The organism is Chromobacterium sp. Panama, from assembly GCF_003052555.1.
Lineage (GTDB): Bacteria > Pseudomonadota > Gammaproteobacteria > Burkholderiales > Chromobacteriaceae > Chromobacterium.
This window is the reverse complement of record NZ_QARX01000001.1, coordinates 2,433,641-2,474,637: the sequence shown is the minus strand read 5'-3', so window position 1 is coordinate 2,474,637 and position 40,997 is coordinate 2,433,641. Positions and strand designations below refer to the sequence as shown.

The window sequence follows — 40,997 nt, the reverse complement described above, 5'->3', positions numbered from 1 at the left end:
CCATTCGCACAAAACCGCCGGGAAACCGGCGGTTTTTTTATTGTCCGGCCAGCGCGCGGAAACCGTAATGCAGCAGCGCGTAAGCGCCAAACAGGATACAGGCCAGCGCACCGTAAGCCAGGGCGGAGCGGCCGGCGTGGCTCAAGTCCGTGCTGCTGGGCAGGCAGCCGTCCCAGCACTGCGCCGCCAGAAAGCCCAGTCCGGCCGCGGCCGGGCTCAGCCACGGCCAGCGCGCCGCCAGCGCCAGCAGGCCCCAACCCAGCGGCAGCAACAGCAAGGGCGCAATGCCGATGGGCAGCGCGTTCCACCACGTCAGCCGGTTGAAGCCCACCTGACCCAGCGTCAGCTGCCGGCCGTTGCGGCGCGGCCACACGCTGAAGCGGCTGGGCCGCGCCCGCAGCAGCCAGCCCACCAGGAAGTGGCAGAGCTCGTGCAGCACCGTGCCCGGCAACGACAGCGCCACATAGGGCCAGAACCAGGCGCGGCGGCGCAACTGACGGCTGAGCAACAGGAACAGCGCCGGCCACAGCAGCACGGCGGGAGAGGGGGCGAACGGCGCGTACAGCGGCTCGAGGACGGACATGGGAAGAAGAGGGCGGGCGAAAACCTGGATTGTGGCATGAGAACCTGTTTACGATCTGCTGCGCTTCGGCGATACAGCGTTGAAAACGCCCTCAAAATGCTCATGTACCACTTGTACATTCCGCTTTTTCGCTCGTTTTCGCCTTGTCTCGCTCTTGCTCGCGAGATTGTAAACACGTTCTGCGGGCGCGCCCGGACCAAGCCGGACGCGCCCTCAAGCTTGAGAGGCTGGATGTTTAGAAGGCGTTCAAGGGCTGGAGCTTCTTGTTTTTAATCCGCGCGGAAGCGGTTGATCGCCGCATCCAAGCCATGCGCCAGGCCGGACAACTGCTGCGCCATGGCGGAGGATTCCTCCACCGACAAGCCGTTTTCCGTGCCCATATTGGCGATGCGCTCCACGTTCTTGGCGGCGTCGTTGCTGGCCGTGCTCTGCTCGCGCATCGCCTCGGCGATCTCGCTGGTTTTCTCCAGCAGACGGGTGGACAGCACGCGGATCTGCGCCAGGCGCTCGGACAGCGTGCCGCTCAGCGCCACGCCGGTTTCCACTCGTTCGGTGGCTTCGCGCATGCTGGCCACCGCCGTGGTGGTGTCGCCTTGCACCGCCTTGATTTTTTCGGAGATTTCGCCGGTGGCTTGCGCGGTGCGTTCCGCCAGCTTGCGCACCTCGTCCGCCACCACGGCGAAGCCGCGGCCGGTTTCGCCGGCGCGCGCCGCCTCGATGGCCGCGTTCAAGGCCAGCAGATTGGTCTGCTCGGCGATGTCGTGGATCACGTCCACGATGTTGCCGATCTCATCGGAACGCTGGTTCAGGCCGATGATGATGGTCTCGGAGCGGCTGATTACGCTGGCGATCTCGGACATCTGCTGCGCGGCCTGGCCGGCCACCTCGCTGCCGCTCACCGCCTCGTTCATGCTGCTCTTGGCCTCGCCGGCCATTTCCACCGCGTGCTCGGCCACCAGATTGATGCTGACCGTCATCTCCTCCACCGCGGCGGCGGTGGACGAGGAGGCGTCGGTCTGCACCTGGGACGCCTCGGCAATGCGCTTGGACACGCCGGACAGCGCGTGGGCGGTGTCGTTCACCTGCTTGGCGTCCTCGCGGGTCTGCTGCAGGAAGGCGCGCAGATTGCCCAGCAGTTGCGCCAGCGCGCGGCCGGTTTCGCTGACCTCGTCGCGGCCGGTTTGATCCACCGTCACCGTCAGGTCGTTCTTCTCCGCCGCGTGGCGCATGGTCTGCTGCATGGCCTGCAAGGGACGGGTGATGGAACGGACGATGGCGAAGGCCAGCGCGACGCCCACCACCAGGGCCAGGCCCAGAATGGTCAGCATCATATTGCGGGTGTTCTTCATGCTGACCGCCAGCGCGTCCTCCGCGGACTGCGCGGACTCGTCCGCCAGCTTGCTCAGGCTGTTGAGCGCGTCGCGCGCCTCGTAGAGCTTGGGCTTGAACGGGGTGATGCCGGCGTCGCCGACATTGGCCCGGCTGATCTCGCCGCTGGCGATCTTCTGATACAGCCCGTTCATGCCCTGCTCGTAGCCGGAGATGCCGGTCAGCATGCTGTCGAAGGTTTTCTGGTGATCCGCGGCCATGGCCATGGACTTGGCGGTGGCCGCCTGGTTCTTGAACTCGGCGATGTGCTTGTCCAGCAACTGCTTATTGGTCTGGATGCTCTGATCCGAGTTGTCCGGATTGCCGATGCTGATGAAGATGTTCTTCTCATCCTGGCGGATGTGCAGCATATTGCTTTGCATGGCGTTCATCTGGTAGCGGAACGCGATTTTCTGGTCAAACAGCGAGGTCAGCTCGCCATCCATCTGGTTCAGCGACCACCAGCCGGAACCGCCCACCAGAGCCACTGCAAACAGCAGGCTGCCCGCCAGCGCGGCGATGCGCTGCCCGATCGTGAATTGACTTAACATAATGCCCCCCATAGGCGCTGATATTCATCTTTTTTCATAGCAAACGCCTAGGAATTGGCGATTGCATCAATGTGTGAAGACGCAGCGCTTCGTGCCGGCACGGACTCCAGCTTGGGCCGGGACTCTGGAACATCGGGAACGGGCCCACAGGCCGGAATGACGGAGTGTTTCAATGCCAGCGCCCCTCCTCGTGCGGAGGCGGAAGCGGTGCGACGTTCATTGAATAGGCGCAATCATAATTCACGCCGCGCCGATAGTCCTAATGGTTATTTTTGCATCGCAAAGCGGGAACATAGGGTGTATGTCCGGGCAAGCGGGGCAAGGCGGGGTGCCAAGGCCGGGCATGGGGCCGATATGAGGTTTTTTCATGCTCCGCGCAATGTAAAAGACATAAAATCCGCATTGCCGCTTTCAAACGTCAAGATCGGGTCGGCCTAATCCAAGCGTCCGGCGTGCAGCTTCTGTTGCGTTTAGACCCGCTAACAAAACCCCTGATCCTGCGTTGCGCCTCCTTGCCGTACTACTTGTACTGCCTGCGTCGGCGCGCCTTGGCTCAGGTTCTCTGCGAGGTTTTGTTAGCGGCTCTTAGAGTCAGAAGAGGGAAGCCGGCCAAGCCGCGCCCTTGTTTTGTTTTGGCAAAATGCCGATAATAAATGAGCAAATTGCCAAATCAAGGAGGGGCCATGAAAGCGCTGCAAGTATTCGTGCCGGAGACGCCGGTCCCGCCCATGGTGGAACACAGCCTGTTGCAGGAACTGAGCGTGTTGGTGGGGCAGGAAATGCTCAACGATTTCGACGTGGCCAAAGTGGTGGAGCTGGGCGTGGACACCGGCATGCTGGAACGCCTGGTGGACGCCGGCCTCAGCCGCGGCGAACTGGAGTTCGTCATCCCGCCGCGCACCCTGTCCCATCGCATCAAGAAGGGCCAGACGCTGAACACCGAGGAATCCGAACGCGGCGTGCGCGTGGCCAAGCTGCTGCTGCTGGCGGAAGACCTGTTCGGCGACAAGGACGCCGCCGCCCAATGGCTGCGCAAGCCGCTGCACCGCTTTGAGGGCAAATCGCCGCTGGACATGGCCCATACCGAGCCCGGCGCGCGGCTGGTGGAACAACTGATCGCCCAAGCCAACGAAGGCTACGCGGCGTGATTGCCTGGCGCATCAGCCGCTACGCAGACCTCAAGGGCCTGGGCGGGCTGCGCTGGCCCGGCCGCTGGCATCCCGCCGGCCAGCCCATCGTTTACCTGGCGGACCACCCGGCCAGCGCCATGCTGGAAGCGCTGGTGCACCTGGAAGTGGCCGTCCTGCCCGCCACCTTCACCCTGCTGCAAGTGGAACTGCCGGACCGGCTGGTGCAGACGCTGGACCAGGCCAGCCTGCCGGCTGACTGGACCCTGCAACCCGCGCTCACCCAGGGCCTGGGCCATCACTGGCTGCAACGTCAGGCCTCCGCCGCGCTGCAAGTGCCCAGCGCGGTGGCCCCCAACGCCCACAACTACCTGCTCAACCCCCTCCATCCGGACGCCGGCGCCTGCCGGATACTCAACGTGCGGGACGTGCCTTGGGATGCGCGCCTGAAGTCTTGATGAAGACCCCGCCGTGCCTACCTTCCGCTTGTCCAACGGTCTGTGCCTTGTCTTGCTGTTTTTAAACTTTTCGATGTAAACAATTGTAAACAAATTCTTGGCCTAAATCCGCCTTGCCGCGCTTTTGCGCGCAGGACAGCGCGAGTAGAGTCGGAGAGCGTGTTTACGATCTCGCAAGCCAGAACGTGGCAAGGCGAAAGCGGCTGAGAAGACGGAATGTACAAGGGGTACATGAGCATTCTGAAGTTGTTTTCAACGCCGTATCGCCGACGCGCAGCAGATCGTAAACCGATTCTTAGAGCCTGTTCAAAGTCTCGCGAGCAAGGGCGAGACAAGGCGAAAACGAGCGAAAAAGCGGAATGTACAGGTGGTACATGAGCATTTTGAGCTTGTACTCACCGTGCAACGCTTCACGAAGCGCAGCAGACTTTGAACAGGTTCTGAGAAAACTAGCCAAGGGCTCACGTAGGCCCAAGGCCGTCGGGGCAATTCAACCCACTTACAGAGCGGCTGACAAACCCCTGATACCGCGTTGCGCCGACTTGCCGTACTCAAGTAATGCCTGCGCGGCGCGCCTGGTCTCAGACGTGAAACTGAGCTTGTTAGCCGCTCTTATTGAAGATGCGAGGAATGCAATGAGAGTTTGGAAATGGGCCGGCAAGACGGCCGCGGCGGCGCTGCTGTTCAGTATCGCCACGGCCACATGGGCGGACGCTGTCCGCAAGGATATTCTTCCCGCGGATACCGATGGCGGGATTGTGGCGAACAGCGGGCCGCACATCGTTTTTTCAACGGAGAGGGCCGGACGCGGGCCGCTGCTGGTCTTCCTGCCTGGAACCGGCGGCGAAACCACGCGCACCGTGGTGGGCGAACAGGCTTTCATCGACACCGCCCTGGCTCAGGGCTACCGCTTCATCATCCTGTCCTACATCGACACGCCGGCCGTTTCCCAGGTTTGCACCCGGCCGGTGCTGGCGACCAATCCGGACTGCGCGGCACAAATGCGCCAGAAGCGCGCCTTTGGGGAAAACGCCACTCCGCTGATCCAGGACAAACCCAAAGACGCCATTGTCCATAGACTGACCGCTCTGCTGCGCTACCTGGCCAAGACCGATCCTCAAGGCCGTTGGGAGCAGTACCTGGACAAGCAAGCCGCGGACTGGAGCAAGATCGTGCTGTCCGGACAATCCCAAGGCGGCGGCATGGCCGCCTATATCGCCAAGCGCGTGGCGGTCAGAGGCGTGATCGACTTTTCCGGCGGCTGGGACATGCGCGCCAACAATCGCATCGCCTCCTGGTACGCCTCTCCCGGCGCCACGCCGCCGGACAGATTGTTCGGCACCTATCACGTGCAAGAGCGCTTTGCCGATCTCATCCGCACTTCCTATAACGCGATGCGCATCCCGGCCGACCACCAGTTTGCGCTGAATAAACCGATACGCCGCCCCAACGCCGACAACCCCGGACATGGAGAAGGCGCCAGCAATCCGGTGTACCGGGAGCTGTGGCAGGAGATGTTGGAGCAGCTTAAGCGAGGGGAATGAGGGGCAGGGGCTGCTTGGGTGGCCGCGTCTTGCCTCCATGCCTAAATTGCCTGTCTATGCGAACGCCAGCGTTAGAACCGGCCTGATCGACTCGCGTCCGGCTTGCCTTGCGCAATGTCAAACGCGTTCCTTCGCTTATCGGTGTTGCTTTTGGCATAATTGAGCACTCATCAAGGCGGCTATCCGTTTCCGCTTTGTCTTGAGTTCCAAGGCGGCCCTGAAGCGCTGCCGTTGTTTAGGTACGAGCGGCAGCAAGGGTTGAGTGCATGGAAACATCATTGAGTGTGGCGGTGCGCAGCTTATGGGCCAAAAGTGGCGAAGAGGGTGGGCATGGCCTGTTGTGTCACATGTTGGATGTGGCTGCCGTGGCCTCCGTGCTGTTGGAGTGGTGTCTGGCTGCGCCAGAGACGGCTCCGGACTGGTTTGGCCTGCCGTCAGAGTCCCTGAATGGGTGGCTGGCCGCCTTGGTGGGTTTGCATGATCTCGGCAAAGCCACTCCGGGGTTTCAGGCCAAGTGGGAAGCCGGGCGCTTACAAGTTGAGCGCGCCGGCTTGCCATTCTCATCGGTGGTGGCGCTGGCGCAAGACCGGCATGACTTGGCCAGTGTGGCCTTGCTGCCGGGCTTGTTGCAGGCCGAGGGCGTACCGAGATTATGGTCGCAGGATGCGGCACAGGCTGTCAGCGCCCACCACGGTTTCAACTTTACCTCCTTGGGCGCTGGTGCTCCGCTGCGTGAACCGGCCATTTGGAAGCAGACAAGGCAGAGTCTATTCCAGGCCTATTGGCACACCCTGGCGCCGTCTGATGTTCCGCCGGATCATCCATTGCCGCTGCTTGCAGTGGAGTGGCTGGCCGGTCTGACTAGCGTATGCGACTGGATCGGCTCTAATGCGGACTGGTTTCCGCCTGGAGAGCGGGGCGATACGCCATCCGCCCACTATCACGCCGCCAGACGTCTGGCGGAATCGGCGCTGTCTTCCCCTGACAAACTGGGCTGGCCATCCAGCCGGCCCTTATTGCACCAACAGGCCTGTTCTTGTGACGCGATATTGGCGCGGCTGCTGAGCGTGGAGGCCTCTGCACAGGCGAGGCCGCTGCAACTAACCGGCGACGCCTTGTTGGTTCAGGGAAGCGGCCCGGCGCTAATGTTGGTGGAAGCGCCGATGGGAGAAGGCAAGACCGAACTGGCCTTTATTGCGGCTTTGCGTTTGCAGGCGCGCCAACATCACCGTGGCTTCTATCTGGCGCTGCCTACCCAAGCCACCGGCAATGCCATGTTCGAGCGGACCTTGGCCTTTCTGCGCGCATTCGCCTCCGGGGAGCGGCAGGATATCCAGCTATTGCATGGCGGGGCCGCCATGAATCAGACCGTTGCGCATTTGCGCGAGATCTGGGACCAGCATGGTAATGACGCGGTGGGCTCCTCCGGCTGGTTTGCCCAACGTCGACGCGGCTTGTTGTCTCCCTATGGCGTGGGCACTGTGGACCAGGCCTTGTTTTCTGTATTGAACGTCAAACATCACTTTGTCCGGCTATGGGGGCTGGCCAATAAGGTGGTGGTTTTGGACGAGGTGCATGCCTACGACACCTATACCGGTCGCTTGATTGAAACCTTGCTGGCTTGGCTGAAAGCCTTGGGTTGCTCGGTCATCTTGATGAGCGCCACTTTGCCGGATACACGGCGCGCGCGTTTATTGCAGGCCTGGGGCGTGGATGAGCGCGAGCTGCCGTCGCCGGCCTATCCGCGGATATTGCTGGTGGATGACGCCGGAGCGCGTGGCGCCACCTTTAGCGCGCGTGAACAGCAGCCTATCGCCGTGACCGGCCTCCCGGAGGGCTTGGACCACATCGCCGCCGCCGCGCGGCTTGCCTTGGAGCAGGGCGGGTGTGGCGTGGTCATCGTGAATACCGTGGACCGGGCACAGCAGCTGTACCAGCTATTGCGGCCATATTGTCCGTCAGATGGCATGCTGTTGCTGTTTCATGCCCGCTTCCCCGCCGAGCAGCGTCGGCAGCTGGAGCAGCAAGTGTTGTCCACTTTCGGCTCCTCTCCCGCCATGGGCTCGCGTCCCAAGCGTGCTTTGCTGATTGCGACGCAAGTGGCGGAGCAAAGCCTGGACATTGATTTCGATTTCATGATTTCCGATCTCTGTCCCGTCGACCTTCTATTGCAACGCGCCGGCCGCTTGCACTGGCATCAACGCAAACAACGCCCGGCGACGCACGTGCAACCACGATTGCAAGTGGCCGGCTTGCTAGCCGATGTGGTGCCTGAACTGGAACAGACCGGCTGGGGACGGGTGTATGGCGATTACCTCTGCCTGGTGACCTGGGCCGTGCTGCAAAACGAGCCAGTCTGGCGGCTGCCGCAGGACATCGACCGCCTGGTGCAGGCGGTGTACGCGCCCTGGCCGGATTTGGATCATTTGCCGGAGGCCTTGCGCGAACGGCTTGAAATGGTGGAACGCACCCGTCATGGTGCCAAGGCCAATTTTCAGGCACAGCTGGCGCAGCAGATTGCGCTGGATCTACAGAGTGAGGCCGCCATCGCTTACATCGGCAAGCCGCATGGCGCTGATGAAGACGATACCTTGGCCTTGCGCAACCGCACCCGGCTGGGGGATGACAGCCTGACCGTGATTCCGGTCTGGGTCTATGCCGATGGGCGCTGGCGGCCTGAGCCGGATGGCGCATCGTTCGATCCGCAGCAAGCCGTGTCGGATGCGCTTGCCCAAAGACTGTTTGAACGGCACATCAAATTGTCGCGCCGACAGCTGGTCCTGCATTTACTGGAGCAACCTGAGTATCCGGCTTTGAGCGAGCATCCCTTGCTCAGTCATTGCCATGTATTGCCGTTGACGAAGGACGGTGATTACCAGATGGGGGAGGTGCGCGTATCGCTGGACCCGCGCTTGGGGCTTGTTTATGGGAAACAGAAATAAGGGAGGAGGCATGGCTGCCGCACTTCCATGTCATGATTTTGCCATGAGCAGAGATTTGTCTAGCGTAGCGGCAAAATAAACGTCAACAGACCCTAAATAAATCTAATATTCATGGCCATTGTCGGGCTACATGCAAAATTCGGAGTACCCGAAGTTGATCTATTGTCACATCATAAACGCAGATATAGTGGCGATGAAGCACCCACTCCCGTGTGCCGGCAACACACCCTGCACGGCCCAACTCTGGGTGCTGAAGCAGCCGAAGAATTTGCTGCTCAAAATGCTTATCAAGATCAAGAGCGGCTACTGGATTGTCGGTTGCAATATAGTCAAAAATAGCCTCGCGATCTGACACCGCCTCAAGCGTCCACACCAATTTCATCGTTCAGCCATTCTTCGGCGCAACGCTGCTCTTTTAGCTGCAAAACGCGCGTCTACCTCATCACCTTCTACCAGCTCTCCGGAGTTCGCCTGGTCCAAACCCTGCTGAACCTGATGACGGAACCACTGCTCATATTCAGCAACCTCCTTATTTTCCCGTACGACATCACGCATAAAGTCACGGAGCAACTGAGCCCCAGTGCGGTCTCGAAGCTTGGCTATTTTGGCAAATTCTTGTTTTAGTGACTCATCGACACGAAAAGTAAAAGTCGTTTCGCTCATGGCGTTCCTTATTTGTGTTACAAGGCACTTAAAAAGTAATGAAATCATACATATAGCTAGGGTGCAAAACAAGTTGCCTTTAAGTGTTACTGGCATTGTCGTTCTCAATTGGTGAGAGAAACGAAGATGGCGTACAGCTCAGGCAGGGAAGCCATCTAGTGGCCGGTCCTTCCCGCCATCTGTTAGATTGATGTCCATGGCATTCGCGAAGGGGGGTGTTTATGAATAAAACCATCAACCTACTGGACGCCGCTTGGCTCCCGGTCCGTTACCTGGATGGGCGCGTGGCCGAGATCGGCCTGGTGCAGCTATTCGCCGATGCCGACCGCATCGCCGCCCTGGCCGACACCGCGCCGCCCAGCCTGCTGGCCGAGTACCGTCTGCTGCTGGCCATCCTCAACCGTGCGCTGCGGCGCGGCTTTGGGCGCTGGGATAGTGCAGATCTGGCGCGCGGCTACCGCGAAGGCCTGCCGGTGGCCGCCATTCACGACTACCTGGAGCATTGGCGCGGCGTCTTCAATCTGTTTGATCCGCAACGCCCCTTCATGCAGGTGGCGGCCCTGGCCCAAGACGAAGCCACTCGCGACAAGGCCAAGCCCTGGTCGCAGATTTCCCTGGCCAGCAGCATAGGCAACAGCCCGGTGCTCTTTGATCATTCTATTGATAGTCAACCCTCCGCCATTCCCGCTGCCGAAGCGCTACGCCATTTGCTGGGCTTTTTGCAGTTCACCCCAGGTGGCTTGGTGAAAACCCTGCGCGATTCCGACAAGGCCGGGCCGCTGGCCAATACCGCCGCCAGTCTGCCCGTAGGGCAAACCCTGGCGCAAACCCTGTTGTTGGCCCTGCACCCGTCGGGGCCGGACGATGACCTGCCTGCCTGGGAAAAACCCCAGCCCACCATAGCCCAATTACGCGCCGAACCCACGCTGGCCAGCGGCCACAACGACCGCTACACCCGGCTGAGCCGTGCCGTGTTGCTGCTGCCCGAGCCTGATGGCGTCACTGTGCGGCAGCTGCGTTTTGCCGCTGGGTTGGCGCTGGCCGACAACGAACAAGCGCCGGACGCCATGGCCAGCTATCGCATGGGCGTCAACAATATGGTGCGCCTGAGCTTTGGCGAGGGCCGGGCGTTTTGGCGCGATTTGGGCGCCTTGCTGCCGCCGAACCCCGCCGACGACAAAGCGCATTCGCTGGCGGCGGCCACCTTGGGCTGGGCCCGGCATTTGCAGCACAGACTGGGGCAGACCGAGCCGCTGAGCGTGATGATCTTGGGTCTGTCCAGCAATCAGGCCAAGCTGGAGCGCTGGCGCGCCGAGCGTTTTGAACTGCCGCAACGCGTGCTGGAGCAAGCGGAGGGCGCGGAAGAAGTCCGCGGCAAGCTGCGCGAAGCCGAAGAACTGTACAGCAAGCTGCGCCTGGTCATGGCCGGCATGTTGGCCGCCGTCATGCCAGACCCGGGCCACAAGGACACGCGAGGCCGGGCGCGGGCGCAACTGGACGCCGGCCCGGCGCCGGCGGCCTACTTCAGCGCGCTGGAAAGCCGCTGGCCGCAGTTGTTGGAGCGGATAGGCGCGGAAGCGTTGGAACACGCCGACGCCTATTGGCGGGACGCGCTGCGCCGTGCGGCCAAGCTGGCCTGGGACGCCGCTTGCCGCCAATTGGGCGGCAACGCCGCCGCGCTGAAAGCGCTGGCGCTGGCCGAGCCCGGCTACCTGGCTTTGATCCGTCCCTTGACCCAAGCATCCACGCAAGAGGAGAACAATCATGTCTGAACTGGCGCAGGACTTCGTCAAACACCTGCAAACCCTGGCGGAGCGCAACCGCGGCGCACTGGCCGAGCTGCGCCGCAGCGCCGGTTTCGCGCCGGGCGCCTACCCGCCGGCCTACCCCCATGTCGAGCGCTTTGTGCCAACGGACAGCCATGCCGAGGATAGCTTCCGCCGCGCGCTCTACCTGACCGCCGCGCTGTTTGCCCAACTGCCCAAGCAACAAACCGGCCGCAGCTTTGCCCAGGCCTTTGGCGCGCTGTGGCGGCAGCGGGACAGCGCCAGCCTGGAGCAGCGCTTCGTCACGCTGCTGGATGCCGAACCGGAAACACTGCCCAACTATCTGAGGCAAGCCTTCTCGCTATTGGCGGCTGAGCAGCAAGGCTTGGACTACGCCGCGCTGCTGCAAGATCTGGCCCGCTGGCTATCGTCCTGGCAGCCGCAGCGCTACGACGGCGTCAGCGGCCGCGACCTGGTACGCCGTAACTGGGCGCGAGACTTTTATCGCCAATCCGCCCTCCTGAACGACTGAACCCCAGCCCCGTATGGAGAGAGCCATGAGTCTGTTTATCGAATTTCATCTGATTCAGAACTTCGCGCCGTCCAATCTTAACCGCGACGATACCGGCGCGCCCAAGGACGCCGTTTTCGGCGGCTACCGCCGCGCGCGCGTCAGCAGTCAGTGCTTCAAACGCGCGGTACGCCGGCAAGCGGATTTTCCCGCCGCCAATCAAGGCGTGCGCACCAAAAAACTGCTGGAACTGCTGCGTGAGCAACTCCAGCAGCGTTTCGGCCTGGCCGGGGAAGAACTGGACGGCCGCATTGAAAGCGCATTGGCCGCCGCCGGGCTCAAACTCAAGGAAGACGGCAAGACCGAATACCTGCTCTTTTTGGGCCAACAGGAGATAGACGGCTTCGCCAACCTGATTCACGCCCACTGGGATGAGCTGGCCCCGTCGGCCAATGGCGAGAAAAAGAGCAAGAAAGACGTCAAGGCCAATGTGCCGCCGGAACTGGCCAAACAGGCCAAGGCCATCATGAACGGCGGCAAGGCGCTGGACGTGGCCTTGTTCGGCCGCATGCTGGCGGACCTGCCGGAAGTCAACCAGGATGCCGCCTGCCAGGTGGCGCACGCCATCAGCACCCATCAAGTGGTGCGTGACTTCGACTACTTCACCGCCGTGGACGACAAAGGCAGTGCCGATGAAACCGGCGCCGGCATGATAGGCCAGGTGGAATTCAACTCCGCCACCTTCTACCGCTACGCCGCGCTGGACCCGGCCAAGCTGGCGGGCAATCTGCAAGGCGACCGTGAGCTGGCGCTCGCCGGCGTGCGCGCGCTGGTGCAAGCCATGGCCCGCGCCATTCCCAGCGGCAAGCAAAACACCTTTGCCGCCCACAACCCGCCCAGCTTCATCGGCATCGCCGTCCGCCATGCCAGCCCGCTCAACCTGGCCAATGCTTTTGAAAAACCTGTTTACGCCCGCAACGGCGAAGCACTCACCGGCCAATCCGTGGCGGCGCTCGCGGGTTACGATGACAAGCTGGCCGGTCCCTATGGCGACGCGCGCGACGCCTGGGCCTATATCGACCTGACCGACGCCTGGCCGCAGGCCAAAGGCGAGCGGCAAACCAGCCTGGCGGCGCTGGCGGATTGGGCCGCCCAACAGGCCGGCGCCGCATGGGAGCGGTGATATGGCCACCCTGCTGCTCAGGCTGGCCGGCCCCATGCAAGCCTGGGGCACCACCAGCCGCTTCGACGAACGCGACAGCGGTCTGGAACCCTCCAAGTCCGGCGTTATCGGCTTGATCTGCGCTGCGCTGGGGCGCGACCGCGCGCAAGCGGTGGACGATCTGGCCGCGCTGCGCATGGGGGTCCGGGTGGATAGAGAAGGCCTGCTGATGCGCGACTACCAAACCGCCACCGGCGTATTGCTCGCTTCAGGCAAGGCCGATCTCAAGCGCACCGTGATCAGCCCCCGCTACTACCTGGCCGACGCGGTGTTTCTGGTGGGGCTGGAAGGCAACGCCGGCCTGCTGCGCCATATCCAGCAAGCCTTGCGTCAGCCGCATTGGCCGCTGGCCTTAGGCCGCAAATCCATGCCGCCGTCGCAGCCGGTTTGGCTGGAAGAGGGCGTGCAGGAGCATGAGCTGGAAGATTGCCTGCGCCATCGTTGGCCGCGCTTGGCTCCGCCCCAGCGCGAGCAAGCCGGTCAGCCGCTGCGCCTGATGTTGGAACATCCGTCGGAAGGCGCGGTGAGGCTGGACCAACCCGTGGCGCCGTTTGCCGAACGCCGCTTCGGCCCCCGCTTTGTCAAATCGGAGGTGGCGGATGTACCTGACACAACTGACGCTTGACCCCGGCCACCCCGCCGCGCGGCGGGATCTGGCCAATGCCTACGACATGCACCGCAGCCTATGCCGCGCCTTCGTCGCCGCGGCCGACGATATCCCGCCGCGCTTTCTGTGGCGGCTGGAACGCTGCGACGCAGAAGCCGGCGTAGCCGTATTGCTGCTGCAATCGCCGGAGCCTGGCCATTGGCAGGCACTGGCGCAAGTGCGAGCCGTACAATGCAAGCCGCTGCCGCTGGAGCAACTGATCGAGACGGATCGCCGCTATCGTTTCCGCCTGCTGGCCAATCCCACCGTCACCCGTGGCGGCAAACGCTATGGTCTGCTGCGGGAAGAAGAGCAACTGGCCTGGCTGACGCGGCAGTTGCAGCAGGCCGGCGCCGTGCCGCAGCGGGTGGAGCGCAGTCTCAGCCAGCAGTGGCGGCTGCGCAAGCCGGGCGGCGTCATCACCCTGCAAGCGGCGCGTTTCGACGGCGTGCTGGCGGTGGACAACGCCCAACGGCTGCGCGCGGCGGTGGCCGCCGGCCTGGGGCACGCCAAGGCCATGGGCCTGGGCCTGCTGTCCCTGGCTCCGGCTTAAGGACGGCGGCGATGGCGCAATGGCTGCCGCCGCTCAAGCCGCTCCCCATCAAGGAGCGGCTGTCGGTGCTGTTTGTCGAACGCTGTCAGTTGGACGTGCTGGACGGCGCCTTTGTCGCCGTGGACGCGGGCGGCGTGCGCACCCACATCCCGGTGGGCGGCGTGGCCTGCCTGATGCTGGAACCCGGCGTCCGCGCCTCCCACGCCGCCTGCAAGCTGGCAGCCCAAGTGGGCACGCTGCTGGTGTGGGTGGGCGAGGCCGGCGTCCGGCTCTATTCCGCCGGCCAGCCCGGCGGCGCGCGGGCCGATCGCCTGCTCTATCAGGCCCGGCTGGCGCTGGACGACGACGCCCGGCTCAAAGTGGTGCGGGAAATGTACCGCCGCCGGTTTGGAGAGGAACCGCCGCAACGGCGCAGCGTGGAGCAATTGCGCGGCATTGAAGGCGCGCGGGTGCGCGCCCTATACCAGCAACTGGCCCAGCACTATGGCGTGAAATGGCGGGCGCGCAATTACGACCGCGAAGACTGGGACCAGGCCGATGTCCCCAACCGCTGCCTGTCGGCCGCCACCGCCTGCCTGTATGGCGTGGCCGAAGCGGCGGTGCTGGCCGCCGGCTACGCTCCCGCCATCGGCTTCATCCACAGCGGCAAGCCGCTGTCCTTCGTATACGATGTGGCCGACATCTACAAATTTGAAACCGTGGCGCCGGTGGCGTTTGCGGTGGCGGCCAAGCCGTCGGCAAATGTGGAGCGGGAAGTGAGGCAGCGCTGCCGCGACATGTTCCGCAAAACCAGGCTGTTGGAACGCATCATCCCGGACATTGAAACGCTGCTGGCCGCCGGTGGTCTGGACGCGCCGCAGCAGCAGGGCGTGGTGGAAGCCGCTTTCCCTGAGGAGGAAGGGTTGGGAGATGCTGGTCATCGTACTTGAAAACGCTCCCCCCAGACTGCGCGGCCGGCTGGCCATCTGGCTGCTGGAAATCCGTGCCGGCGTTTATGTGGGCGCTTACAATCGCAAGATTCGCGACTACTTGTGGCAGCAAGTGGAAACCGGGCTGGAAGATGGCAATGCCGTCATGGCCTGGCAAACCGCTACTGAAGCCGGCTTCGATTTTGTCACCCTGGGCGTCAACCGCCGCATGCCGGTGGCTTTCGACGGCGCACAGCTGGTTTCTTTTCTACCTCTGCCAACCGATGACGCCGTCGAGGCATCGGCCTCATTTCCCGCACCGCGAGAACCCGGCTAGCAAGCGATAAAAGTTGGTGGCTTTTTGGGTGTCATTTTTCGTATTTAAAATCAATCTCTTGTAAATGGTGTGTTCCCCACGGGTGTGGGGATGAACCGCGCGAGCAACGCCGGCACGACGAGATTATCTGGTGTTCCCCACGGGTGTGGGGATGAACCGCCGAGTTCTGGCAGCGCGTTCAGACGGGCAAGGTGTTCCCCACGGGTGTGGGGATGAACCGACCTTTGGCGCAGCCCGCGCGGAGATGATCGCGTGTTCCCCACGGGTGTGGGGATGAACCGACCAGTAAGGCGGCACAAAACGGGCCGTGGGTGTGTTCCCCACGGGTGTGGGGATGAACCGCGATTTCGACTATCACAGCATCGCCCGTAACGGTGTTCCCCACGGGTGTGGGGATGAACCGGCGCTAGGCTTGACGATGGTAAGCGTCTTTTTGTGTTCCCCACGGGTGTGGGGATGAACCGCATTCCGCCTATCTCGTGGCGATGTTGCAATTGTGTTCCCCACGGGTGTGGGGATGAACCGGATGTCCGCAATGGTGTAGCGCGCAACAGGTGGTGTTCCCCACGGGTGTGGGGATGAACCGTAAGAAGCCAGCCAGGAGCTAAATTCCTAGCAGTGTTCCCCACGGGTGTGGGGATGAACCGGGCACTATGATGTTTGATCGCTCCGGGCCGCTGTGTTCCCCACGGGTGTGGGGATGAACCGCCGACGCAGGTAGAGATGCCGACTCGCTGCAGGTATTCCCCACGGTTGTGGGGATGAACCGGTGACTTACTCGGACGTGGCATACAGCGGATCGTGTTCCCCACGGGGGCGGGGATGAGCCGTGTAACAGTAGCAGTACTGTGTTCCCCATGGATGTGGGGTGACGCGTTCGCCGTAGTAAAGGAGGAAGCACCGCGCAGGCAGGACGCCACTTCCTGCGTGGGCACTCCTCTGAGGGCTTGCCATACGTACAGGCGAATTTCACGTATTCCTGCACGGTGCTTAATCATTATTGAGTGAAAACCGTTTTGGAATCAAAGCGGTTAGCAATGGGGCCTGGCAATCTCTGGAGCAACTGGTGTGTAGTGCGGCCAAAGCCTGTGGTCGGCGTTGCTGGCTTTGGTATCGGAATGAACCGGACTTGCCAGATGACCTCTCTGAGCAACTGATGTGTTCCCCACGGGGTGGGAGTGAACCGCCCCCGCGTGTCAGCAGGCCGGCTGCCGCCCAGTGTTCCCCACGGTTGTGGGGATGGAAGCCATGCCCACATCTAGCAAACCCAGCGCGGTTTGTCTTTGGCTACTGCTCGCTTTTTGGCAACAAATTCCTGCTCAAATTGCAAAATTCAAATATTGCTATTGACCAAGCCGGTGTTTTGCGAGTATTCTTGTCGCGATTTTCAAGCGCTATATCTATCGATACCTCAGTTGTCCATACAAGTTGGTCTGCTTTGTTTCCTTATCTATTCCTTGACTATCATGCTTTCAGGCAATTTATTGCCCTTAATCTGAACACCAAGGAGTGAATTATGGAAACTGGTATCGTTAAATTTTTCAATGACGCAAAAGGTTTTGGCTTTATTACCCCGGACAATGGCGGCGATGATCTTTTCGCTCACTTTTCCGAAATTCGCGCAGACGGCTTCAAGTCCCTGCATGAAGGTCAAAAAGTAAGCTACACCCGAGCAATGGGCCAGAAAGGCCCGGCTGCAACCGCGATCCAGCCGCTCTAAGCATTATCGCTGCAATAAAAAAGCCCCGTACGGGGCTTTTTGCGTATGCATAGATGTCGAGTAAATGAAAAAGCCGGTCTTAAAGACCGGCTTTTTTTATTGCTCAGCAGCAATGTGCGTATCGGCGAGCTAGCTGTCGCATGGCCGTTGGATGCTTGTTTAGGCAGGAAGCCGTTTTTTTCCGCTTAGTAAGCCCATGCCCCCGGCTCCCGCCGGGGGCCTCCCTTTACGGACTCTTCTTCAACACCTGTCGCTCCAGCAAGGAGCGCTCCACCTGCGCGTCCATCATCCGGTTCTGATGGTCGGTGTAGGCGTAGACATTCATCCGCCTTGCGCTGAGCGAGATCAGCCGCTCAAGGTGGTTGAAAAAGCCCAGCCAGTAGCCGCGCTGCTCGGTGCGGCTGAAGTCGATGTCGCGGGCGACTCGGCTGAGCAGGCCCTGGCCCACGTAAGCCGGGTTGTCCTTGAACCATTGCAGCAGGTGGGCGGCGCATTCCCGGCCGTAGGCCTGGGCCTGGGCGGGGGTGGCCGGCGCGGACGGCATGTGCCAGTAATGCGGATAGGTGCGTCCGGGAAGGCGGATGACGAAGGGCAGCAGGACTTCCTGGGTTTCTAGGGCCGGGGTGCGGTAGCGCCGTCGGCGCGGGAAGAGAGATTGCGGCATGTCGTTACTCCTGCGATGAAACAAGATTAACAAGCTGCCTATCCGGTAGAGGATTTGGCAGGCGCGTGATGGGATTGGCATTACCGAGCCTCACGAACCCCGGCGAGCGCGTAGCGCTCTCCCACCATGCACCTGCCGTTAAAGCATGGCAAAGCGCAAGCATGCGCGTTGACGCGCATGCTTGGGTCGTGAGGTGTTTCGAGATGCCAATCTCGGTGCCGTGTTTTGCGGCACGCGGGGATTGTTGCCGACTATGCGGGCAGGGTCAAGGCGCGGCGGTCGCGTTTCAGCCGGCATGCTGAGCGGAGCAAGCCGGCTGGGGGTGTTGGTGGCGGCGGGCTAGAATCGATCGTTCCATCTCAGACGGAGCTTGAACATGATTGTCAGAACATGGCATGGCTGTGTGCCGCGGCGGCATGAGGCGGGGTTTGCCGCGCACCTGGAACAGACCGGCGTCCAGCACTCCAGAAGCATTGCCGGCAACCTGGGGGCTTTTGTCCGCCAGGAAGAGCAGGGGGAGTGGACGCATTTCTTTTTGGCGACTTACTGGAGGGATCTGGAGGCGGTCAAGGCGGAGGCGGTCAAGGCGTTTGCCGGCGACAACTACCATATCGCCGTCACTTACCCGGACGATGAGCAGTTTGAGCTGTTGTCCGATCCTTATGTGTTTCAGCATGAAGTCAGCGAAACCGCCCCGTTGTAAGAGCCCGTTCAATGTCTGCCGCGCGCCGGCGCGGGCGATGTCGAAAAGGCCATCGATTTAATCGCTGTTCGCCTGCTCATCAGGGCGTGGCTGCTGTTGCGGTGTCATCACCGGCTCAGCCTGCCGGCGCTCAACCTTCTCCACCTCGTCCTGAGGCGGCGATGCTTCTTTGTTCTCTCTCTTGAACATATCGGGCGGGTTTGGCATCCGCATCAGTTGTTGCTGCATGCGCAAACTGTCCGTTATGGATTGGTGGATTTGCTTGAACGCCGGGTGAGAGGGGGAAAATGAATCCGCCGAGGCTGCCGCGCTGTATAGCGCTAGCGGCAGCAGAAGGGCGTGGATACGCATCTTATTCCTGACAAAGTATCTGGCCGCGGGGGACGCGGCGCTTGGCTGTATGGCTTGGCTGGCGCGCTTCCACTGTGAGGAGGCGCGTGGCTGGACTGAAGACAGGCGAACGGAAGCGAACGCCTGAAAGATAGAGGATTCTATCTAACCATGGACAAAGGTCAAGCCCACGGAAAATCCGCCGCCTGGCGCAGCGCGTGGGCAAGGGGCATCGTGGGATCGTTGCTTTACGCCGGCGCGCGGATCAAGTCGCGGATGCCGGCTTCCACCGCTGCCGGGTAGTCAAAGCCGGCGCGGGCGGCCACTTCGCGCGCCACTTGGCTGTACAGCCGCAGCGTGGCGTGGAAGGCGCGTTCGGCGTCGGCGGCGTCGAAGCGGCCAAATACCTGATGCAGCGCCTGCCAGTGTGCCGGCTCGGCCCAGTGTTGCAGCCGGGTGCCTATATGCCAGCAGTCCGCCGCCGCACCGGGACGGCTGCGGGCATGCCATTCCAGCATTTCCAGCAGCAGTTCCTTCATGGTCCAGTCGCGGAGTTTGACGACGAACAGCTCGCCGCGCGCCAGGTATGTGGGGATGTGAAAGGCCTCGAACCAGAACTCTTCCACCCGTTCGCGGAAGCGTTTCTCGCTGGGCAGGGCCGGCGCGGCGGGGCGGCTTTGCGGCGCGGGCAGGCCTTGGGCCACGCCGGTTTTGTCCAGCAGCACGCGGTAGCCGCGCTGGTACAGCGGGTCCAGCCCATGCTCGCGAATGGCTTGCAGCCGGGCGGGGCCGGCCAGGGTGAAGTCGATTTTGACGCCGTCGCCGTAGATGGCCAGGCGGGTGGGCCAGGCTTGGCCTTCGCCCAGGCGCAGCACGGTGAGCAGGGGGCCGATGTCGCGCAGCCAGCCGTCGCCCGCGGCCAAAGCCGCCGGGTTCGGGCCGATGATTTCCAGGTCCAGATCGGAATGGATGTCGGCGCTGCCATCATCGCGGGCAAAGGAGCCGGTGAGGATCAGCGCGTCCACGTCCGGGCGGCTGTGCGCCCAGGCGATGGCGGCGTTCAGACGCTGGGCCTGTGGGGTATCGGGGTTCATGCGGGGCTTTCCGGAACGGGATGTAAGCGTGGTAGGCCCCCGCAAGCGCGGGAAGGTTCCGATGCGGCCGGATTAGGGTCAGGGCGCGGGCTCGCTCAGCCGCCGCCGCAGCGCGGCGAGCAGGGTGTCGCAGGCGCTCAGTTGTTCCAGCGCCAGCCATTCGTCCGGCTGGTGTGCCTGGGCGATGCTGCCGGGGCCCAGCACCACGGCGGGGATGCCGGCTTGTTGGGAGAACAGCCCGGCTTCGGTGCCGAAGGAAACCTTGGCCGGCGCGCGGGCGTCGCCCAGCAGCGATTGCGCGAAGCGCACCACGTCGGCGTCCGGTGCGGTGAGCAGGCCGGGGTAGGCGCTGCGTTCGGTGAAGACGATGTCGGCGTCGGGGTCCACCGCGCGCATGGCGGGCAGCAGTTGTTGGCGGGCAAAGTCCATGATGGCGTTCAGCAGCGTTTGCGGCCCGTCTTCCGGCAGGTGGCGGATTTCAAATTCGAATTCGCCGTGCTCGGGGATGATATTGAGCGCGCTGCCGCCGCGCATGGCGCCCACGTGTAGGGTGGTGTGGGGCGCGGGGTAGAGCGGGTCGAATGGGCCTTCCGCCGCGCGCCGGCGCGCCAGTTGGCGGATGAAGACGATGAGTTCCGCCGCGTATTCCACGGCATTGACGCCGGCCTGGGGCAGGCTGGAATGGCCGGCCTTGCCGCGCAGGCGCACATGGTAGGCGAGCTTGCCCTTGTGGGCGGCCACCACGCGCATGAGGGTGGGTTCGCCGACGATGGCCATTCTGGGCAAGGCCGGCAGCCCGCCCAGCACGTCCAGCAGCCGGCGCACGCCGATGCAGCCGATTTCTTCGTCGTAGCTCAGCGCGATGTGCAGCGGGGTGCAGAGCCGGGCGGCGGCGAAGTCCGGCACGGCGGCCAGCACGGCGGCGATGAAGCCTTTCATGTCGGCGCTGCCGCGGCCGTAGGCGCGCTGCTCCCGTACTTGGAGGCGGAAGGGATCGCCGCTCCAGGCTTGGCCGTCCACCGGCACCACGTCGGTGTGGCCGGCCAGCATCACGCCGCCCCGGTCCGCGGGGCCGATGGTGGCGTAGAGGTTGGCCTTGCCGCCGTCTTCGCTGCGGATCAGCTGGCTGGAGATGCCCCAGCCGGCCAGGTAGTCGCGCACGAAGTGGATCAGTTCCAGGTTGGAGCGGTGGCTGACGGTGTCGAAGCCGACCAGCCGCTCCAGCATGGCTAGCGAGCTGTAGCGTTGCATCATGGATCTCCCGCCACGCCGTAGCTGGGCGCATGCTGCGGGGTCAGCGCCCGGGCAAGATAGGCGTCCATCTGCGGCTGGTAGCGGCGCCATAGCTCGGCCAGTTCCGCCACCGGCTGGCCCTCGCTCCAGTCTATGCGCAGATTGATGGCCGGCCATGCGGTATCGGCTGTGGCCAGCAGGCCGGCGGAATGGATGGGGCCGGCTTCTCCGCCGGCGTCCACTGCGGCTTGCAGCGCCGCCAGCAGGCGTTCCGGCAGGCCGCCGCCGGCGGCTTCGTAGGCGGCCACCATGGCTTGGGGCAGCTCGGCCGTGGCCAGCAGGTTGCCGCCGGCGGCGCAGTCGCGGCCAATGGCGGCGCCATGCAGGCCCAGCGCGTGCCGGCCAGTGATCACTTGCGGGCGGCCTTGAAGCGGGGCCAGCACCAGTTGCCGCCATTCCAGGTGAGGGTCCGCCGCCAGCAGACCGGCGCGCAGCGCGTCGCCCGCGCCGCCGGCCGCCATCAGTTCCAGCGCCAGCGGGCCCAGCAGCGGGTTGCTGACGTTCTGGCTCAGCGCGGCGCCCACGCCGGCGCGCACATGGGCGCAACGGCTGGCGACGCAGATGCTGGAGGAGGCGATGGCGACGCCCACCATGCCGCTGTCCCGGCAGCGGGCCGCAATGGAGAAGGTCATCGGCGGCGTTCCTCGGGGATGACGGCGGTGACGTCGATTTCCACCAGCCATTCCGGGCGCGCCAGCGCCGACACCACCAGGCCGGTGGACACCGGATAGACGCCTTTCAGCCATCGGCCCACCACTAGATAAACGGCTTCGCGGTAGCGTGGGTCGGTGAGGTAGATCACGATCTTGCAGATGTCGCCCAGCTCGCTGCCGGCTTCTTCCAGCAGCAGTTTTACATTGGCCATCGCTTGTTCGGCCTGGGCGGCCACGTCGCCTATGCCTACGGATTCGCGGCTGTCCAGGTCCTGGCCGATCTGGCCGCGCAGGAAGACGAGATTGCCGGCCACCACGGCCTGACACAGATCGTTGTCCAGATTTTGCTCCGGATAGGTTTGCCGGGTGTTGAACGGGCGGATGCGGGTGTGGGTCATGGCGGGCTCCGTTAAGGTTGTGCGCGCTGGCCGGCGTCGCGGTAGGCGGCGTATTGGCGCTGGGTGGCGATGTGATCGGCAATGAAGCGGGCGTCGTGCCATACCCCCCAGAGGAAGGAGGAGCCGCGGTGAGACAGCCAGGGCAGGCCCAGGAAGTAGACGCCCGGCTCGCTGGACACGCCGCGCTGGTGTTGCGGCTGGCCTTGTTCGTTGAAGGCCGGGACTTGCAGCCAGCTGTAGTCCGCTGCGTAGCCGGTGGCCCAGATGATGCTGGTGACGCCGGCCGCGGCCAGGTCCAGCTCCAGCATGGGGCGGGTCACGCATTCCGGGTCCGGCGGCATATGGCGCGCGGTCGGTTCCTCCGGCAGGTCCAGCCGGTTGCGTTCGATATAGGCGTCCGCCGCCGCCAGCAGGGCCAGGTAGTTGGCGTCGCCGCGGGCGAGGTTGTCGGCCAGATCCGGGGCGAAACGGGCCACGCCGCGTTCAAACGCTTGGGCGCTGCCCAGCAGGGTGAGGCCTTGTTGCGCCAGCGCGCGGAAATCCACGGTGTGGCCGCCGCGCGCGCCGCTGACGGCGATGGTGACGTGGGCGGCGTCCGGTTTGGGGGCGGTGGCGGTCCATTCGCCCAATACGCCCAGCCACCAGCAGAAGTCGCGCTGGCGGTAGGCGCGCGGTGGGCGGTTGTGTGCGCCCACGGAGAGATAGACGCGCTTGCCGGCGCTTTGCAGTTCGTCGGCGATCTGCACGCCGGAGGAGCCGGCCCCCACCACCAGCACCGCGCCCTCCGGCAGCTGTTCCGGCGCGCGGTAGTGGGCGGAGTGGATTTGCGTCAGCGTGTCGTCCTTGGGCGCGATGGCCGGGATGACGGGCTGTTGGAAGGGGCCGGTGGCGGCCACCACGCGTTCGGCCTGGAAGGCGCCGGCCGAGGTTTCCACGATGAAGCCGGACCGGTCCGGGTGGCGGCTGACTTGCAGCACCTCCACCCCGGTGCGGATGGGCGCGTTGATTTTTTGGGCGTAGGCGGCCAGGTAGTCCGCCACGCGTTCCTTGGGCGCGAAGGCGTCCGGGTCCAGGCCGGCGAATTCCAGCCCGGGAAAGCGGTCATGCCAGGCCGGGCCGTTGCAGACCAGTGAATCCCAGCGCTGGCTGCGCCAGCGTTCGGCGATGCGGTGGCGCTCCAGCACGATGTGGGGCACATCGTGGCGGCTCAGGTGTTCGCTGATGGCGATGCCGGCCTGGCCGGCGCCGATGATCAGCGTGTCTGTCGTTTCGATTGCCATCTTGACGCCTCCTGTCGCGTGCTTGACAAGGGCAGTCTACGAAGCCAGTCTGGATACGGAAAATAGTTATATCTTCTGCATTGGATAATTTTTAATTATGCAATACACCCTGAGGCAGTTGGCTTATCTGGTCGCCGTGGCGGATCACGGCAGCGTCACCGAGGCGGCCAAGGCGCTGCACACGTCGCAGCCCGGCGTGTCCAGCGCCATCGCCCAGCTGGAGGAGGTGTTCGGCCTGCAGCTGTTCATGCGTCACCACGCGCGCGGCGTGTCGCTGACGCCGGCCGGGCGCAGCTTCATCGCCGCCGCGCGTCAGTTGCTGAAGCAGGCGGAGGATTTGACGCCGCAAGCGCAGGAGATCAGTCAGTCCTTGCGCGGCCGGGTGACGCTGGGCTGTTTCACCACCATCGCCCCCATCTTGCTGCCGCGGCTGTTGTCCGCTTTGCGCGACGTTCACCCGGAGTTGGAAGTGGATTTGCTGGAGGGCGACGCTCGGCAGCTGCGGGAGGCGCTGGCGGACGGGCGGATCGAGCTGGCTTTGGCCTATGACCTGGGGCTGCCGGAAGGCTTGCACAAGCTGCCGCTGTCCGGCGCGCGTCCTTACGCCTTGGTGGCGGGGGATCATCCGCTGGCCGGGCGCGGCAAGGTGTCGCTGGCGGAGCTGGCGGCGGAGCCCTTGGTACTGCTGGACCTGCCGCACAGCCGCGAGTATTTCCTGTCCTTGTTCCGGCAGCAGCGGCTGGAGCCGAAAGTGGGGCTGCGCACCATCAATTTCGAGCTGGCGCGCGGGCTGGTGGCGGCGGGCTTCGGCTACGCCTTGCTCAATTTGCGACCGGAGGTGGACCTGGCTTACGGCGGCGGCAAGCTGGCCTGCCTGGATATTGCCGACGAGGTGCCGCGGCTGCCCATCATGCTGGCCTGGCCGCAGGCCTTGAGGCTGACGCGCAAGGCGGAGGCGGTGCGCGAGCTGTGTTTGCAATTATTGGGAGGCGCTGCCGACGAGGGACGCCCTAAGAACCTGTTCAAAGTCTGCTGCGCTTCGGCGATACGGCGTTGAAACCGAGCTCAAAATGCTCATGTACCACTTGTACATTCCGCTTTTTCGCTCGTTTTCGCCTTGTCTCGCTCTTGCTCGCGAGGCTTTGAACAGGCTCTGAGGGGACTTTGGCCGTTTGTTCATCCACAAAAACACATTTGTGATAATGTGGTACTGATCTATCTATCTGGAGTAATAGGCCATGAGTCGTTTGACCATTGATGTGACCGAGCAGCAGCACCAGGCTCTCAAGGCGGCGGCCGCGTTGCAAGGTAAAACGATCAAGCAGTACGCTCTTGAGCGGCTGTTTCCTTCGGCATCCGACGAGGGCCAGGCGCTTGAAGATTTGAAAGCGCTGCTGGCCCTCCGCATGGCCGAGGCGCAGAGCGGGGAGGTGATCGACCGCAGCATCACCGATATTGCCGGTGAAGCGCTGGCATCGAGCAAGTCTGTGTGAGCAGGCCTTATATCCTTACCAAGAGCGCCGCCGCCGATATTCGAGAGCTCGCTCGCTACACCGCTAAGCACTGGGGCGATTCGCAGTGTCGGATCTATATCGAGCAGATCGAGAAGGCCGCCGCCGCTGTGGCAACTGGCAAAGGGGTGTTCAAGGATATGAGTTCGCTGCTTCCCGGCCTAAGGGTGAAGGCGGCTGGGCGCCATTACATTTTCTGTCTTCCTCGGGTGAACGGTCCGGCTTTGATTCTTGCCGTCTTGCATGAGCGAATGGACATCATCGCCCGTCTCAGGGACAGGCTGGCTTATTCCGCTGAATAGAGGCGACGTCGGTTGATGCAAAGCTGTTCTAAGTGGCGAATAGCTTGGTCTGGTGGTTTTCTCGTCAGATTTTTCCAAGTTTTCAAATGAAAAGGCCAGGCAGCCGCCTGGCCTAGCCGCGCGCTCATCTGTCCCTCTAGCGCACGCCCATCTCCTCCGCGGTGCGGTCCACGGCGATGCGGGTCTTGTCTATGAGTTCGTCGATCTCGCTCCGGCTGATCACCAGCGCCGGCGCCATGATCATGCGGCCAAGCGTGGAGCGTAGGATCACGCCCTCATCAAAGCCTATGCTGCGGCAGCGCCAGCTGATGTCGGTTTCGTCGGCGAAGCGCTGCCGCGTGGCTTTGTCGCGGCAGAACTGCAAGGCCGCCACCAGGCCGGCGCCCTGGATTTCGCCCACCAGCGGGTGCTGGCCAAACACCTCGCGCAGGCAGGCTTGCAGATAGGGGCCGGTGTCCGTCCTGGCGCGCTCGACCAGTCCTTCGTCTTGCAGCACGCCCAGGTTGGCCAGCGCCACGGCGGCGGCCACCGGGTGGCCGGAGTAGGTCAGGCCGTGGGCGAAGACGCCGCCTTGCTCCACCAGCGTTTCACCGATGCGGCGCGACAGCACCAGGCCGCCCATGGGGATGTAGCCAGAGGTCAGGCCCTTGGCGATGCTGAGCGTGTCCGGCTGAAAGTGGAAATGCTGGTGGGCGAACCATTCCCCGGTGCGGCCAAAGCCGCCTATCACCTCGTCGGCGCATAGCAGCACCTCGTACTGGCGGCAGATGCGCTGGATTTCCGGCCAATAGCTGTCCGGCGGGAAGATCATGCCGCCGGCGCCCTGGAAGGGTTCGGCCACGAAGGCGGCCACCTTGTCGGCGCCCAGCGCCAGAATCTTGTCTTCCAGCTCTTGCGCGCATTGACGGCCAAACGCTTCCGGGCTCAGCCCGCCGCCGTGGGCGAACCAGTACGGCTCGCCGATGTGTTCCACGCCGGGAATGGGCAGGTCTCCCATCTCGTGCATGAACTTCATGCCGCCCAGGCTGGCGCTGCCCACGGTGGAGCCGTGGTAGCCGTTGTGGCGGCCGATGAAGATTTTCTTGTCCGGCTTGCCCATCACGTCCCAATAACGGCGCACGCAGCGGATCAGCAACTCGTTGGATTCGGAGCCGGAGTTGGTGTAGATCACGTGGCGGTAGTCGCCGGGCAGCAGGGAGAACAGCCGTTCGGAGAGTTCGTTCACCGCCGGGTGGGTGGTGTGGAAGAACACATTGTAGTAGCTGAGTTGTTGCAGCTGTCGGGCGGCGGCGGCAATCAGCTCCTGCCGGCCGTAGCCCACCTGGGTGCACCACAGGCCGGACATGCCGTCCAGGTAGCGCTTGCCGTCGGTGTCCCACAGATACACGCCCCGGCCCTCGGCCATTACCCGCGGGCCTTCCTGGTTCAGGGCTTTCTGATCTAGAAAGGCGTTGATGTGGTGGGCGGCGTCCAGTTGCTGGTAGTCGCGGGTGCTGCGGCGGGGCGTGGAAGCGGTCATGACGGTCTCCTTGTCGGGGATGGGGCCGGGCCAGGCCCGGCGTTAGGCGTTTGGCTAGTGCCGGGTCAGCGCCTGGTCCAGTGGTTCCGGGCGGAACAGCGGTTTGCGCATCACCAGCTTGATCCACAGGACGGCGATCAAGGACACCAGGCCCAGCACGATGCCGGCGCTGGCGAAGATGGCGGCGCTCATGTCCGGGCTGGGCGACACGTGGTAGATGGCGATCAGCATGCCGACGATGCCCAGGCATTGCGGCAGCGGGTAGAACGGGGTTTTGAAGGGACGGGCCAGCGCGGGGTAGCGGCGGCGCAGGGCGATCACGTCCAGGTGGCAGATGATGTAGGCCAGCAACCAGGCGATGGCCGCCGCCAGCAACAGCAGGCCTATGGTGTCGGGGTCGTCTCCCATCAGCAGCACCGGCGCGCCGGTGATCAGCGCGACGAAGAGCACCGCCACCCATGGGGTGCGGTAGCGCCGGCTCAGCTGTTTGAACTGAGGAAAGACCTGGCCGTTGCACGCCATGCCGTACAGCATGCGCGGCACCGCCGCCAGGGAGCTGTTGAGCGTGCTGCAGGTGGCGGTGAAGGCGATTACCACCACGGTCAGCTTGCCGGCCTGGCCCAGCAGCGCGGTGGCGTATTGCAGGTGCGGCAGCGGCGCGGCGGTCAGGGTAGCGCGCGGCAGGTGGTAGAGCGCACCCATGCAGTAGAGGGCGATGGTGATGAAGATCACGCTGAGGCCCAGCATCATCGCCAGCGGGATATCGCGTTGCGGGCGGCGGCTTTCCTCCACCAGCGGGCAGGTGAATTCCGCGCCGACAAAACCCCAGATCGCCAGCGCTCCCAGCGTCAGCACGCCGGCGCCCAGCGGGTTCCAGTCGCTGTTGGCGGCCAGGGCCAGCGCCGGCGGGCCGCCGCCGCTCAGCGCGGTGCTGCCCAGCGCCAGCAGCGCGACGATCATCACCAGGGCCAGCGCCGATTGCAGGCGGGCGAACACATCGATGCCCAGCAGATTGAGCAGGGTGAAGATCAGCAGCACGCCGTAGGCGACGCCGTTGAGGGGAAAGACGCCGGGATAGACCTGGTTGACGATGCGGTCGAGCAGCAGGAGTTCGGCCGACAGCGCGAACATCGCCACCACCACATAGCCGGAAAAGGTGGCCAGGATGGCGGGGAACTGGCCCAGGGCCACCTCGGTGTAGCTGCTGAGGCTGCCGGCGCGGGGAATCATCAGCGCCAGTTCGGAGAAGGATACGGCGTAGCAGAGCGCCAGCAGGAAGGCCAGGCTCAGCGGGATCAGAAAGCCGATGCCGGCCATGCCGGCGCCTTGCAGCATCAGCACCATCACGCCTTGGGATACGACGAGGCCGATGGCGACGGCGAGCAGCGGGGCGAGGCCCAGGCTGGCGCGAAAAGGGGCGGGGGCCGGCGGCGGAGCAAGGTGGGCTTGCGGTGTGCGCATGGTGGGTCTCCTACTATCTTGTTGTGCCGACTGCGGGGCGGCGCTTATTCGTCTTGCCATTGCACCCAGGTGGTTTTGAGGTGGGTGTAGTGGTCGACGGCGTGCAGCGACAGATCGCGGCCAAAGCCGGATTGCTTGCAGCCGCCAAACGGCAGGCCGGGGTCCAGCGCGTCCACAGTGTTGACCGAGACGGTGCCGACGCGTAGCCGGCGCGCCACGCGGTGGGCGCGCGACAGGTCCCGGGTCCACACCGAGGCGGCCAAGCCGTAAGGGCTGTCGTTGGCGATGGCCACGGCCTCGGCTTCGCTGTCGAAGGGCATCACCGCCAACACCGGGCCGAAGACTTCCTCGCGCGCCAGCGCCATGTCCGGGCGGACATCGGTGAAGATGGTGGGGCGGATGTAGCAGTCGCCGCCGTCCAGGCTGAAGCGCTCGCCGCCGCACAGCAGGCGGGCGCCTTGGCGGCGGGCTTGGTCGATGTGGGCCATGATGCGCTCCGCCTGGCGGGCGTCGACGATGCAGCCGCTGCGGGTGGCCGGGTCCAGCGGGTTGCCCGGTTGCAGCGCGGCCGCCTCGCGCAGCAGGCGTTCCAGGAAGGCGTCTTGCATGGAGCGTTGCAGCAAGAGCCGCGAGTTGGCCGAGCACACCTGGCCCTGATTGAAGAAAACGCCGAAGGCGGCGCGCCGGGCGGCGGCGTCCAGGTCGCAGTCGTCGAACACCAGATTGGGGCTTTTGCCGCCGCACTCCAGCGCCACTCTTTTCATATTGGAGTCCGCCGCGTAGCGCAGAAAGGCTTTGCCCACTTCGCTGGAGCCGGTGAAGCTCAGGCAATCCACGTCCGGGTGCAGGCCCAGCGGCCGCCCCACCTCGTCGCCGTAGCCCGGCAAGACGTTGAGCACGCCGTCCGGCAGGCCGGCCTCTTGGGCCAGTTGGGCCAGGCGCAAGGCCGACAGCGGGGATTGCTCGGCCGGCTTCAGGATCACGCTATTGCCGGCCATCAGCGCCGGCGCCAGCTTCCACGCCGCCATGTCCAGTGGGAAATTCCACGGGATCACCGCCGCCGCCACGCCCAGCGGTTCGCGGGTGATCAGGGCCTGCGCGTCGTCGGCGCCGGGGGCGACCTCGCCGTACAGCTTGTCGGCGGCTTCGGCGTACCAGTCGAACACGCCGGCGGCGCCCGGCACGTCGATATGGCGCGCGTCGGCAATGGGCTTGCCGATGTCCAGGCAGTCCAGCAGCGCCAGTTCGTCGCCGTGCTGACGGATCAGCGCCGCCAGCTTTTGCAGCACGGCCTTGCGTTGGCGCGGATGACGGCGCGACCAGACGCCGGATTCGAAGCTGGCGCGGGCGGCCCGCGCCGCCCGTTCGACATCGGCCTCGCCGCAGCGGGCGATCTCGGCCAGGGGCCGGCCATGGATGGGGCTGATGTCGGTGAAGGTGCGCCGGTCGGCGGCGGGCACGAAGCGGCCGTTGATGAAGGCGAGGCAAGGCGAGCGCAAATCGGCGGCGCGGCCTTGCCAGTAGGACAGATCCTGCGTGGGCATGGCGATCACTCCTGTTCAGGCGGCGCGACGGGGTGGGGGAAGCGCTCACATCACGGCTGGTCTTGTCGCGCAGGCTGGAGCCATACTAGTCAGTCCCCTTGGCGGCGGACATCACGCGAAAGCGTTAGAGCGGAAGGCGGGACTAACCTGATCGGGGTAGCTGGCATGCAGCTGAATGTGGCGGATCTGGTGTTTCACCAGCAATTGGGGCGCTTGTTGGACGGCGTCGACAACGCGGCCTTTTGGCAAGGGTTGGCCGCGTTTCTACGGGAACGCCTGAGTTTCGATACCTGGGTGGCGGTGCTGTTTCGCCAGGAGGCGCCGCCGTGGGTGCTGGCGGATCACGCGGCCAATTACGCCGCCGACGATTTGTTCGCCGACTACCGGCGCGGCCTGTATCTGCTGGACCCGTTTTACGGTTTTGCGCTGAAGCGCCCGGCCGCCGGCGTGTACCGGCTGGACGAGGTGGCGCCGGACCGTTTCCGGGAGACGGAGTACTTTCGCCGTTACTTTTCGCGCAATGTGGTGGCGGATGAAATCCAGTTTCTGCAAGTGTTGCCGGAGGGCGTGCTGTCCCTGTCGCTGGGTAGCAAACGCCGCTTCAGCGAGCAGGAACTGGGCGTTTGCAATCTGTTCGCGCCCTGGTTGCTGCCCTTGTCGCGGCTGGCCGCGCGTCTGGACGAAGGGCTGCGTCAGCCGGCGGCCAGGACGGGCAGGCAGAGCCGCCGGGAACTGGAGGAGGCGCTGCGCGCGCAGGGCTCCTCGCCGTTGACCAAGCGGGAGGTGGAGGTGGCGCTGCTGATACTCGGCGGCCACTCCACCAAGGGCGTGGCGCGCGAGCTGGGCATTTCGCTGGAAACCGCCAAGGTGCACCGCCGCCATCTGTACGCCAAGCTGGGCGTGTCCAGCCAGGCGGCCTTGTTTCTGCTGCTGGCGGGGATTCAGTCCTGATGCCGCGGCGCAGCGGTGAAACGGCTAGGGTTAGTTAATGCAGATCATGCCGGTACATGAACACCGGCAGCCTCCATTCGCGCCAGATGGCGGCCAGGCGGATGGCGAGGCCGACGGCGAAGCTGGCCAGCACGTTGAGATCGTGCGGCACGCCCAGCTTGATCAGGCCCAGGTAGAGCAGGGCCACGGCGAAGGAGACGCTGGCGTACAGCTCCTGGCGGAACACCACCGGCACGCGGTTGCACAGCACGTCGCGCAGGATGCCGCCGGCAATGCCGGTGATCATGCCGGCCATCACCACCACCACCGGGTGGTAGTCCATGGACTGGGCCACGCCGCAACCTATGATGGTGAAGGCGATCAGGCCCAGCGCGTCCAGCACCAGGAATACGCGGCTCAGGCGTTTCATATAGCGGGCCACGAACACGGCGGCCAGGCCGCCGGCGATGACCAGGCCGACGTATTCCGGGTGTTGGGTCCAGCCTATCGGGTAGCGGCCCAGCACGATGTCGCGCACGGTGCCGCCGCCCAGGGCGGTGAGGAAGGCGATGACGGTAACGCCGAAGATGTCCATATTGCGGCGGCCGGCCGCCAACGCGCCGGTCATCGCTTCCGCGGTGATGGCGATCAGATAGATCAGGGTAAGCATGTAGTTGCAATGGTCAAACAGGCTGGCGCCGAGATGCGCGGCGAAGCCGGGTGGGAAAAGGGGTTGGCAATGGGCGGGCCATGCCAGGTGGCGCGCAGCCTGGGCAAGCGTTTCGAACACGGGTTTTCCTTGAGAGCTGGTGCACGATCTGCTGCGCTGCGACGATACGGCGTTGAAACCCGCTTCGAAATGCTCATGTACCACGTGTACATTCCGCTTTCTCAGCTGTTTTCGCCTTGTCTCGTCCTTGCTCGCGAGATCGTGAGCACGTTCTGAGCACGGCCGGCGGGCCGCGCATGGGCGCGGCGCTGCCGGCATTGCCTCTCCCCTTGTCCTTTTACCTGAGAGTTAGATGACGGGCGCGGCCTGTGTGCGGGCCTTGCCGGGTGTCACTTGCCCCTTCGGTGGGCGGCTAAGGGCCGGTCACATCATCCGACGCGCTCTCGCTGAAGCGTAGCAGATGATGAACGGGCGCTTAGGGCCTCTCTCCAATCGGCTGGTATCCATGGGCTGCGGTACTGTTGCCTGAGCGATTATGGGAGTTTGCGTCTTCGGCGGGGGCGCATGCCCCTCTCTCCCGCAGCAGGCAAGGATATTAGCGTTTGCTGTATTGTTCAGTCAACGACTGTATACATGGGGCGAGGCAAAAATGTTGTAGTGCGATATCAACATGAAAACGCCCGGACGGCGGTTTGGCTGTCCGGGCGTTTTTGCGCTGGCTGATGCTTAGTTGCTCGGCGTTTTGGGCTTGGCCGCGTCCTTGCCGGCGGCGGGTTTGCGCGCGGCCGGGGTTTTGGCTGCGGGGGCTTTGGCCACGCTGGCTTTGCCCGCTGGCGCTTTGGCGGTTTTGGCCGCCGGGGGGTTGCCGGGCGCCGGCTTGGCCGCGGCCGGTTTGCTGCTGGCGGGTTTGGCGGCAGCGGCGCTGGGCTTGCCGGCGGTGGGTTTGGCCGGGGCTTTGGCGGCCGGCTTGCGCGGCGGCGCCGCTTTCTTGGCGGGCGCGCTGGCCTTGGCGGCGGGGGCCGCGGCGGGAACGGTTGAGGCTGCCGCTATGGCCGGCTCGGCGGGCGGCAGGATGGCCGGCGCCGCCGGCGCGCGGGTGTCCAGTTGCAGCGCGTGGGCCGCTTGGTCCAGCCTGAGCTGTTGTTCGGGGGCGATGTCGCCGCTGAGCGCCAGCAGTTCATGCGCCAGCTGCCAGGCCTGGCGGCGGCGGTGTTCTTCCGGCAGCAGCTTGGGCAGGCCGGCCAGCGCGCGGGCTTCGTCCAGCCGCACCAGGAAAACCTGCTTGCGGGCGATGTCTTTCAGCTCCATCAGGGTCAGCGGGTATTCGTGGCGGATGTCGCGCATGATGCGGCGGATGGCGTTGAACGGGCGCTCGTCTATGATGCCGCGGCCAATCGCCACATAGGTGAGCAAGCGCACGAAGCCGTCGGCCAGGGAGCCGCTTTCGTAAGCGGGGTCCAGCACCTGGCGCTTGAGTTGCAGCCTTTCCTGTTTGTTCCAGCTGTCGCAGCGGGCGGCGCGGGCTTCGCGCGCGGGCTGCACGCCCACGACGGAGGCCAGCCACGGGGATTCGTACACGGCTTTGAAGCAGTGTTCGGTGGCGGCGTCGCGCAGGTCGCGGTAGCGGTCCAGGCTTTGCGTCATCCAGCCGGACCACTGTTCTTGCAACCGCCACAAGGGGTTGTCCGCGCTCACCGGCTGGCGGTGGGCGCGCACGTATTCCGCGGCGGGTTTGAGCCAGCCGAGCCAGGGATTGAGCGGGGAGATCAGCGTGCGTTCCAGCCGCGCCGGGTTGAGCTGGCGCAGCCATTGGGCGCTGGCTTCGTTGCTGACGGCGCGCACGGCCGGGGAAACGAAGCGGTTGTAAATGCCCTGGTTGATTTCGGAGACGCGGCGCACCGCTTCAAAGGCGCGCTCGTCTTCGCGGCCGTCGTCCAGCGCCAGGATGTCGGCCACTTCGCGGGCTTCGAAACGGATGATGTAGCGGCCCTTGATGTATTCCTGGCCGGGGGTGTTGGGGGCCACGTCCTCGATGACGGCCTCGTACAGGCCGGGGGCCAGCACGTCGATCAGGTCCAGCGCGCTGGCGAACTCGCTGTGTTCGCGGTTGGCGATGCCGGCGGAGACGAAGATGCCCAGGTGGCCCACCTTGTTGTGCAGGCAGTAAATGATGGTTTGTTCGTTGTCGCGGATGTCTTCCGCGTTGTCGTACAGGTCCGGTATCCAGTTCAGCGCTTGCTGCGGCGGGGTGATGTTGTCGCCCCAGGAGGCGAACACGATGATGGGGGAGCGGATGTTGCGCATGTCCACGCGGTGCTGGTCGCTGCTGACGATCTTGCCTTCCACCAGATGGTTGCCCACGAAGAGCTGCTGGGAGATCCATTCCATTTCCTGCTTGTTCAGCAGGTAGTGGCCGCCCCACCAGCGTTCAAAGCCCAGATAGCGTTCGCGCTCGGTGTCCACCTTGGCGTACAGATTGTAGGGCTTCTTCCACAGGGTGTTGGCCGGGTCCAGCTTTTCAAAGTTGTTGACCAGGTGGGCGCCGTCGAACTTGCCGTTGCCCAGATCGCCGGCCAGGGAGGCGGTCCAGGTGCCGCCCAGCATGCCGCCGGAGTAGCGCATCGGGTATTTGCCGGTGACGCCGGCCCAGTAGGACAGCGGGGTGCCGGCCAGCAGGATGGGGCCGCACAGCTCCGGCGCCACCGAGGCCAGCATGGCCAGCGCCCAGCCGCCCTGGCAGTTGCCGATGACGAAGGGCTTGCCGTCGCTGTCCGGGTGCAGCTCCCTGACCTTGCCGAGGAAGACGTATTCGGCGCGGCTGACGCTTTCTATGGTCTGGCTGGGCACCGGCTGGGGGAAGAACATGATGAAGTAGCAGGGGTGGCCCTGTTGCAGCGCGATGCCGATTTCGCTGTCCATCTTGAAGCCGCCGATGCCGGGGCCGTGGCCGGCGCGCGGGTCTATCACCACGAAGGGGCGCAGCGCCGGATTGGTGGCCGGGCAGCCGGCCGGCGGCAGGATGGCGGCCAGCGCGTAGTTGGCCGGGTCCGGCAGGCTGCGGCCGTCCAGGATGATTTTGTAGTCGAACACCAAGACCGGCGGCTTGCCGCTTTGCACGTGTTGCAGATAGTCCGCGCCGCGGTCATGCAGCACGTCCCAGTAGAGGATGCTGCGCTCGCAGGCGTCGCGCCAGTAGTCGGCGACCGGGTTGGAGGAGAAGAGCTTGGACCAGACGGCTGTTTGCGACCACATACGGCACCTCTTGGTTGGTATGACGGATAACTGGCTACTGTACCCTGCTTTTGTTGCGTTGCAATAGACAAAGTTCCTGCCAGGCGAACAACTGTCAGCGCAACACCACAGTGCGCCGCTCGGTGATGAAGACGCGCCGCTCCAAGTGGCAGCGCACCGCGCGCGCCAGCGCCTGGCACTCCATGTCGCGGCCGGCGGCCTGCAATTGCTCCGGGCTGTAGGCGTGGTCCACCCGTTCCACCACTTGTTCGATGATCGGGCCTTCGTCCAGATCGTCGGTGATGTAGTGGGCGGTGGCGCCTATCAGTTTGACGCCGCGCTCGTGCGCCTGCTGATACGGCCGCGCCCCCTTGAAGCCGGGCAGGAAGGAGTGATGGATATTGATGGCGCGGCCGGCCAGTTTTGCGGCGGCGGCGCTGGAGAGTACCTGCATATAGCGGGCCAGCACCAGCAGTTCCGCCCGGCTGTCCTCCATCAGCGCCAGCAGCGCGGCTTCCTGGCGCGGCTTGTTGTCCGGGGTGAGCGGCAGATGGTGGAAGGGCAGGCCGTAGGCTTCGGCGATGGGGGCGAGGTCGCGGTGATTGGAGACGACGGCGGCCACCGTCATGTCCAGATCGCCCATCTTCTGGCGATAGAGCAAATCGTTCAGGCAGTGGTCCAGTTTGGACACCATGATCAGCACCCGCGCGCGTTGGCGCCGGTCGTGCAGCCGCCATTGCAGGTCTTGATAGTGGCCGCTCATCCGCGCCATGCCGTCGGCCAGCCGTTCCGGGGCGAAGTCCGGCCGCTCTGGGTGGAAGACGCAGCGCACGAAGAAGCGCCGGCTGCGGGCGTCGTCGAATACCGCCAGTTCATCGATATAGCAGCCTTGCTGCTCCAGCAAGGCGGAGAAGCCGGCCACCTGGCCGGAGGCGCTGCGGCAGGCGAAGCTGAGCACGTAGGAGGGGGCATCTGAGGTCATTGGCGTGTCCTGTTTGTGGGGCGGCACGGGCCAATCTAGGCCTTGTCCCGCGCGCGCGCTGTCCGCCATGCGTCCGCTTTGCGTGGATTTTGGACATCGCCGTGTCGCGTGCGGGCAAGAGGCCGTCCTTTCCAGCCAAATGCGCCGGCGGCGTCGCCCTGAGAATGAGGCCTTCCTCAACCTCGACAGCAGCGGCGCGGGCCCATGGCGGCCCGGCGGCGGGAGCGCAGATGGCAAACCGATATTCGCTGTGGAGCCTGATCCGGCACGGGCTTGGGCATCACCAGGGCTGGCAGCCGGCCTGGCGCAGTCCGCAGCCGGAAAGCAGCTACGACGTCATCATCGTCGGCGGCGGCGGCCACGGCCTGGCCACCGCCTATTACCTGGCCCGCATGTACGGCGTCCGCAAGGTGGCGGTGCTGGAAAAAGGCTATCTGGGCGGCGGCAACACCGCGCGCAACACCACCATCATCCGCTCCAACTACCTGTGGGACGAGTCTTCGCAGCTGTACGAGCACGCGCTCAAGCTGTGGGAGGGCCTGTCCCAGGAGCTGAACTTCAATGTGATGTTCAGCCAGCGCGGAGTGATGAACCTGGGCCACAGCCTGCAGGACATGCGCGACATCGAGCGCCGGGTCAACGCCAACCTGCTCAACGGCGTGGACGCCGAGGTGCTGTCCCCGCGCGAGATCAAGGAGCGGGTGCCCTTGATCGCCATCGGCGGCGACGTCCGCTATCCGATCCTGGGCGCCAGCTATCAGCCGCGCGGCGGGGTGGCGCGCCATGACGCGGTGGCCTGGGGCTTCGCCCGCGCCGCCAGCGAATTGGGCGTGGACATCATCGAGGAGTGCGAGGTGACCGGCTTGTTGATCGAGGGCGGCCGGGTGCGCGGGGTGCGAACCGGGCGCGGCGAGATCCGCGCCGACAAGGTGGGCTGCGTGGCCGCCGGCAACAGTTCCACGCTGGCGCGGATGGCCGGCTTGCGGCTGCCGCTGGAAAGCCACCCCTTGCAGGCCTTTGTGTCCGAATCGCTGAAACCCTGCCTGAACACGGTGGTGATGTCCGGCGCGGTGCACGGCTACATCAGCCAGTCGGACAAGGGCGAACTGGTGATAGGCGCGGGCATAGACAGCTATCTGGGTTACGGCCAGCGCGGCAGCCCGCATGTGATCGAGCACACGGCGGCGGCCATCGTCGAGCTGTTTCCGTCCTTCTCGCGGCTGCGGATGAACCGGCAGTGGGGCGGCATCGTGGACGTGTCGCCGGACGCCTGCCCCATCATCGGCAAGACCCGGATCCAGGGCCTGTATTTCAACTGCGGCTGGGGCACCGGCGGCTTCAAGGCCACGCCGGGTTCCGGCCACGTATTCGCCCACACCATCGCTCATGACCAGCCGCATCCGCTGAACGCGGCTTTTTCGCTGGAGCGCTTCGCCTCCGGCCGTTTGATAGACGAACACGGCGCCGCCGCCGTGGCGCATTGAGGGAGACGCCGATGCTGCTGATTCATTGCCCGCATTGCGGGGAGGCGCGGGAGGAGGAAGAGTTCGACTACGCCGGGGAGGCCTTCATCGTCCGTCCGGCGGCGCCGGAGCAGGTGGACGACGAGGCCTGGGGCGATTACCTGTTCTGCCGCAAGAACCCGCGCGGCTGGCATTGGGAGCAATGGCAGCACGCCGCCGGCTGCCGCAAGGTGTTCGCCGTCCGGCGTCACACCGTCAGCTACGAGATCGCCGGCAGCTGGACGCTGGCCGAGGGCAAGGCCCGTTATTTGCAGGAGGATCAGACGTGAGCGGCTATCGCATCCATCGTCCCGGCGAGCGCATCGACCGCAATCGGCCGCTGGCCTTTACCCTGGACCGCGCGGCCTATCACGGCTTCGCCGGCGACACCCTGGCCTCGGCGCTGCTGGCCAACGGCGTGCGGCTATTGGGCCGCAGCTTCAAGTACGGCCGGCCGCGCGGCATCGTCGGTTTTGGCGCGGAAGAGCCCAACGCCTTGATCCAGCTGGAAAACGGCGCCTTGAGCACGCCGGATCTCAAAGCCACCCAGGTGGAGCTGTACCAAGGCTTGCAGGCCTTCAGCGGCTTGGAGGACGCGTCCTGGGGCATGCGGCTCAAGGGCGCGCTGGGCCGGCTGGAGCGTTTCATGCCGCCGGGCTTTTATTACAAGACCTTCATGCAGCCGGCGGGAGCCTGGCCGTTTTACGAGCGCCGCATCCGCGAAGCCGCCGGTTACGGCCAAGCGCCGCGGCTGCCGGACCCGGAGCATTACGATCATCTGCACCACCATGTGGACCTGCTGGTGGTGGGCGGCGGCGCGGCCGGCTTGTGGGCGGCCACGCTGGCGGGGCGCGCCGGCCTGAAAACGCTGCTGCTGGACGAACAGGCGGAGATGGGCGGCTGGCTGCTGAGCGAGCGCCGGCTGCGCATCGACGGCCTGGAGGCGATGGACTGGGCGCAGCAGCGCTTGCAGGAGCTGGCGGCGCTGCCCAATGTCCAGCGCTTGCCGCGCGCCACCGTCTTCGCCTTGCATGAGGGCAACCTGGCCTTGGCGGTGGAGTTGTTGCAGGACCACCTGCCGCCGTCCGAGCGCGATCCGGCCCGGCCGCGCCAGCGCCTGCACAAGATACGCGCGGGCCAACTGGTCTTGGCCAGCGGCGCCATCGAACGGCCGCTGGTGTTCGGCAACAACGATCTGCCCGGGGTGATGACCGCCGCCGCCGGCCACAGTTATTTGAACCGTTACGGCGTGGCGGTGGGGCGCCGGCTGCTGCTGCAGACCCAGAACGACGCCGCCTACGACGCGGCGCTGGAGCTGGCCTTGGCCGGGGCGGCGGTGACGCTGGCCGATGCTCGCCCAGCCGGCGCGGCGGCCTGGCGCAGCCGCGCCGCGCAGAATGCCGGCGTGGAACTGCTGGCCGGTTACGGCATCGCCCGGGTGAACGGCGGCGCCGGCGTCAGCGGCGCGGACTTGGTGAAGCTGGCCGCGGATGGCCGGAGCGTGGCCGGCAAGGGGCCGCGGCTGGAGCTGGACGGCGTGCTCTCCTCCGGCGGGCTCAGCGCCACCGTGCATCTGTTCTGCCACAACGGCGGCCGTCCGCTGTGGCGTCCGGACCGTCTGTCCTTCGTTTGCCCGGACGCGGGCCGGCCCGGCGTCGTCTGCGTGGGCGCGGTCACCGGGCGCTGGGAGCTGGGCGAGGCCCTGGCCCAATGCCATGCCGCCATGCTGGCCCAGCTTGGCTGGGGAAGCCAGCGCGGTCTGGGCGCCGCGCCGCGGGTGGAGGCGGAGGAGGTGGCCGCGCCGCGTGAAATCTTCCGCTTGCCGGACGGGCGGCGCGAAGGCGTCGGCGCCAAGGCCTTCGTCGATTTCCAGAACGACGTGGCCGCCGCCGACATCCATCTGGCGGTGCGCGAAAACTACCGCTCCATCGAGCACGTCAAGCGCTACACCGCGCTGGGCTTCGGCACCGATCAGGGCAAGCTGTCCAACGTCAACGGCTTCGCCATCGCCGCCGAGGCGCTGGGCAAGCCCATCGCCGAGGTGGGCACCACCACCTACCGGCCGGCCTACACCCCGGTCAGCTTCGGCGCGCTGGCCGGCGCCCATGTCGGAGAAACTTTCGACCCGCGCCGCTACACCGCCATGCACGACAGCCATACCGCGCGCGGGGCCGAATACGAGCTGGTGGGGCAGTGGCTGCGGCCTTGGTATTTCCCGCGGCCGGGCGAGGACCTGCACGCGGCGGTGCGCCGCGAATGCCGCGCCGCCCGCCAGGGGGTGGCGGTGATGGACGCCTCCACCCTGGGCAAGATCGATGTGCGCGGTCCGGACGCGCGCGAGTTTCTGGGCCGCGTCTACAGCAACGCCTGGAGCAAGCTGGAACCGGGCAAATGCCGCTACGGGCTGATGCTGGACGAAAACGGCATGGTGATGGACGACGGCGTCACCGCTTGCCTGGCGGACGACCATTTCCACATGACCACCACCACCGGCGGCGCGGCCCGGGTTTACAGCTGGCTGGAGCGCTGGCACCAGACCGAATGGCCGGAACTCAAGGTGCGTTTCAGCTCCATCACCGATCACTGGGCCACCACGGCGCTGGTGGGCCCGCAAAGCCGGGAGGTGCTGCGCAAGCTGTGCACGGATATTGATCTCGACCCTCAGGCCTTCCGGTTCATGGAGGGCCGCGTCGGCACCGTGGCCGGCGTGCCGGCGCGGGTGTTCCGCATCAGTTTCTCCGGCGAACTGGCTTACGAGATCAATGTGGACGCCGGCTACGGCCGTTATCTGTGGGAGGAGGCGATGCGGGCCGGGGCCGAGTTCGGCATCACGCCCTACGGCACCGAGGCCATGCACGTCTTGCGCGCCGAGAAGGGCTTCATCATCGTCGGCCAGGACAGCGACGGCTCGATGAGCCCCAACGATCTGGCCATGGGCTGGGCGGTGGGCATGAAAAAGCCGTTCAGCTTCCTCGGCCGCCGCTCCTTGCTGCGCGCCGACACCGCCGGCGCGGGCCGCAAGCAGTTGGTGGGCCTGCTGACGGAGGACCCGCGGCTGGTGTTGCCGGAAGGCGCGCAAATCCTCAACGACGGCAAGGACGCCGCGCCGGCGGCGATGCAGGGCCATGTCACCTCCAGCTACCACAGCGAATGCCTGGGCCGCTCCATCGCCATGGCGGTGTTGAAGGACGGCGTCCGCCGCGAAGGCGACACCGTGCATGTGTGGTGGCAGGGCCATAGCGCGCCGGCGCGGGTGGCGTCCGCGGTCTTCGTCGACAAGGAAGGAGAGCGTCAGCATGTCTGAATCCACATTCAAGCCTGTGCTGGAATCGCCCTTGCGGCATCTGGATTTGCCGGAAGCGGCCGAAGCGCGCCGCGCCGACGGCCGCGTCTGGGGCAATGAAGCGCCCAATCTGGGCTACGCGCTGCTGCGCGGCGACGGCGCCGAGGCCGGTTTTTTCGAGCTGACGGCGCGGATCACCGGGCTGGAGCCGCCGCGCCGGCCCAAGACCTTGAGCCAGGGGGAGGGCGGCGCGCTACTGTGGCTGTCGCCGGACGAATGGCTGCTGATCAGCCGCCGCCAGCGCCTGGCCGGCTGGCTGCCGGCGCTGGAGCGGGGCTTCGCCGAGCAGCGCCTGTTCGCCCAGGCGCTGGACGTCAGCGGCGGCTTCACCGCCGTCTACCTGTGCGGCGAGCCGCACCTGGCCGTGCTGCGCCATCTGGGCGGCTACGATTTCGAAGCGCTGCGTCCCGGCCAGGGCGTCGGCACCTTGTTGGGCAAGGCGGCGGTTCAAGTGCTGCGCCTGGACGGCGACGGCGTGTTCGTGGTGTGCCGCCGCAGCTTTGCCGACTACGTCTGGCTGCTGTTGCGGCGCGCGGCCCGGCCTTACGGCTTCGCGGTGTGCGAGCTGCCGGCGGACGCCGGCCATCCGCTGTGGGCGCAACTGGCGCGGCCGGCGTCGGCGGCGGTCCTGAGCGAGAGCTCTTAGAACCTGTTTACGTTCTGCTGCGCGTCGGCGATACGGCGTTGA

Annotated in this window: 39 protein-coding genes, 1 CRISPR repeat array and 2 riboswitches; of the genes, 22 read left to right on the top strand and 17 right to left on the bottom strand. The window is 65.0% G+C overall.

From position 1 onward, the window contains the following. Positions 1 to 37: 37 nt before the first annotated feature. Positions 38 to 583: a hypothetical protein gene (locus DB032_RS24140; RefSeq protein WP_107799536.1), complete on the bottom strand. Its 546-nt coding sequence runs from the start codon at positions 581 to 583 to the stop codon at positions 38 to 40. A gap of 269 nt (positions 584 to 852) precedes the next feature. Next, a complete protein-coding gene (locus DB032_RS11060) occupies positions 853 to 2,502 on the bottom strand; it encodes a methyl-accepting chemotaxis protein (protein WP_158274290.1) in 1,650 nt (549 codons plus the stop codon). A gap of 683 nt (positions 2,503 to 3,185) precedes the next feature. On the opposite strand from DB032_RS11060, the gene DB032_RS11055 reads away from it, so the two are divergent. The 4 genes from DB032_RS11055 to DB032_RS11040 all read left to right on the top strand — a co-directional run bounded on the left by DB032_RS11055 (position 3,186) and on the right by DB032_RS11040 (position 8,573). After that, positions 3,186 to 3,650 (top strand): antitoxin Xre/MbcA/ParS toxin-binding domain-containing protein, encoded by a 465-nt coding sequence (locus DB032_RS11055; protein WP_158274289.1) that lies wholly within the window; start codon positions 3,186 to 3,188, stop codon positions 3,648 to 3,650. Beyond that, positions 3,647 to 4,087 carry an RES family NAD+ phosphorylase gene (locus DB032_RS11050; protein ID WP_107799533.1) on the top strand — a complete coding sequence of 147 codons (441 nt, stop codon included), beginning with the start codon at positions 3,647 to 3,649 and terminating at the stop codon, positions 4,085 to 4,087. Before DB032_RS11055 ends, DB032_RS11050 begins: the two co-directional genes overlap by 4 nt. Before the next feature lie 635 nt (positions 4,088 to 4,722). Beyond that, the gene (locus DB032_RS11045; RefSeq protein WP_199225876.1) at positions 4,723 to 5,631 is read left to right on the top strand and encodes a hypothetical protein; all 909 of its coding nucleotides are present in this window, start codon (positions 4,723 to 4,725) and stop codon (positions 5,629 to 5,631) included. Between the two features lie 266 nt (positions 5,632 to 5,897). Further along, positions 5,898 to 8,573: a CRISPR-associated helicase/endonuclease Cas3 gene (locus tag DB032_RS11040; RefSeq protein ID WP_107799532.1), complete on the top strand. Its 2,676-nt coding sequence runs from the start codon at positions 5,898 to 5,900 to the stop codon at positions 8,571 to 8,573. A gap of 109 nt (positions 8,574 to 8,682) precedes the next feature. Here the strand turns inward: DB032_RS11040 and DB032_RS11035 are convergent, their stop codons facing one another. Both DB032_RS11035 and DB032_RS11030 read right to left on the bottom strand, forming a co-directional pair. After that, complete coding sequence (locus DB032_RS11035; protein WP_107799531.1) at positions 8,683 to 8,955, bottom strand: type II toxin-antitoxin system RelE/ParE family toxin; 273 nt, start codon at positions 8,953 to 8,955, stop codon at positions 8,683 to 8,685. Next, a complete protein-coding gene (locus DB032_RS11030; RefSeq protein WP_107799530.1) occupies positions 8,952 to 9,236 on the bottom strand; it encodes a CopG family ribbon-helix-helix protein in 285 nt (94 codons plus the stop codon). The genes DB032_RS11035 and DB032_RS11030 overlap by 4 nt, the downstream gene beginning before the upstream one ends. A gap of 221 nt (positions 9,237 to 9,457) precedes the next feature. On the opposite strand from DB032_RS11030, the gene casA reads away from it, so the two are divergent. From casA to DB032_RS10990, 8 genes are all read left to right on the top strand, one after another. Continuing rightward, positions 9,458 to 11,008, top strand: a complete 1,551-nt coding sequence (gene casA / locus DB032_RS11025; protein ID WP_107799529.1) for a type I-E CRISPR-associated protein Cse1/CasA — start codon at positions 9,458 to 9,460, stop codon at positions 11,006 to 11,008. Beyond that, the gene (casB, locus tag DB032_RS11020) at positions 11,001 to 11,534 is read left to right on the top strand and encodes a type I-E CRISPR-associated protein Cse2/CasB (protein ID WP_107799528.1); all 534 of its coding nucleotides are present in this window, start codon (positions 11,001 to 11,003) and stop codon (positions 11,532 to 11,534) included. Before casA ends, casB begins: the two co-directional genes overlap by 8 nt. A 25-nt stretch (positions 11,535 to 11,559) precedes the next feature. Continuing rightward, positions 11,560 to 12,696 carry a type I-E CRISPR-associated protein Cas7/Cse4/CasC gene (gene cas7e, locus DB032_RS11015; protein ID WP_107799527.1) on the top strand — a complete coding sequence of 379 codons (1,137 nt, stop codon included), beginning with the start codon at positions 11,560 to 11,562 and terminating at the stop codon, positions 12,694 to 12,696. A gap of 1 nt (position 12,697) precedes the next feature. Then, a complete protein-coding gene (gene cas5e / locus DB032_RS11010; RefSeq protein ID WP_107799526.1) occupies positions 12,698 to 13,360 on the top strand; it encodes a type I-E CRISPR-associated protein Cas5/CasD in 663 nt (220 codons plus the stop codon). After that, positions 13,335 to 13,934 carry a type I-E CRISPR-associated protein Cas6/Cse3/CasE gene (cas6e, locus tag DB032_RS11005; RefSeq protein ID WP_107799525.1) on the top strand — a complete coding sequence of 200 codons (600 nt, stop codon included), beginning with the start codon at positions 13,335 to 13,337 and terminating at the stop codon, positions 13,932 to 13,934. The genes cas5e and cas6e overlap by 26 nt, the downstream gene beginning before the upstream one ends. A gap of 11 nt (positions 13,935 to 13,945) precedes the next feature. Beyond that, entirely contained in the window at positions 13,946 to 14,863 is a 918-nt protein-coding gene (gene cas1e / locus DB032_RS11000) for a type I-E CRISPR-associated endonuclease Cas1e (RefSeq protein WP_107799524.1), read from the top strand. Continuing rightward, positions 14,844 to 15,179 (top strand): type I-E CRISPR-associated endoribonuclease Cas2e, encoded by a 336-nt coding sequence (cas2e, locus tag DB032_RS10995; protein WP_107799523.1) that lies wholly within the window; start codon positions 14,844 to 14,846, stop codon positions 15,177 to 15,179. The genes cas1e and cas2e overlap by 20 nt, the downstream gene beginning before the upstream one ends. Before the next feature lie 69 nt (positions 15,180 to 15,248). Next, positions 15,249 to 16,009: a CRISPR direct-repeat array (repeat unit 29 nt; unit sequence GTGTTCCCCACGGGTGTGGGGATGAACCG). A 686-nt stretch (positions 16,010 to 16,695) separates the two neighbouring features. Then, positions 16,696 to 16,899: a cold-shock protein gene (locus DB032_RS10990; protein ID WP_107799522.1), complete on the top strand. Its 204-nt coding sequence runs from the start codon at positions 16,696 to 16,698 to the stop codon at positions 16,897 to 16,899. Positions 16,900 to 17,125: 226 nt separating this feature from the next. Here DB032_RS10990 and DB032_RS10985 read toward each other — a convergent pair whose 3' ends face one another. After that, positions 17,126 to 17,563: a hypothetical protein gene (locus DB032_RS10985; RefSeq protein ID WP_107799521.1), complete on the bottom strand. Its 438-nt coding sequence runs from the start codon at positions 17,561 to 17,563 to the stop codon at positions 17,126 to 17,128. Between the two features lie 376 nt (positions 17,564 to 17,939). Between DB032_RS10985 and DB032_RS10980 the strand changes: the two genes are divergently transcribed. Further along, on the top strand, positions 17,940 to 18,266 hold the full coding sequence (locus DB032_RS10980; protein WP_107799520.1) for a hypothetical protein: 327 nt from the start codon (positions 17,940 to 17,942) through the stop codon (positions 18,264 to 18,266). A 57-nt stretch (positions 18,267 to 18,323) separates the two neighbouring features. On the opposite strand, the gene DB032_RS10975 is transcribed toward DB032_RS10980, so the two are convergent. The 6 genes from DB032_RS10975 to DB032_RS10950 all read right to left on the bottom strand — a co-directional run bounded on the left by DB032_RS10975 (position 18,324) and on the right by DB032_RS10950 (position 23,314). Next, positions 18,324 to 18,617, bottom strand: a complete 294-nt coding sequence (locus DB032_RS10975) for a hypothetical protein (protein WP_107799519.1) — start codon at positions 18,615 to 18,617, stop codon at positions 18,324 to 18,326. Positions 18,618 to 18,844: 227 nt separating this feature from the next. Continuing rightward, positions 18,845 to 19,690, bottom strand: coding sequence for an aminoglycoside 6-adenylyltransferase (locus DB032_RS10970; protein ID WP_107799518.1), 846 nt, complete (start codon positions 19,688 to 19,690; stop codon positions 18,845 to 18,847). A 78-nt stretch (positions 19,691 to 19,768) separates the two neighbouring features. Next, a complete protein-coding gene (gene argE / locus DB032_RS10965) occupies positions 19,769 to 20,944 on the bottom strand; it encodes an acetylornithine deacetylase (protein ID WP_233246684.1) in 1,176 nt (391 codons plus the stop codon). Continuing rightward, positions 20,941 to 21,615: a DUF1028 domain-containing protein gene (locus DB032_RS10960; RefSeq protein WP_107799516.1), complete on the bottom strand. Its 675-nt coding sequence runs from the start codon at positions 21,613 to 21,615 to the stop codon at positions 20,941 to 20,943. Before DB032_RS10960 ends, argE begins: the two co-directional genes overlap by 4 nt. Then, complete coding sequence (locus tag DB032_RS10955; protein WP_107799515.1) at positions 21,612 to 22,034, bottom strand: RidA family protein; 423 nt, start codon at positions 22,032 to 22,034, stop codon at positions 21,612 to 21,614. Before DB032_RS10955 ends, DB032_RS10960 begins: the two co-directional genes overlap by 4 nt. An 11-nt stretch (positions 22,035 to 22,045) precedes the next feature. Then, positions 22,046 to 23,314 carry an NAD(P)/FAD-dependent oxidoreductase gene (locus DB032_RS10950; RefSeq protein WP_107799514.1) on the bottom strand — a complete coding sequence of 423 codons (1,269 nt, stop codon included), beginning with the start codon at positions 23,312 to 23,314 and terminating at the stop codon, positions 22,046 to 22,048. A gap of 97 nt (positions 23,315 to 23,411) precedes the next feature. Between DB032_RS10950 and DB032_RS10945 the strand changes: the two genes are divergently transcribed. From DB032_RS10945 to DB032_RS10935, 3 genes are all read left to right on the top strand, one after another. Then, positions 23,412 to 24,371, top strand: coding sequence for a LysR family transcriptional regulator (locus tag DB032_RS10945; RefSeq protein WP_107799513.1), 960 nt, complete (start codon positions 23,412 to 23,414; stop codon positions 24,369 to 24,371). Positions 24,372 to 24,552: 181 nt separating this feature from the next. Further along, the gene (locus DB032_RS10940; protein ID WP_107799512.1) at positions 24,553 to 24,807 is read left to right on the top strand and encodes a DUF1778 domain-containing protein; all 255 of its coding nucleotides are present in this window, start codon (positions 24,553 to 24,555) and stop codon (positions 24,805 to 24,807) included. Next, the gene (locus tag DB032_RS10935; protein ID WP_107799511.1) at positions 24,804 to 25,127 is read left to right on the top strand and encodes a type II toxin-antitoxin system RelE/ParE family toxin; all 324 of its coding nucleotides are present in this window, start codon (positions 24,804 to 24,806) and stop codon (positions 25,125 to 25,127) included. The genes DB032_RS10940 and DB032_RS10935 overlap by 4 nt, the downstream gene beginning before the upstream one ends. A 136-nt stretch (positions 25,128 to 25,263) precedes the next feature. On the opposite strand, the gene DB032_RS10930 is transcribed toward DB032_RS10935, so the two are convergent. Genes DB032_RS10930 through DB032_RS10920 form a run of 3 tightly spaced genes read right to left on the bottom strand, consistent with a single transcriptional unit; the run spans position 25,264 to position 29,651 of the window. After that, the gene (locus DB032_RS10930) at positions 25,264 to 26,646 is read right to left on the bottom strand and encodes an aspartate aminotransferase family protein (protein ID WP_107799510.1); all 1,383 of its coding nucleotides are present in this window, start codon (positions 26,644 to 26,646) and stop codon (positions 25,264 to 25,266) included. A 54-nt stretch (positions 26,647 to 26,700) separates the two neighbouring features. Next, a complete protein-coding gene (locus tag DB032_RS10925) occupies positions 26,701 to 28,107 on the bottom strand; it encodes an APC family permease (RefSeq protein WP_107799509.1) in 1,407 nt (468 codons plus the stop codon). A gap of 44 nt (positions 28,108 to 28,151) precedes the next feature. Beyond that, positions 28,152 to 29,651: an aldehyde dehydrogenase gene (locus DB032_RS10920; RefSeq protein WP_107799508.1), complete on the bottom strand. Its 1,500-nt coding sequence runs from the start codon at positions 29,649 to 29,651 to the stop codon at positions 28,152 to 28,154. 165 nt (positions 29,652 to 29,816) lie between these two features. Here DB032_RS10920 and DB032_RS10915 point away from each other — a divergent pair, with 165 nt between their 5' ends. Next, positions 29,817 to 30,602 (top strand): LuxR C-terminal-related transcriptional regulator, encoded by a 786-nt coding sequence (locus DB032_RS10915; RefSeq protein WP_107799507.1) that lies wholly within the window; start codon positions 29,817 to 29,819, stop codon positions 30,600 to 30,602. Between the two features lie 34 nt (positions 30,603 to 30,636). On the opposite strand, the gene DB032_RS10910 is transcribed toward DB032_RS10915, so the two are convergent. Beyond that, complete coding sequence (locus DB032_RS10910) at positions 30,637 to 31,251, bottom strand: trimeric intracellular cation channel family protein (protein ID WP_107801818.1); 615 nt, start codon at positions 31,249 to 31,251, stop codon at positions 30,637 to 30,639. Between the two features lie 9 nt (positions 31,252 to 31,260). Here DB032_RS10910 and DB032_RS24135 point away from each other — a divergent pair, with 9 nt between their 5' ends. Further along, positions 31,261 to 31,527, top strand: coding sequence for a hypothetical protein (locus DB032_RS24135; RefSeq protein ID WP_158274288.1), 267 nt, complete (start codon positions 31,261 to 31,263; stop codon positions 31,525 to 31,527). A gap of 43 nt (positions 31,528 to 31,570) precedes the next feature. Continuing rightward, positions 31,571 to 31,753: riboswitch (glycine riboswitch) on the bottom strand. Position 31,754: 1 nt separating this feature from the next. After that, positions 31,755 to 31,841, bottom strand: a riboswitch (glycine riboswitch). Between the two features lie 136 nt (positions 31,842 to 31,977). Here the strand turns inward: DB032_RS24135 and DB032_RS10905 are convergent. Both DB032_RS10905 and purU read right to left on the bottom strand, forming a co-directional pair. Then, on the bottom strand, positions 31,978 to 34,503 hold the full coding sequence (locus DB032_RS10905; RefSeq protein ID WP_107799506.1) for a DUF3141 domain-containing protein: 2,526 nt from the start codon (positions 34,501 to 34,503) through the stop codon (positions 31,978 to 31,980). A gap of 94 nt (positions 34,504 to 34,597) precedes the next feature. Beyond that, positions 34,598 to 35,464, bottom strand: coding sequence for a formyltetrahydrofolate deformylase (gene purU, locus DB032_RS10900; protein WP_107799505.1), 867 nt, complete (start codon positions 35,462 to 35,464; stop codon positions 34,598 to 34,600). A 230-nt stretch (positions 35,465 to 35,694) separates the two neighbouring features. Here purU and DB032_RS10895 point away from each other — a divergent pair, with 230 nt between their 5' ends. The 4 genes from DB032_RS10895 to DB032_RS10880 are packed head-to-tail and all read left to right on the top strand — an operon-like array spanning position 35,695 to position 40,955. Next, complete coding sequence (locus DB032_RS10895) at positions 35,695 to 36,948, top strand: sarcosine oxidase subunit beta family protein (RefSeq protein WP_107799504.1); 1,254 nt, start codon at positions 35,695 to 35,697, stop codon at positions 36,946 to 36,948. A gap of 11 nt (positions 36,949 to 36,959) precedes the next feature. Then, positions 36,960 to 37,256: a sarcosine oxidase subunit delta gene (locus DB032_RS10890; RefSeq protein WP_107799503.1), complete on the top strand. Its 297-nt coding sequence runs from the start codon at positions 36,960 to 36,962 to the stop codon at positions 37,254 to 37,256. Further along, a complete protein-coding gene (locus DB032_RS10885) occupies positions 37,253 to 40,270 on the top strand; it encodes a sarcosine oxidase subunit alpha family protein (protein WP_107799502.1) in 3,018 nt (1,005 codons plus the stop codon). Before DB032_RS10890 ends, DB032_RS10885 begins: the two co-directional genes overlap by 4 nt. After that, positions 40,263 to 40,955, top strand: coding sequence for a sarcosine oxidase subunit gamma (locus DB032_RS10880; RefSeq protein WP_158274287.1), 693 nt, complete (start codon positions 40,263 to 40,265; stop codon positions 40,953 to 40,955). Before DB032_RS10885 ends, DB032_RS10880 begins: the two co-directional genes overlap by 8 nt. The last annotated feature ends 42 nt before the right edge of the window (positions 40,956 to 40,997 follow it).

Bases quoted from the DNA above. Each gene is read 5' to 3' on its own strand.
- DB032_RS11060 (WP_158274290.1), bottom strand. From the start codon at position 2,502: ATGTTAAGTCAATTCACGATCGGGCAGCGCATCGCCGCGCTGGCGGGC.
- DB032_RS10970 (WP_107799518.1), bottom strand. From the start codon at position 19,690: ATGAACCCCGATACCCCACAGGCCCAGCGTCTGAACGCCGCCATCGCC.
- DB032_RS10910 (WP_107801818.1), bottom strand. From the start codon at position 31,251: ATGCTTACCCTGATCTATCTGATCGCCATCACCGCGGAAGCGATGACC.
- DB032_RS10905 (WP_107799506.1), bottom strand. From the start codon at position 34,503: ATGTGGTCGCAAACAGCCGTCTGGTCCAAGCTCTTCTCCTCCAACCCG.
- DB032_RS10950 (WP_107799514.1), bottom strand. From the start codon at position 23,314: ATGGCAATCGAAACGACAGACACGCTGATCATCGGCGCCGGCCAGGCC.
- DB032_RS10990 (WP_107799522.1), top strand. From the start codon at position 16,696: ATGGAAACTGGTATCGTTAAATTTTTCAATGACGCAAAAGGTTTTGGC.
- cas2e (WP_107799523.1), top strand. From the start codon at position 14,844: ATGCTGGTCATCGTACTTGAAAACGCTCCCCCCAGACTGCGCGGCCGG.
- cas7e (WP_107799527.1), top strand. From the start codon at position 11,560: ATGAGTCTGTTTATCGAATTTCATCTGATTCAGAACTTCGCGCCGTCC.
- casA (WP_107799529.1), top strand. From the start codon at position 9,458: ATGAATAAAACCATCAACCTACTGGACGCCGCTTGGCTCCCGGTCCGT.
- DB032_RS10945 (WP_107799513.1), top strand. From the start codon at position 23,412: ATGCAATACACCCTGAGGCAGTTGGCTTATCTGGTCGCCGTGGCGGAT.
- DB032_RS10890 (WP_107799503.1), top strand. From the start codon at position 36,960: ATGCTGCTGATTCATTGCCCGCATTGCGGGGAGGCGCGGGAGGAGGAA.
- DB032_RS24140 (WP_107799536.1), bottom strand. From the start codon at position 583: ATGTCCGTCCTCGAGCCGCTGTACGCGCCGTTCGCCCCCTCTCCCGCC.
- DB032_RS10955 (WP_107799515.1), bottom strand. From the start codon at position 22,034: ATGACCCACACCCGCATCCGCCCGTTCAACACCCGGCAAACCTATCCG.
- DB032_RS11055 (WP_158274289.1), top strand. From the start codon at position 3,186: ATGAAAGCGCTGCAAGTATTCGTGCCGGAGACGCCGGTCCCGCCCATG.
- cas5e (WP_107799526.1), top strand. From the start codon at position 12,698: ATGGCCACCCTGCTGCTCAGGCTGGCCGGCCCCATGCAAGCCTGGGGC.
- cas6e (WP_107799525.1), top strand. From the start codon at position 13,335: ATGTACCTGACACAACTGACGCTTGACCCCGGCCACCCCGCCGCGCGG.
- DB032_RS10925 (WP_107799509.1), bottom strand. From the start codon at position 28,107: ATGCGCACACCGCAAGCCCACCTTGCTCCGCCGCCGGCCCCCGCCCCT.
- DB032_RS10915 (WP_107799507.1), top strand. From the start codon at position 29,817: ATGCAGCTGAATGTGGCGGATCTGGTGTTTCACCAGCAATTGGGGCGC.
- purU (WP_107799505.1), bottom strand. From the start codon at position 35,464: ATGACCTCAGATGCCCCCTCCTACGTGCTCAGCTTCGCCTGCCGCAGC.
- DB032_RS10895 (WP_107799504.1), top strand. From the start codon at position 35,695: ATGGCAAACCGATATTCGCTGTGGAGCCTGATCCGGCACGGGCTTGGG.
- DB032_RS10880 (WP_158274287.1), top strand. From the start codon at position 40,263: ATGTCTGAATCCACATTCAAGCCTGTGCTGGAATCGCCCTTGCGGCAT.
- DB032_RS10940 (WP_107799512.1), top strand. From the start codon at position 24,553: ATGAGTCGTTTGACCATTGATGTGACCGAGCAGCAGCACCAGGCTCTC.
- DB032_RS10960 (WP_107799516.1), bottom strand. From the start codon at position 21,615: ATGACCTTCTCCATTGCGGCCCGCTGCCGGGACAGCGGCATGGTGGGC.
- DB032_RS11045 (WP_199225876.1), top strand. From the start codon at position 4,723: ATGAGAGTTTGGAAATGGGCCGGCAAGACGGCCGCGGCGGCGCTGCTG.
- DB032_RS11030 (WP_107799530.1), bottom strand. From the start codon at position 9,236: ATGAGCGAAACGACTTTTACTTTTCGTGTCGATGAGTCACTAAAACAA.
- cas1e (WP_107799524.1), top strand. From the start codon at position 13,946: ATGGCGCAATGGCTGCCGCCGCTCAAGCCGCTCCCCATCAAGGAGCGG.
- DB032_RS11035 (WP_107799531.1), bottom strand. From the start codon at position 8,955: ATGAAATTGGTGTGGACGCTTGAGGCGGTGTCAGATCGCGAGGCTATT.
- DB032_RS10930 (WP_107799510.1), bottom strand. From the start codon at position 26,646: ATGACCGCTTCCACGCCCCGCCGCAGCACCCGCGACTACCAGCAACTG.
- DB032_RS10920 (WP_107799508.1), bottom strand. From the start codon at position 29,651: ATGCCCACGCAGGATCTGTCCTACTGGCAAGGCCGCGCCGCCGATTTG.
- DB032_RS10975 (WP_107799519.1), bottom strand. From the start codon at position 18,617: ATGCGTATCCACGCCCTTCTGCTGCCGCTAGCGCTATACAGCGCGGCA.
- DB032_RS11040 (WP_107799532.1), top strand. From the start codon at position 5,898: ATGGAAACATCATTGAGTGTGGCGGTGCGCAGCTTATGGGCCAAAAGT.
- DB032_RS24135 (WP_158274288.1), top strand. From the start codon at position 31,261: ATGGTCAAACAGGCTGGCGCCGAGATGCGCGGCGAAGCCGGGTGGGAA.
- casB (WP_107799528.1), top strand. From the start codon at position 11,001: ATGTCTGAACTGGCGCAGGACTTCGTCAAACACCTGCAAACCCTGGCG.
- DB032_RS10980 (WP_107799520.1), top strand. From the start codon at position 17,940: ATGATTGTCAGAACATGGCATGGCTGTGTGCCGCGGCGGCATGAGGCG.
- DB032_RS10985 (WP_107799521.1), bottom strand. From the start codon at position 17,563: ATGCCGCAATCTCTCTTCCCGCGCCGACGGCGCTACCGCACCCCGGCC.
- argE (WP_233246684.1), bottom strand. From the start codon at position 20,944: ATGATGCAACGCTACAGCTCGCTAGCCATGCTGGAGCGGCTGGTCGGC.